Raw genomic sequence first — 56453 nt, forward strand, 5'->3', positions numbered from 1 at the left:
TGTGGTCGTCGACGGCCCGGACGGCCAGGGCCCGCACGAGGCCCACGAACAACCCGGCGTCGTCGACGGTCGCGGGGACGTCGGCCACGCGCACCTCCACGGTGGGGAAGCGCGTCGACAGGCGCACGTCCCAGTAGACGTAGCTGGCGTCGTCGACCACCTCGGTGGCTACCAGCCCGTCGACCGCCTCCTGCCAGCCGCGGGGATCACGCGTGCGCGGGGGTGGGCCGACGACCGGCCAGCGCTGCCAGTGGATCTGCCGGTACGACGCGAACCCGGTGTCGGAGCCCAGCCAGAACGGGGAGTTGGCGGTGACGGCCAGGAGGGCGGGCAGCCAGGGCCGCAGCCCGTCGACCGCAGCCACGCGGCTGGCGTCGTCGGTCTCCGGGCTGCCGGAATCCACCCCGAGGTGCAGGTGCAGGCCGGCGATCAGCTGCTGCGTGATCAGCCCGGCGGCGCGGCTGCGCAGGCTGTCGTAGCGGTCTGCGTCGGCGACCTGCTGCTCGCGGGCATCACCGAGCACCGGCGTGCCGCTCGCCAGCAGCACCAGGCCGTGCCGCTCCGCCGCCGCCGCGGCCCGCGAGCGCAGGGTGAGAGCGCACTGGAGCACGTCGCCCACGCCCGTTGCCACACCCGTGACCGTCTCGACCTGCGAGAGGGTGAGCTCGGAGACCAGCGTGCCCGCCGCTGCCAGATCGGCGTCGGGATGCTCCAGCTCGGCCAGCACGGCAGGCGCCCGGCTCACCAGTCGGCCGCTGGCGGCGTCGGCGACGTGGAGCTCCTCCTCGACCCCGAGGGTTCGCCCGACATCGCCCGCCGTGCGGCTCACGCATCAGCCCTTTCACCCCCGACGGCCCACTGTGCGCCGGACGACACCAGCGTACGGACGGCGACGACGTCCCGCGCGCCGTCGCCACCCCCGGGCTGCCGGCGACGACGCGCGCGGTCGAGCGTCCGGTACGGTGCAGGCGTCCCGGCGCGAGGGCGGGCCGGTAGAGCGAGGAGGATCGATGGCGATCGTCGTGGGTTTCGTGCCGACGAACGAGGGGCGCGCGGCTCTGCGTCGTGCGGCCGAGGAGGCCAAGCTGCGCTCGACGCGGCTCGTGGTGATCAACTCCAACCGCGGAGGCAAGGACCTCGCGTCCGATGACGCCGCGCGGTACGAGGCGGAGCTGGCCACGGTGCAGCGCGAGCTGTCCGACGCGGGAGTCGACCACGAGGTGCGCCAGCTGGTGCGCGGGCTGGAGCCGGCGGAGGATCTCATCGCCGTCGCCGAGGAGATCGGTGCCGACTTCATCGTCATCGGCCTGCGGCGGCGCACGCCGGTCGGCAAGCTGATCCTGGGGTCGAATGCGCAGCGGATCCTGCTCGACGCGCCGTGCCCCGTGCTCGCCGTCAAGGCCGACGCCTGACGCCCGAGGCGGCAACACGCGCGACCACCGCAGTGGCGGTACGCCACCTTCGCGTGGCGTCAGTACAATGGTGTGTCCGGCCGAGTGAGACCACGCGGATCGGGCATGGACAGGCCGGCTCAGACGTTGCACCTGCTGCCGAGCCTGGCCTGCCTCGTCTCGCCGTCCGCTCGCCCGCCTGACCATCCGCGACGAAAGGTTGTCCGTGTCGTCGGTTCCGACCGCCCGGTCCCAGTCCGCTGCAACGCTGCCAGCGGAGTTCTCCCACCCGGCGCTGCAGGATCTGCTGCGCCGAGGCCGTACGAACGGCGTCGTCGACGCCGGATCGGTGCGGCACGCGCTGGAGCAGGCTGACCTGCCTCTGCGGCGGATGAAGGCGGTGCTGCGCGCGCTCGACGAGCACGGCATCAGCGTGCACGTCGAAGAGGCCCCCGCCCGTGCGGTGGCCGCCACCGCGACCAAGCGCGCGACGGCGACGGCCAAGACCGCCAAGACGGCGACCAAGGCCGCCACGAAGAAGACCACCGCCAAGAAGGCGACCCCGCAGACGGCGGACGCCGAGACCGCTTCGGAGGCCTCGGCGGCCAAGCCCGCGGCGAAGAAGTCGACGGCCAAGAAGGCCACGGCGAAGAAGGCCGCAGCCAAGGCGACCACCCAGGGCGCAGCCACCGACGAGCCCGAGGCGCTCGAGGGCGACGAGGCCGTCGAGGCCGTCGACGCGCCCGAGGGTGAGGCGGTCGAGGAGACGGTGGAGGAGACCGGCTTCGTCATCACCGATGACGACGACGACGCGCCGGCCCAGCAGGTCGCCACCGCGGGTGCCACGGCCGACCCGGTCAAGGACTACCTCAAGCAGATCGGCAAGGTCGCCCTGCTCAACGCCGAGCAGGAGGTCGAGCTCGCCAAGCGCATCGAGGCCGGGCTGTTCGCCGAGGAGCGGCTGAACTCCGGCGCCAAGATCGACCCCAAGCTCAAGCGCGAGCTGTGGTGGATCGCCCAGGACGGCAAGAAGGCCAAGAACCACCTGCTCGAGGCCAACCTGCGCCTCGTGGTCTCGCTCGCCAAGCGCTACACCGGCCGCGGCATGCTGTTCCTGGACCTGATCCAGGAGGGCAACCTCGGTCTGATCCGTGCGGTCGAGAAGTTCGACTACACCAAGGGCTACAAGTTCTCGACGTACGCCACGTGGTGGATCCGCCAGGCGATCACCCGTGCCATGGCCGACCAGGCCCGCACCATCCGCATCCCGGTGCACATGGTCGAGGTCATCAACAAGCTCGCCCGCGTGCAGCGCCAGATGCTGCAGGACCTCGGGCGCGAGCCCACGCCCGAAGAGCTCGCCAAGGAGCTCGACATGACCCCCGAGAAGGTCGTCGAGGTCCAGAAGTACGGGCGCGAGCCCATCTCGCTGCACACCCCCCTCGGTGAGGACGGCGACAGCGAGTTCGGCGACCTCATCGAGGACTCCGAGGCCGTCGTCCCGGCCGATGCGGTGAGCTTCACGCTGCTGCAGGAGCAGCTGCACTCGGTGCTCGACACGCTCTCGGAGCGCGAGGCCGGCGTGGTGTCGATGCGCTTCGGGCTCACCGACGGCCAGCCGAAGACGCTCGACGAGATCGGCAAGGTGTACGGCGTCACCCGCGAGCGGATCCGCCAGATCGAGTCCAAGACGATGAGCAAGCTGCGCCACCCCAGCCGCAGCCAGGTCCTGCGCGACTACCTGGACTGAGCTCGGACGTGGGGCCCGCCTCCACGCCCCGAAAGGCCCGACGTCCCGACGTCGGGCCTTTTGCGTCCCTAGGGTGTGCACCGTGATCAGTGACAGCGAGTCCCAGGAGCTGACCCGGCAGAGCAGCAGCTCGTTGCTCGGTGGCGGCCTCGTCGTGCAGGCCCTCGGCGTGGCGCTGGTGCTGCTGTGGGCCCTGACGGCCGGTGGCTCCCCACTCGCGCTCGTGCTCGGGCTCATCGCCGGCGTGGGCGGCGCCGTCATGGTGGCCGCGGCCCTCGTGCGGCTGGCTGAGAAGTTCGAGGACGTCCACCGGATGACGGTCGCCGCCCACCAGTCGCGCGTGCGCGGCGAGATCCGCGAACTGCGCGAACGGTCCTAGCCGCCTGCGCAGGACCTTCGCCTCTCGCGGGGCTGCCGCTGGCCTTCGACCGTGGAGGTTGCGGGAGGTGCGACATGGGCACGTCGCGGTCGGTGGGGCGGTCGGTGGGCGTGGCGATCACGCTGGCTCTGAGCGCGTGCGGCGGGGGATCGCCGGGCAGCTCGGCCTCGACCGCCACGACGTCGTCGCCCACCCCCACCTCAGCGACCAGCACGTCGCGGACCTCGAGCACGACGAGCACAACCAGCCCGACGAGCACAACCAGCACGACGAGCACGTCCAGCACGACGAGCAGCACCTCGCCCACGCCCAGCACGACCACCACGGCCGCCCTCCCGGCGCGCCTGCGCGGCCGGGTGATCACCCGGATCCCGACGACGCGCAAGGTGGTGGCCCTCACCTTCGACGCCGGAGCCAGCGCTGACGGCGTCGCGCCGATCCTGCGCACGCTGAAGCAGCTGGACGTGCCGGCGAGCTTCTTCCTCACCGGTGACTTCGCCCAGGAGCACCCGGACGGCGCGAGCCACCTCGCCGCCTACGGTCGCGTCGGCAACCACACGAGCGACCACCCGCACCTCACCACCCTGACGACGGCTCAGGTGCGCGGTCAGGTCACGAGGGCGCGCACGACCATCCGGGGCGCGACGGGCGAGGACCCGAAGCCGTTCTTCCGGTTCCCGTTCGGCGAGCACGACGCGCGCACGCTGGGCGTCGTGAACGACCTCGGCTACGCGGCGATCGGCTGGACCGTCGACTCGCTGGGCTGGAAGGGCACGTCAGGGGGTCAAAGCGCCGACTCCGTGGTCGCGCGGGTCCTGCGCGCCGCCGTCCCCGGCGAGATCGTGCTGATGCACGTCGGGGCGAATCCCGACGACGGGACGACGCTCGACGCGGACGCGCTCCCTGACGTCATCGCGGGGCTGCGGGGTCAGGGCTACGGCTTCGTGACCCTCGACGCCCTGCTCGGGTGAGCGGTGAGCACCTAGCCGACCACAACGCCCACAGCCCACGTGCCGGCCATGATCAGACCTGAGGCGAGCTCGATGAGGATGCTCCATCCGGCGGCTCGCAGCGCGTGCAGCGTGGACGGCCAGGCCGCTGCGTGGGTTCGCAGCCGCGCGCGCTCGGCCAGGTAGATGCCCAGCACGAACCCGACAGGCAGGCCGACGACGGGGATGACGAAGAAGCCCACGACGCCGAGCGCGACGCCGGCCCAGGTCGCGCGAGCCGGCACGCCCGCCAGCTTCAGCCGGCGACCTGGCAGCAGGTACTTGGCGACCTGGCCCACCGCGAACACCACGACGGCGACAGCCAGGACGGCCCAGCCGACGCCGTCCTGCCGCTCGAGCACCCACGCGACGATCGCGCCGAGGACGAGCAGCACGCCGGGCAAGACCGGGACGACGACCCCGACCAGCCCGACCAGGATCACCAGGCCGACGACGACATCGGTCGGTGTCATGACGGATCCGTGCGGTCACTGAATGGGTGCAGACGGCCACGGCCCCGGCAAGCGCCGGGGCCGTGGCCGTCTGCACCAGGTCTGGTGGTCAGCGTTCCTCGTGAGGAGCCGTGGTGGGGGTCGTCGAGACGAGGCGGTCGGTCTCGTCCTGGATGGACGCGGCTGCGGCCGTCAGGGCGTCAGCGTGCTCTCGGCCGTGGTGAGCGCAGAAGAGCAGCTCACCTCCGCTGGTGAGCACGACCCGGACATAGGCCTGAGCACCGCACCGGTCGCAGCGGTCTGCTGCTGACAGGTGGGTGGCGGCGAGGGTTGCGGTCACGTCACCTTCCTTCTCCTCGTCGGTGGCACCGAAAACGCCGGGGGACCCGGCGCCTTCACCGTGCACAACAGTCAAGCACCCCCGAACGTTCCCGCTCGCCAGCGGCGCGCTAATTCGCTGACCGCTGAACCTGTGGACGCCTCACGGCCCGGCCTGCACGGACCTGTCGGCGTCGCTCGGTAGCCTGCTGGAGAGCCCGTCGTCCGCCCCTCAGGAGCACACCACCCGTGAGCGCCCAGCCCGCCGTCCGTCGCCGCACCTCGTCCGAGGGCGACTACACCGCTCGTCACCTGTCGGTGCTCGAGGGGCTCGAGGCCGTGCGCAAGCGCCCGGGCATGTACATCGGGTCGACGGACGGCCGCGGCCTCATGCACTGCCTCTGGGAGATCATCGACAACGCCGTCGACGAGGCGCTGGCCGGAGTCTGCCACCGCATCGAGGTGACGCTGCACGGTGACGGGTCGGTCGAGGTGCACGACGACGGCCGCGGGATCCCGGTCGACGTCGAGCCCAAGACCGGCCTGTCCGGCGTCGAGGTCGTCTTCACCAAGCTGCACGCCGGCGGCAAGTTCGGAGGGGGCTCCTACACCGCGTCCGGTGGCCTGCACGGCGTCGGGGCCAGCGTGGTCAACGCGCTGTCGTCCCGCCTCGACGTGCACGTCGAGCGCGGAGGCAAGGTGCACTCGATGAGCTTCCGTCGCGGGGAGCCGGGGGTCTTCGCCGACGCCGGTGACCCGTCGCCCGATGCGCTCTTCACGCCGTTCGTCGACGGGTCCGAGCTGCGCGTCACCGGCAAGGCCAAGCGCGGCGTCACCGGTACGCGCATCCGCTACTGGGCCGACAGCCAGGTGTTCCTGCGCGAGGCGGCCTTCAGCTACGACGAGCTGGTCACCCGCGCCCGGCAGACGTCGTACCTCGTGCCGGGTCTGGCGCTGGTGATCCGCGACGAGCGGCGGGTGCCCGGCACGCCGGGGGAGGCGGGCCCGCACGAGGAGGTCTTCCTCCACGAGGGTGGCATCACCGAGTACGTCGAGTACCTCTCGGACGACGCTCCCGTCACCGACGTCTGGCGGCTGCAGGGCACCGGCCACTTCCGCGAGACCGTGCCCGTGCTCGACGACCGCGGCCACATGACCGCCACCGAGGTCGAGCGCGAGTGCGAGGTCGACGTCGCGCTGCGCTGGGGGGTCGGCTACGACACCAACGTGCGTTCGTTCGTCAACATCATCGCCACCCCCAAGGGCGGCACGCACCTGGCCGGTTTCGAGGCGGCCCTGGTCAAGACCTTCCGCAAGCAGGTCGAGGCGAACGCCCGGCGGCTCAAGGCGGGCAACGACAAGCTGGAGAAGGACGACATCACCGCCGGGCTGACCGCGGTGGTCACGGTGCGGCTGGCGGAGCCGCAGTTCGAGGGGCAGACCAAGGAGATCCTCGGCACCAACGCGGTGCGCGCCGTGGTGAACCGGGTGGTCGAGAAGGAGCTCACGGCGCTGCTGACGTCGTCCAAGCGCGGGCCCAAGCAGCAGTCGGCTCAGCTGCTCGAGAAGGTCGTCGCCGAGATGAAGACGCGCATCAGCGCGCGCCTGCACAAGGAGACCCAGCGCCGCAAGAACGCGCTCGAGACGTCGTCCCTACCGGCCAAGCTGGCTGACTGCCGCACCGCCGACGTCGAGCGCAGCGAGCTGTTCATCGTCGAGGGCGACAGCGCCCTCGGGACGGCGAAGCTGGCCCGTTCGTCGGACTACCAGGCGCTGCTGCCGATCCGCGGCAAGATCCTCAACGTCCAGAAGGCGTCGATCGCCGACATGCTGAAGAACGCCGAGTGCGCGGCGATCATCCAGGTGGTCGGCGCGGGGTCAGGGCGCACGTTCGACCTCGACGCCGCGCGCTACGGGCGGATCGTGCTGATGACCGACGCCGACGTCGACGGCGCACACATCCGCACCCTGCTGCTGACCCTGTTCTTCCGCTACATGCGCCCGCTCGTGGACGCCGGACGGGTCTTCGCCGCCGTCCCGCCGTTGCACCGGGTCGAGATCGTCAACCCGGGCAGCAAGAAGAACGAGGTCGTCTACACCTACTCCGAAGGCGAGCTGCGCACGCTGCTCAAGCAGCTGGAGAAGAAGGGCAAGCGCTACAAGGAGCCCATCCAGCGCTACAAGGGTCTCGGCGAGATGGACGCCGACCAGCTGGCCGAGACGACGATGGACCCACGCCACCGCACGCTGCGCCGGGTGACCGTGCCGGACGCGGCGAACGCCGAGCGCGTCTTCGAGCTGCTCATGGGCTCAGAGGTGGCGCCCCGCAAGGACTTCATCGTCGAGGGGGCCGCCGCGCTCGACCGCGAGCGCATCGACGCCTGAGCGCGGCCCGTTCGCGTTCTGGTCCGGGCCGGGTCGGTGGCTCAGCGCAGCCGCACGGTCCAGCCGACCTGCGGCACCGCGGGCTTCACGCAGGACTCCGGGCGGTCCGGGCCGAGCACCGTGCGGGCCGCCTCCACCTCCCACGTCCGGCCGTCGGCGTGCAGCACGCTCACCAGCCACGCCTCGTCGCCCTTTTGCTCCGCGGTGCCAGTGAGCGCCGCCAGGGCCGGCTCGCCGACAGCAGCACGGACGGCGCTGACGGCGGCCCGTACCGGCGCGTCCAAGGCGGACAGGCCACGGTCGTGGTCGGGTCCGTGCAGCTGAGCGGCCAGCTCGCCGCTGTGGGCCGCGTCCAGGGCGCTGACGGCCAGGGCGGTGTCGAACCGGCCGAGGGTCTGGCCAGTCGGTAGCAGGACGCCGGTAGGGGAGTAGCGGTGACCGCCGGTGTGCGTGGTCTCCCAGACTGCTCCCGGACGTCGGGCGGCGGCCTCGATCGCTACGGGTCGTCCCCGCACGGCGCAGCACAGGTCGCGGCGGCCGTTGGTGCACACCAGCAGGGCGGGGTCGTCGTCGACCTCGAGCGCGACGTCGGGCAGCGACGCCCGCACCGCCGCCTGGTCACCGCGGACGAGTGCCGCGACGTCCAGCGACGCGAGCTGCTGCGGCTGTGACAGCTCACCGCGCAGCAGCCACGGGTGGGCGACGTCCGAGCAGGCGAGGAGCACCGTGTGGCGCTCGTGCCGGCCGTCGTGGTCGTCGGCGTGCCGGCCGGGCGTGCGCACGAGGACGAACCGCGCCCCCACAGCGCTCGCCGCGGCATCGAGCTGCCGGCCGAGCTCGGTGTCGAGGTGGCTCTCCACCGCAGCCACGCGTCCCCACGGCCCGCTCTGCTCGAGGCACACCCAGGCCGCTGCCGTGGCCGCCGAGCCGAAAGCGCTCTCGCGCAACGACTCCGACGTCGCCGAGCACAGCGGCCGACGCGGGGCGGTCCCCGCGGTCACGCGGTGACCGCGGTGGTGCCTGCCGGAGCCGCGACCGCAGCGATCGGTGCGGCAGCGGGCGTGCCCGAGCCGTCCCTCTTGCCGGTGGCCTCCGGCAGGTCGAGCGCGCTGCCGTTGGCGGCACTCGCCCGAGCCGGGGAGGCGCCGGCCCACCCGAGGATGAGCGTGTCCTCCCCGCGCAGGAAGCGGTGGCAGCGCACGCCCCCGGTGCCTCGACCCTTGCCGGGGTACTCCGACCACGGCGTGACCTTCACCGAACCGGGCTCGGTGCCGGGAAGGGCACCAGTAGAGCCGGAAACGGTGACGACCACCGCCTCGCGGGCCGGGTCGACCGCTCCGAACCACACGACGGCCGCCTTGGCCGCGAGCTTGATACCCGCCATGCCACCCGCCGGCCGGCCCTGTGGGCGCACCACCGACGCCGGGAAGTGCAGCAGCTGGGCATCGGAGGTGATGAAGCACAGCTCCTCGTCGCCCGTGCGCAGCTCGGTGGCGCCCACCACCTCGTCGCCGTCCTTGAGCCCGATGACCTCCCAGTCCGCGCGCCCTCCGGGGTGGTCGGGCACCACGCGCTTGACGACGCCCTGCGCCGTCCCGAGCGCCAGACCCTTCGACGCGGGGTCGAGGGAGGTGATGGTGAGCACCCGCTCGGCAGCCGGCAGGTCGACGAAGGCGCCGAGCGGGGCGCCGCCCGCGAGGCTGGGTGCACCGTTGGTCGGCGGCAGGGCCGGCAGCTCGAGCACGGGCAGCCGGAGGGCTCGCCCGCGCGAGGTCACCAGCGCCACCTCGCCGCGGGCCGTCGTCCGGACGGCAGCGACGACCGCGTCGTGCGCGTGCCGGTCGGGCGAGCCCGACAGCGGCTCGGCGTCCGCCGTGCGTGCCAGCAGACCGGTGGACGACAGCAGCACCCAGCAGGGGTCGTCGGCGACCTCGAGTGGCGTGGTCGTCGCCGCCGGGGCGCCGGCCGAGGCCAGCAGCACGGTCCGGCGGGGGGTCCCGTGCTGCTTGGCCACCTCGGCCAGCTCGTCGCTGACCACGCGGCGCAGCAGTGCCTCGTCGCCCAGGATCGCGCGCAGGTCCTCGATCTGACGGCGCAGGTCCTCGGCCTCCTGCTCGAGCTCGATCCGGCTGAACTTGGTGAGGCGGCGCAGGCGCAGCTCGAGGATGTACTCGGCCTGCGGCTGCGACAGGTCGAAGACCTGGGTCAGGCGCGTGCGAGCGATCTCGGCGTCGTCGCTGGAGCGGATGATCGCGATGACCTCGTCGATGTCGAGGATCGCGACGAGCAGACCCTCGACGAGGTGCAAGCGCTCCTCGCGTCGGCCGAGCCGGTACTCGCTGCGCCGCCGGACCACGTCGAGCCGGAAGTCGACGTAGACCCTCAGCAGCTCGCGCAGCCCCAGCGTGCGGGGCTGGCCGTCGACGAGTGCGACGTTGTTGATGCCGAAGGAGTCCTCCATCGGCGTCAGCTTGTAGAGCTGCTCGAGCACCGCGTCGGGGTTGAAGCCGTTCTTGATCTCGATCACCAGACGCAGCCCGTGCGAGCGGTCGGTGAGGTCGACGACGTCGGAGATGCCCTGGATCTTCTTGGCCCGGGCGAGCTCGACGATCTTCTCGCGCACCTTCTCCGGCCCCACCGTGTAGGGGAGCTCGGTGACGACGATGCCCTTGCGGCGCGGCGTGATCGACTCGATCCGTGCGGTGGCGCGGGTGCGGAAGCTGCCGCGGCCGGTCTCGTAGGCCTCGCGGATGCCGTCGAGCCCGATGATCCGGCCGCCGGTGGGCAGGTCGGGGCCAGGCACGAACCGCATGAGGTCGTCGAGCGAGGCGTCGGGGTGCTTGATGAGGTGGCGAGCCGCGCTGATCACCTCGACCAGGTTGTGCGGCGCCATGTTGGTGGCCATGCCGACGGCGATCCCGCTCGCGCCGTTGACCAGCAGGTTGGGGTACGCCGCGGGCAGCACGTCGGGTTGCTGCAGCTGGTCGTCGTAGTTGGGGACGAAGTCGACCGTCGCCTCGTCGAGCGAGGTGGTCATGAGCAGCGCGGCCGGCGCCAGGCGCGCCTCGGTGTACCGCATGGCGGCTGGGCCGTCGTCCGGCGAGCCGAAGTTGCCGTGTCCGTCGACGAGCGGCAGGCGCATCGAGAACGGCTGGGCCATGCGCACCAGCGCGTCGTAGATCGCCGCGTCACCGTGCGGGTGGTACTTACCCATCACCTCGCCGACGACGCGCGAGCTCTTCACGTGGCCCCGCTCGGGCCGAAGGCCCATCTCGGCCATCGAGAACAGGATCCGCCGTTGCACCGGCTTCAGGCCGTCGCGGGCGTCGGGCAGGGCGCGCGAGTAGATGACCGAGTAGGCGTACTCCAGGAACGAGCCCTGCATCTCCGACTGCACGTCGATGTCGACGATCCGCTCGGTGTACTCCTCGGGCGGCGGGGTGGACGACGAGCGGCGGGCCATGCGCGGACGAGCTCCTCAGCGTGGGGGTGGGGGTGCGCCGCCATCATCTCCCACGGCGTCGGCGCGGCTGCGGTACGGCTCGCCGAAGCGTCCCTCGTGAGCCACCTCGCGCACCGGCCGGCGTCCGCGGCGCAGGCTGGGGGAGCGCAGGTCGGACGCCGGGTAACCCACGCTGACCACCCCCACGATCCGCCGGTCGGCCGGCACCTCGAAGGCCTGCTTCACGGCGGCGTGGCGCTCGGCCGGGACGCCGAAGAAGCACGCCCCCAGCCCGTCGTCCACGGCGGTCAGCAGCATCAGCAGCGCGGCCATGCCGGTGTCGACGTCCCAGTAGGGCACCGGCCAGCGGGCGGCGTCGCGGTCGGTCCAGCCCTTGTCGGGCTCGGCGTAGCGGTCGAGGTAGGCGCTCTGGTGGCTCAGGCACAGCACGAGCAGGGGAGCGGCGCGCATCCGGCTGAGCCACGCGTCCGGTGCACCACCGTCGGTGGTGGCGTCCCAGAAGCGGTCGCGGTCGGCGCGCTGGCGCAGCACGACGAAGTCCCAGCCCTGGCTGAACCCGGCGCTGGGGGCGCGGACCGCGTGGTCGAGCAGCCGGTCGACCACGGCGGGCGGCACCGCGCGGTCGGGGTCGTAGGACCGCACCATGCGACGACGGCGGATCGCCTCGGAGAGCTCCATGTGAGGATCCTGGCAGTCGAAGCGTTCACCTACTCGAGGAGCGTCGATGCCCAAGCCGCCCATGCCACCCGCCACCGACGAGCTGTTCCGCCGCCCCAACCCGGCGGTCATCGCGGTGCTGATGCCCGATGGCCAGCCCATGTCAGTGGCCACCTGGTACCTCGTCGAGGACGACGGCCGCGTGCTGGTCAACATGGACGCCGAGCGGGCCCGCGTGGCCTGGATGCGCCAGGACCCACGTGTCGCCCTCACCGCGGTCAAGGACGGCGAGTGGTACACCCACGTCAGCGTGCGCGGGCGCATCACGCAGTGGGCGGACGACCCGGACCTCGCCGACATCGACCGGCTCTCGACGCACTACACCGGCAAGCCGTACGCCAACCGCGAGCGCGCTCGGGTGAGCGCGTGGTTCGAGATCGAGCACTGGCACGGCTGGGGCGCTGCCAAGTCCGCCGACTAACCCGCCGACTAACCCCGCCGACGACCCCATCCGGGGTGAGTGCGCTGGCGTGCATGATCACGGCGGGGTGGGTGCGCTGGCGTGCATGATCACGGGCGAGGTGGGGGACGCAGGCCGGCGCTGCGCAGCTCCAGGGTCGCGAGGTCGCGGATCACCGTCCGGTCACCGGCGCGCCACGCACCCGCCGGGTCGTCGCTGATCCGGGCGAGGACGTGCAGCGGCTGGTGGGCCATCGCCCGGACGGCGAACAGGTCGAGGTCGGCCTCGCCGTCGACGAACCGCTGCGCCGCAGTGGCACGACGCACGAACCGCACGCGCCTCGGCAGCCACACCGCGATCGCGAGCAGCGCCGGGACGACCGCGATCACGACCGCCAGCACCAGCGCGAGCTGGGCAACGGCCTCCTGCTGGGCCTGGCCCGCACGCACGAGGCTCCCGGTGGCGCCACTGGCATCGCGCAGCGGAGCGCCGAGCTGGTCGCCGACCAGCGGCAGGTCGCTCGCCCGTGCCGCCGCCGTGCCGAGACCGCTGCCCAGGGTGCGCCCGGCCTCCTCGAGGCGGCGGCCGGGCTCGGCGAGCCGCAGCACCGCCTCGTGCACGGCCTGGCCGGCACGCACCGCGAGGTAGATCCAGACGACGAGCAGGACGTCCCCGGCGGCCTGGCCGGCGGCGCGCAGGGGCAGGGCGGAGTACAGCCGCATCGGGGCTCCTTCTCGAGGCAGGCAGGGTGCATCAGCGTGCATCAGGGTGTATCAGGGTGTATGGCGGGACGCCCGATCTGCGACAGTCTGCCCGCCGCACGTGGCCGAGGCCTGTCGTGCTCACCGCTAGACTCCCGCTGCCACCCCAGAGCGGGGTCGACGGGGCGACAACGGCGTCGTCCTGCTGGCGGTGCGTGCAAAGGACGTGTGGGCCGTGAAGGTCGGTATCCCCCGCGAGGTCAAGAACCACGAGTACCGGGTGGCGATCACCCCGTCCGGAGTGCACGAGCTCGTGCGCGCCGGCCACGAGGTGTACGTCGAGACCGAGGCGGGTGTGGGCTCCTCCATCGTCGACGACGACTACGCCGCCGCCGGCGCGACGATCCTGCCCTCGGCCGACGACGTGTGGGGTACCGGTGACCTCATCCTGAAGGTCAAGGAGCCGATCGCCAGCGAGTACCACCGCATGCGCGAGGGCCAGACGCTGTTCACCTACCTGCACCTGGCCGCGGACAGGGCGCTCACCGAGGAGCTGGCCAAGCGCAAGGTCACCGGCATCGCCTACGAGACCGTCGAGCTGGCCGACCGCAGCCTGCCGCTGCTGGCACCCATGAGCGAGGTGGCCGGACGGCTCGCCCCGCAGGTCGGCGCGCACACGCTGATGCGGGCCCAGGGCGGCCGCGGCGTGCTGATGGGCGGCGTCTCCGGCGTCTACGCGGCCAAGGTCGTCGTCATCGGTGCCGGCGTCTCGGGCATGAACGCCGCCGCCATCGCCCTCGGCATGCAGGCCGAGGTGCTCCTGCTCGACAAGAACATCTCCCGCCTGCGTCAGGCCGACGCGATCTACCAGGGTCACTGCCAGACCGTCGCCTCGAACGCCTACGAGGTCGAGCGGGCCATCATGGACGCCGACATGGTCATCGGCGCCGTCCTCGTGCCGGGTGCCAAGGCCCCCACCCTCGTCACCAACGAGCAGGTGTCGCGGATGAAGCCCGGCAGCGTGCTGGTCGACATCTCGATCGACCAGGGCGGCTGCTTCGAGGACTCGCGTCCCACCACGCACGCCGACCCGACCTACCAGGTGCACAACTCGGTGTTCTACTGCGTCGCCAACATGCCGGGCGCGGTGCCGCACACCTCCACCTACGCGCTCACCAACGTGACGCTGCCGTACGCCGTCGAGCTGGCCAACCGCGGGTGGCGCGACGCGCTGAAGGCCGACCCGGCCCTGGCGCTCGGCCTGAACACCCACGACGGTCAGGTCACCTACGAGCCGGTGGCCCAGGCCCACGGCATGCAGTCGGTGGCCCTCGCCGAGGTGCTCGGCTGACCCTCACCCCGGCCGACCAGCCCACCGAGCCCTCGACCGCTGCCCTGACGGCGGCGGTCGAGGGCTGGCTGGAGCACCTGGACGTCGAGCGCGGCGCGGCCGCCAACACCCTGGCGTCGTACCGGCGTGACCTGCGGCGGTACGTGAGGTTCCTCGCCGACCGCGGCGTGCGCGAGCCGGAGTCGGTCGCCGAGGCCGACGTCAGCGCGTTCCTGGCCCAGCTGCGCGAAGGTGACGCTGGCCACCAGCCGCTGACGGCGACGTCCGCGGCCCGCTGCCTGGTGGCGGTACGCGGCCTGCACAAGTTCCTGCTGCTCGAGGACGTCACCACTCACGACCCGGCGGCCCAGGTGCGACCACCGAGCGCACCCAAGCGACTGCCCAAGGCGATCAGCACCCACGACGTCGAGCGGCTGCTCGAGGCCGCCTCAGTGGGCGACACCCCGGCGTCGGTCCGCGACCGCGCGCTGCTCGAGCTGCTCTACGGCTGCGGTGCCCGGATCAGCGAGGCCGTGGGCCTCGACGTCGACGACGTCGACCTGCAGTCGCGGGCCGTGCGGCTGTTCGGCAAGGGGCGCAAGGAGCGCGTCGTGCCGCTGGGCTCCTTCGCCTGCGCCGCGCTGGAGTCCTACCTGGTGCGGGCCCGGCCGGTGTTCGCGACCGCGGGTTCTGCGCGCACCGGGCGCGGCACCGCGGCGCTGTTCCTCAACACCCGCGGGGGCCGGCTGTCTCGGCAGAGCGCCTGGAGCGTGCTGCGTGCCGCGGCCGAGCGGGCCCACCTGGGGGCCCACGTCAGCCCCCACACCCTGCGGCACTCGTTCGCCACCCACCTGCTGGACGGCGGCGCAGACGTCCGCGTCGTCCAGGAGCTGCTCGGGCACGCCTCGGTGACGACGACGCAGATCTACACGCTGGTCACGGCCGATCGCCTCCGCGAGGTGTACGCCGCCGCCCACCCTCGGGCCCGGTAGCGGCGGGGCGCCTTGAAGCGCCTGACACGCCGCGGCTAGGGTCGCGGCACCTGCAGTCCCGTCCGTGACCGTCCTTGGAGCCGACCGCCCGTGAGCGCCCAGCCGCCGACCGCCGCATCCTCGCCCGCGGCCGCGGACCAGCCGTGGGGGCAGAGCAGCGCCGAGGTCGCGCCCGCGACCGAGCGGACGGGCCCTACCGGACGCCCGCTGCCCGAGTTCGCGACTCCCGCACCGCTCAGCGCCCACGGGCCAGCGCGCATCATCGCGATGTGCAACCAGAAGGGCGGGGTCGGTAAGACGACGACCACGATCAACCTCGGCGCCGCGCTCGCCGAGGCGGGCCGTCGGGTCCTGCTCGTCGACTTCGACCCGCAGGGGGCGTTGTCGGTCGGGCTCGGCATCAACCCGCACGAGCTGGACGTCACCGTCTACAACGTGCTCATGGAGCGCAGCACCGACGTCCGGTCGGTCATCCGCCACACCGCGATCGCGGACCTCGACGTGCTGCCCGCGAACATCGACCTGTCGGCCGCCGAGGTGCAGCTCGTCGGCGAGGTGGCTCGCGAGATGGTGCTCGGTCGGGCGCTGCGCGCGGTCACCGACGACTACGACGTGGTGCTCATCGACTGCCAGCCCTCGCTCGGCCTGCTCACGGTGAACGCGCTCACCGCCGCCCACGGTGTGATCATCCCGCTGGAGTGCGAGTTCTTCGCCCTGCGCGGTGTCGCCCTGCTCGTCGAGACCATCGAGAAGGTGCAGGACCGCCTCAACCCGCGCCTGGAGATCGACGGCATCCTGGCCACGATGTACGACAGCCGCACGCTGCACAGCCGCGAGGTGGTGGCCCGCGTGGTCGAGGCCTTCGGCGACCGCGTGTTCCACACCGTCATCGGCCGCACCGTCAAGTTCCCGGACGCCTCGGTCGCCGCCGAGCCGATCACCACGTACGCCTCCGGGCACGCGGGCGCCGAGGCCTACCGGCAGCTGGCCCGCGAGCTCATCGCCCGCGGCGACGCCGCCTGAGACCCGGGGTCGTCGTGGACGACGCCGCACCGCTCACGGGGCGAGGCCGGTCGGCGCCCTTCCAGGTGCACCTCGACGTCTTCGAGGGGCCGTTCGACCTGCTGCTCGGCCTGATCTCCAAGCACCAGCTCGACATCACCGAGGTCGCGCTCGCCAAGGTCACCGACGAGTTCATCGCCCACATCCGCGGGGGCGGCCCGGACGGCGACTGGGACCTCGGGCAGGCCAGCGAGTTCCTCGTCGTGGCCGCCACGCTGCTCGACCTCAAGGCCGCGCGGCTGCTGCCCTCTGCCCAGGTGGAGGACGAGGACGACCTGGCCATGCTGGAGGCGCGGGACCTGCTGTTCGCGCGTCTGCTGCAGTACCGCGCGTTCAAGCAGGTGGCCGCGGTGTTCGAGTCCCGCATGGCTGAGGCGGGCCGGCGGCACGCGCGCCAGGTGCCGCTCGAGCCGCAGTTCACCAGCCTGCTGCCAGAGCTCGTCATGAGCATCACGCCCGAGCAGCTGGCGCAGATCGCTGCTCGCGCGCTCGCGCCCAAGGTCGCCCCCACCGTCGGCCTCGCGCACCTGCACGCCCCGCCGGTGAGCGTTCGCGAGCAGGCGGCGATCATCGTGGACGCGCTGCGCCGTCAGCGCTCGGCGACGTTCCGCTCGCTCACCGCGGACGCCGACGGCACGCTCGTGGTGGTCGCGCGCTTTCTCGCCCTGCTCGAGCTGTTTCGGGACGGCTCGGTGGGCTTCGACCAGGTCACGCCCCTGGGCGAGCTGACGATCCGCTGGACCGGCTCCGATGAGGGCGACGTCGACGTGAGCGACGAGTTCGATGAGGGCGACGAGCTCGATGAGGGCGACAAGGGCGACGAGCTCGACGAGCGCCACCAGGCGGGCTCGGACACCGAAACCGTTGGCGCACAAGGTATCAAGATCAACAACGACGACGACTGACGCACCGCCGGCGCTCAAGCGCCGGCCTGTTCGGGTCGATACCTGCTGCATGCCACGTTCGTCGTCCTCACCCCGCCGTGCCCGCAACCGCCTCGCCGCTGGTCTCACCCTCCTGGCGGCGGTGGCCACGACGCTCGCGGGCGGAGGGACCGCGGCCGCGGCCAGCGGCTCCGAGCGCCCGCTGGGCCTCGACGTGTCGCGGTGGCAGAGCGCCGGCCCGGACGGAGCCTGCGCCACCGACGGCATCGACTGGTCGAAGGTGCGCACCACCAGCCGCGGCTTCGTCCTCATCCGCGCGACCCGCACGACCGCCGGCCGGACCGAGGCCGACACCTGCTACGCGCGGAACTACGCCGGGGCAGCCGGCCGCGGCATCTACCGCGGCGCCTACCACTACGCGATCCCCAGCACCGTAGCCGGCTCGGCCGCCCGCGACGCCCGGACGTTCGTGTCGGTGACCGGCCGGATGCAGAACGCCGGCGACCTGCCTCCCGTGCTCGACCTGGAGACCTCCGGCGGACTGAACCCCACCCAGCTCGCGAGCTGGACCCGCACGTGGCTGACCACGGTCCGGGCTCTCACGGGCCGCCAGCCCATGATCTACACCTACCCCTCGTTCTGGCGCTCGGCCATGGCCGACAGCCAGGCGTTCCACGCGTACCCGCTGTGGATCGCCAACTGGACGCCCACGCCGTCGGTGCCGGGTGGCTGGCCGACGTGGACCATCCACCAGTACTCGGCCACCGGACGCGTGGCTGGCATCAGCGGCGACGTCGACCTCGACGTCTTCAACGGCACCGCGGCCCAGCTGCACGCGTTCGCGCACCCGGGGACGCATCCCACCGCCGGGACCAGCGGCCGGACCGCCTTCCGTGGATCCCCCTGGCGGATCTCCGGCCACCTGGTCACCGACCGCGGCGCAGCGATCCCGCGCGCGACCGTGCGGCTCTACCGCAGCGTCGCGGGGGGTCCCTGGAGGCTGATCGCCACGACGAAGACGTCCGGCACGACGGCGTACTACCGGTTCGTGCTCCGCCCGAGGGCGGCCGCGAGCTACAAGGTCCGCTACTCCGGAGGCACCACCTTCGCCCCGTCGTGGTCGGACGTGCGCAGCCACGCGATCCGTCAGCGCTCGACCACCACGCTGACCGCTGCGACGAGCGCCACCAGGGTGCGGCGCGGTGCCTCCGTGCGCGTCCGTGGCACGCTCCTGCGCACGGTGAGTCACGCTCGCCTGCCCGGCAAGACCGTCACCCTCGACCAGCGCGTGGGCAGGGGACGGTGGACCGCCGTCCGCAGCGTGCGCACCTCGGCGACCGGCCGGTACGCGTTCGGTGTGCGGCCGACGCGGGGTACGGCGTACCGCGTGCGCTTCGCGGGCTCGCTCGCCAACCTGCCCAGCGTGTCCGCCCAGCGGACGGTGCGCCTGCGGTGACCGGGCGGCCCCGCGGCCGCCACTAGACTCGACCGCATGAGCGAGCAGCCGCAGGCGGACGCCCCCCAACCCCCCGGGGACGCGTCGAGCGACGACGTCGCCGCCGATCTGACGGCGGTGGACGCCGACGCGCTGGACGCCGACGCGGTGGACGCCGACGCGGTGGACGCCGACGCGCTGGACCTCGACGCGCTGCCCTCGGGAGCCAAGGGCGCCGTCGAGGCCGTGCTGATGGTCGTCGAGGAGCCGGTGACCGAGCTGGCCCTCGCCGAGGCGTTGGCGCTGCCGCCGCAGCAGGTCGCCGACCTGCTGCGCGAGCTCGCGGCCGAGTACGACCAGGGCGGCCGAGGCTTCGAGCTGCGCGAGGTCGCCGGTGGGTGGCGGGTGTTCAGCCGCGCCGACTACGCGCCGGTGGTCGAGCGGTTCGTCGTGGGCGGCCAGCAGGCCCGCCTCACCCAGGCCGCACTCGAGACCCTCGCCGTCGTGGCCTACCGCCAGCCGGTGAGCCGCGCGCGGGTCAGCGCCGTGCGCGGCGTCAACGTCGACGGCGTCATGCGCACCCTGGTGGCGCGCGGCCTCGTGCAGGAGCAGGGCACCGACCACGAGTCAGGCGCGATCCTGTACTCCACCACCGGCTACTTCCTGGAGCGCCTGGGCCTGACCAGCGTCGACGAGCTGCCGGCCCTCGCGCCGTACCTGCCCGAGATCGATGTGCTCGACGAGCTGAGCGAGGGAGCGTCGCTGTGAGCGGCACGCCGCGCCGGGGCGCTCGCCGTCCGGCCCAGACCCGTGGCCCGGCCCGTCGGCCGGCCCGCCGTCAGGCCCCCGTGCCGGAGGTGCCGGTCGACGTCCACGACGCCGACGGCGTGCGGCTGCAGAAGGTGCTCGCCCAGGCGGGCGTGGGCAGCCGCCGCGCGTGCGAGGCCCTCATCGCCGCAGGGCGCGTGCAGGTCGACGGGCACGTCGTGGTCGAGCAAGGTGTGCGCATCGACCCGAGCCGGCAGGTGGTGCACGTCGACGGCGTGCGCGTGCAGCTCGACGAGGAGAAGACCTACCTGGCGTTCAACAAGCCGGCCGGCGTGGTGTCCACCATGAGCGACGAGCAGGGCCGCGTGTCGCTCGGGGACTTCATGTCCGAACGCCAGGAGCGGCTGTTCCACGTGGGCCGGCTGGACTCCGAGACCGAGGGACTGATCCTGCTGACGAACGACGGCGAGCTGGCGCACCGCCTGCAGCACCCGTCGTACGGCGTGGCCAAGACCTACCTGGCCGAGGTGCCCGGCCCGGTGGCGCGCGACGTCGGCAAGAGCCTACGCGCCGGCATCGAGCTCGACGACGGCCCGGCCCGGGTCGACAGCTTCCGGCTGATCGACAGCCAGCCCGGCAAGGCGCTGGTCGAGGTGATCCTGCACGAGGGACGCAAGCACATCGTGCGTCGCCTGCTCGAGGCCGTGGGTCACCCGGTGGAGCGGCTCGTGCGCGTGCAGGTCGGCCCGATCCACCTGGGCGACCTGCGTCCCGGTCGATGGCGCGTGCTCACCCGCACGGAGGTCGGCCAGCTCTTCACGGCGGCTGGGCTGTAGCCGATGGCGGTGCGAGCCATCCGTGGCGCGATCCAGCTCGACGTCGACGAGCGCGAGCACCTGCTCGCCTCGACGCGCGAGCTGGTGGGCGAGGTGATGCGGGCCAACGCGCTGTCGTCCGAGCAGCTGATCTCGATCATCTTCACGGTCACGGCCGACCTGCGTTCGGAGTTTCCCGCCGTCGCCGCTCGCGAGCTCGGCCTGGGCGACGTACCACTGCTGTGCACCGTCGAGATCGATGTCCCCGGGTCGTTGCCGCGGGTGGTGCGGCTCATGGCGCACGCCGAGCTCGACGTCCCGCGGGCGCAGGTGCAGCACGTGTACCTGCGCGGCGCCACCGCGCTGCGCCTGGACATCGCGCAGTGAGCGGCGCGCTGGGCACGGTCCGCGTCGTCGGCACCGGGCTGGTCGGCACCAGCCTGGCCCTGGCCCTGCGCGCCAAGGGAGTCGACACGGTGCTGTGGGATCCCTCACCCAGCGCGGTGGCCCTGTCGCGTGACCTCGGGGCCGGCCGCTTCGCCGCAGCGGACGACGAGGTGGCGCTGGTGGTGGTGGCTGCACCGCCGGACGTCGTCGCGGACGTCGTGGCGAGCGAGCTGGCCACTCACCCGCAGGCGGTGGTCACCGACGTCGCGAGCGTCAAGGCTCAGCCGCTGCGACAGCTCACCGCGCGCGGCGTCGACGTCTCCCGCTACGTCGGCGGCCACCCCCTGGCCGGTCGAGAGCGGTCCGGCGCCGTCGCGGCCCGGGCCGACCTGTTCACCGGCCGCCCGTGGGTGCTCACGCCCGCTGCGTCGACCGACCCTGAGGCGGTCGAGCTCGTGCGGCGCGTCGTCGAGCTCACCGGCGCGGTGGTCACCCAGATGCCAGCGGACGAGCACGACGAGGCGGTAGCGGTGGTCTCGCACGTGCCGCAGGTGGCGGCGAGCCTGGTGGCGGCCCGACTGCGTGAGGTCCCCGAACCGTCGGTCGCGCTGGCCGGTCAGGGTCTGCGCGACGTCACGCGCATCGCGGCGAGCGACCCGCAGCTGTGGACCCAGATCCTCGCGGGCAACGCGGCGGCCGTGGCGCGAGCGCTGCACGCCCTGCGCGACGACCTCGACGTGGTGATCGCCGCGGTCGACGCCCTCGGCGCCGACTCCGGCGCCGAGGCCCCCGGAGCGCGCGCAGCCGTCGCCCGGGTCGTCGCGGCGGGCAACGAGGGGCACGCTCGTATTCCGGGCAAGCACGGCAGCGCGCCGACGGCGTACACGCCGGTCGTCGTGCTGGTGCCCGACCGTCCTGGCGAGCTGGCTCGGCTGCTGCAGGCCGTCGGTGACGCAGGGGTCAACCTCGAGGACCTGCGCCTGGAGCACAGCGAGGGGCGGCCGATGGCGCTGGCCGAGATCGACGTGCTGCCCGCGGCCGCGGCGGGCCTCGCGGGGTCCCTGCGAGCAGGCGGCTGGACCGTCCACCTGTGATCCTCGACTACTCTGGGTCGTTCTGTCGTTCTGCAAGGAGTCCTGCGTGCCCCCCTCAGCGTCACTGGTCGTCGCCGTCGACGGGCCGAGCGGCTCCGGCAAGTCCAGCGTCTCGCGCCGGGTCGCCCAGCGCTTCGGGTTGGCGTACCTCGACACCGGTGCGATGTACCGCGCGCTGACCTGGTGGTGCCTGGAGCGCGGCGTCGACCTGCACGACCAGGCCGCCGTCACGGCCACCCTGGACGCCCTGCCCCTGGCGATGGGTACGGACCCGTCAGCCCCGCACGTCACCGTGGCCGGTCACGACGTCGGCGCCGCGATCCGCGAGACGCGCGTGAGCGAGCAGGTGAGCGCCGTGGCTACCAACCTCGACGTGCGGGCGCGCATGCGCGACCTGCAGCGCGCGCTGATCGCCGCCGACGCGCGCGGCACGGTGGCCGAGGGGCGCGACATCACGACCGTCGTCGCGCCGGACGCCGACGTCCGGGTGCTCCTCACCGCCAGCGAGCAGGCCCGGCTCGAGCGCCGCGCCCGCGAGCTGCACGGGCACGCCGAGGCGCACGCCGTGGAGGCCACCCGCGACCAGGTCGTGCGCCGCGACCGCGACGACTCCACCGTGTCGCAGTTCGTCGAGGCGGCGGACGGCGTCGTCACCATCGACTCCTCGAGCCTGACGCTGGAGCAGGTGGTCGACGCGGTGAGCGCGCTGATCACCGAGCGCACGGGCCGCAGGCCCCAGGCCGTGGCGCCGTGAACCACGGGGTGCACCTGGGCGCCGCGAGCGGCCGGCGCATCGGCAAGCTGCTGTTCAGCTCCGTCTACCGCAGCACGACCCTCGACGCCTGGCGGGTGCCGACGACCGGTCCGGTGCTCCTGGCCTCCAACCACACGAGCTTCCTCGACGGGCCGCTGGTGTTCGGCCTGGCGCCGCGACCCGTGCACTTCCTGGTCAAGACCGAGATGTTCCACGGGCTGACCGGATGGTTCCTCGACCGGTTCGGGCAGATCCCCGTCGACCGCAGCGGCGTCGACCGCAGCGCGCTGCACAGCGCACTCGGTGTGCTGCAGGCGGGGGGAGCGGTCGGGGTCTTTCCCGAGGGCGCGCGCGGCACGGGTGACGTGGCGGCCGTGCACGAGGGCATCACGTGGCTGGCCATGCGCAGCGGCGCCCCGGTGGTGCCGGTGGCCTGCCTCGGCACGCGCGTGGCCGGTGACGAGGTCGGGCGCCCGCCCCGGCCGCTGCACCGTGTGGCGGTGGCGTTCGGTGACCCCGTCAGCCTGCACGCACCGGCCGGCGTCGCCCGCCGGGTCGCGAGCCGGGAGCTGACCGAGCAGCTGCGACTTACCCTGGCCGGGCACGTCCGCGACAGCTCGCGGCGCCTCGGCATCGCCCTGCACTCGACGCTGCCGCAGCATCTCCCGCAGCAGCGTCCCGGCGCGATCCCGCGCCCGGGCGACCACCACCGAGCGGGCCTGGAGGACGCATCATGAGCCACCCGACCGACGACCAGCCCGACGAGCAGCCGGACGAGATGGTCGCCACGGGGCTGCGGGCCGGCCTCGACGACTACGACCTGAGCGACGAGGACCTGAGCCTGCTGCAGCGCGGTGACGGCGACGACCTGGGTCTGGCGCCGCAGGGGCCGCTGCCGGTGCTCGCGGTCGTCGGGCGTCCCAACGTCGGCAAGTCGACCCTGGTCAACCGCATCCTCGGCCGCCGAGAGGCCGTGGTCGAGGACGTGCCGGGCGTCACGCGTGACCGCGTCACCTACGAGGCGGAGTGGTCGGGGCGGCGTTTCCTGCTCGTCGACACCGGCGGGTGGGAGCGTGACGTCACGGGCATCCACCTGCGGGTGGCCGAGCAGGCCGAGATCGCCATCGAGCTCGCGGACGCCGTCCTGTTCGTGGTCGACGCCACGGTGGGCGCCACCGACACCGACGAGGCGGTCGTGCGCGTGCTGCGGCGCTCCGGCAAGCCGGTCGTGCTGGCCGCCAACAAGGTCGACGACGCACGCACCGAGGCCGACGCCGCGATGCTCTGGTCGCTGGGTCTGGGTGAGCCGCAGCCGGTGTCGGCGCTGCACGGGCGGGGGAGCGGCGACATGCTCGACGCCGTGCTCGCGGTGCTGCCCGAGCAGTCGGCCGTGGGCGGCCAGTACGCCGAGGGCGGCCCACGCCGCGTGGCCCTGGTCGGTCGCCCGAACGTCGGCAAGTCCAGCCTGCTCAACAAGGCCGTCGGTAGCGAGCGGGTCGTCGTCGACGACGTCGCCGGCACGACGCGCGACCCCGTCGACGAGCTCGTGGAGCTGGGCGGCCGCATCTGGCGGTTCGTCGACACCGCCGGCATCCGCAGGCGGGTGCACCAGACGCGTGGGGCCGACTTCTACGCGTCCCTGCGCACGCAGACGGCGCTGGAGAAGGCGGAGGTGGCCGTCGTCCTCATCGACGCCGGCACGCCCATCACCGAGCAGGACGTGCGCGTCGTCCAGCAGGTCATCGACGCCGGCCGCGCGCTCGTGATCGCCTACAACAAGTGGGACACCATCGACGAGGAGCGCCGGTACTACCTCGAGCGCGAGATCGAGACCGAGCTGGTGCAGGTGCAGTGGGCGCCGCGGGTCAACATCTCTGCGCTGACCGGACGCCACCTCGACCGGCTGGTGCCCGCGCTCGACCAGGCCCTGGAGTCGTGGGACAGCCGCGTGCCCACCGGCCGGCTGAACACGTTCATGGGTGAGCTGGTCGCTGCCCACCCGCACCCGGTGCGCGGTGGCAAGCAGCCCCGCGTGCTGTTCGCGACGCAGGCCTCCACCCGGCCGCCTCGCTTCGTCGTGTTCGCCAGCGGCTTCCTGGAGGCGGGGTACCGCCGCTTCATCGAGCGTCGGCTGCGCGAGACCTTCGGTTTCGTCGGGACGCCCATCGAGGTGAGCGTGCGGGTGCGCGAGAAGCGTCGCAAGTAGGCCGCCTCACGCGCTCGTGGCCCGGCTCAGGCCAGCTGGCGACGACTGTGCTTGTCGGCGTACATCAGCCGGTCGGCGTCGCTCAGGACGTCGCCCACGGTCTGCTCGTAGGCCGCCTGGACGATGCCCACGCTGAGCCCGACCCGGACCTCGTCATCTGGTGACTCGACGGCGGTGCGCAGCCGGTCGACGACGATCGGCTGCGCGTGCGGCTGGAGGTCCTCGCAGAGCACGACGAACTCGTCGCCGCCCCAGCGGGCGACGGTGTCGCCCTCGCGCACCACCGCGGCGAGGCGCTGGGCGACCGCGACGATCGTCTGGTCGCCGACGTCGTGGCCGTAGCGGTCGTTGACCGACTTGAAGCCGTCGAGGTCGCAGAAGAAGAGGGTCGGCATCACACCCGAGCGGCGTCCTCGACCCAGTGCCAGCTCGAGGTGGTCGAGCAACGTGCGGCGGTTCGCCAACCCCGTGAGCGGGTCGTGACGGGCGTAGTGGTCGACCTCGGCCAGGACGTCGACCAGCTGGGCGTGCTGGCGACGCAGCTCGAACAGCTGCTCGACCTGCGTGGCGAGGTCGCGCAGGGCCGCGAGCTGACCGTCGTCGAGTCGGCGCGCCGACGGGTCGGTGACGCACAGCGTGCCCACGGCGAACCCGGCGTTGTCGTGCACCGGCACCCCGCAGTACAGCCGGACGACGTCGATCACGCCGGTGACGAACGGGTTGGCCGCGAAGCGGGAGTCGACTCGAGCGTCCGGGACGTGCACGAGCTCGTCGACGGACACCGTGACGTCGCACATGGACTGCGCGCGGGGCACCTCGCCGCGCTCGCCTCCGCAGACGGCAGCCTGCCACTGCCGATCGGTGTCGACGAGGTTGATCGCCGCGTACGGCGCCCCGGCGATGTAGGCGGCGAGCCGGGCGATCGCGTCGAGGTCGGGGGCCGGCGGCTGGTCGAGAACGCCCAGTCGGTGGAGCGCCGCCACGCGGGCGGCGTCATCGGACAACACGGGTCCGCGCACGGCAGAGACCTCCGCAGGCTCGAGGGGACCCTTCAAGCCTCGGCGCGGTCAGGGCCGATCTTGACGCTCGGCCGCTCGATGTTTTGTCGCCGTTCGATGATTTGTCGGGATGACAGGATTTGAACCTGCGACCCCCTGACCCCCAGTCAGGTGCGCTACCAAGCTGCGCCACATCCCGAATCCGTTCGCCCGTGGGCGAACGAAGGAAATGCTATCGCACCCCGACACCGGTCCAGGCCGCGGTTCGGCGGGCCGTCGCCCCCACAGGCCCGGCGACCACTTAGGCTCAGTGCGTGACTGACCAGGCCACGACCCCGCCGGAGCGCGAGCACTCCGTGCCGGGTACCAGCGACCGCGTGCTCACGGTGCCCAACGTGCTGTCCGCCCTGCGGCTCGTCGGCGTGCCGGTGTTCGTGTGGCTCATCCTCAGCGAGCGCGACGGGTGGGCGCTGGTCGTCCTGATGCTCTCGGGCGTCACCGACTACCTCGATGGCAAGATCGCGCGCCGCTTCAACCTGGTGTCCAAGGTGGGGGCGCTGCTCGACCCGATCGCCGACCGCCTCTACATCCTCACGACCCTGCTGGGTCTGGCGTGGCGCGACATCATCCCGTGGTGGCTCGTCGCGGTGCTGCTCGGCCGCGAGCTGTTCGGCGCCGCCGTCCTGCTGTGGGTGCGCCGGTACGGTTACGGGTCGCTGCCCGTGCACTTCGTCGGCAAGGCGGGCACGTTCAACCTCCTCTACGCGTTCCCGTTGCTGCTGCTCGCGGACGGCGAGTCGGCGCTCGCGCACGTCGCCCGACCGATCGCCTGGGGCTTCGTGTGGTGGGGTACCGCCCTGTACTGGGTCGCCGGGGTGCTGTACGCGGTGCAGGCCGCCGGGCTGGTGCGTGCGCGTCGCCAGGTGGCCGCGTGAGCGCGCGTCCCGCAGCACCGCGCCGGCAGAGCGAGTCGGCCCGCCGTCCGGACGCCTCCATGACCTTGCTGCTCGAGGTGATGACCCGCCCGCTGGACCCCGGCTACGAAGCCGCCGCCGAACGCCGGCGCGTTCTCGGCACGCAGGACGACGCGGGCGCCCGCGCACGCAGCGCCCTCGCCGTCCTGGCGCTCATCGCCGTGGGGCTGCTCCTGGCGACGGCGTGGTGGCAGACCCGCGGCACCCGTCCTGCCGGCGTCATCGCGCGCGACCAGCTCGCCGCTGAGATCCAGCGCCAGGACGCCGCAGCGGGTCGGCTGCAGCAACAGAACGCCGCGCTCGTGGCCCAGATCGAGGCGGAGCGCTCGCGCCAGCTGCAGCTGTCCGCGCAGAGCGGCCTGGCCGAGCAGGTCACGACCCTCGGCCTGGTGACGGGGGCGACGGCGGCGTCGGGTCCGGGGATCGTCGTCACCGTGAACGACGCGGAGGCCGCCTCAGGGTCCGGCGACGGCAGCAACCCGCGCGCGCAGCAGAACGCCGACGACGGCCGCGTGCTCGACCAGGACCTGCAGCTCGTGGTGAACGGTCTGTGGGACGCGGGGGCCGAGGCGATGGCGATCAACGGCCAGCGGCTCACGGCCCTGTCAGCGATCCGGTCGGCCGGGCAGGCGATCCTGGTGGACTACCGACCGTTGTCACCGCCGTACAAGATCTCGGCCATCGGCGACCCGCAGAAGCTGCAGTCGCGGTTCATGAACGGCGCCGGTGGCCGCGACCTGCAGTACCTCAAGGACAACTTCGGCATCCGCTTCGACCTGACGTCCTCCAGCCGGCTCACCCTGCCGGCCAGCGCGGGCCTCACCACCCGTCGAGCCAAGGCGCTCGAGCGCTCGACCACCAGCAGCTCGACCACCAGCAGCTCGACCACCAGCAGCTCGAGCACCTCGAGCTCCGACTCGTCCGGCACCCGCGCCAGCACCCGTTCGACCCAGGAGACCCCGTGATCCCCGCCCTTGGCCTCGTCGTCGGCGTCGTCCTCGGCTTCGTCCTGCACCCGACCGTGCCCGTGTGGATGCAGCCGTACCTGCCGATCGCGGTGGTCGCGGCGCTCGACGCGGTCTTCGGGGGCCTGCGCGCCCTGCTCGACGGCATCTTCGACGACAAGGTGTTCGTCGTGTCGTTCTTGTCGAACGTCTTCGTCGCGGCGTTCATCGTCTACCTCGGTGACCAGCTGGGTGTCGGCTCCCAGCTGTCGACCGGCGTGGTCGTCGTCCTGGGCATCCGCATCTTCTCCAACGTCGCCGCGATCCGCCGGCACCTGTTTCGCGCATGAGCGGCACCGACGACGAGCTGAGGCCGCACGGTCGGCACGAGGTGGCGTCCGGATCGGTGCCCGGGCGCACCTGGAGCGCGCTGCGCCGAGCCATGCAGCCTCGGGCGAGCCGGGCCCAGCTGCTGGCGACCGCGCTGGTGGCCGCCCTCGGCTTCGCGCTGGTGGCCCAGATCACCCAGCGCGACGAGCAGGCGCTCACCGGCCTGCGGCAGAGCGACCTGGTGCAGATCCTCGACAACATCGCCGACCGCCGCGACCGGTTGGCGGCCGAGCAGTCGGACCTGGAGGCCGAGCGCCGCGACCTCACCTCGGGCTCGGCCGGATCGCAGGCGGCCATCGACGCCGCCCAGGAGCGTCTGGACGCGCTCGGCGTGCTCGCGGGCACCGTGGCAGCGGAGGGCACCGGCGTCCAGGTCTTCATCAGCGACCCGCAGGGGGAGGTGCGCGCGGCGCGGATCCTCGACCTCGTGCAGGAGCTGCGGGACGCCGGCGCCGAAGCCATCCAGGTCGGCACGGCGCGCGTCGTGGCCACCACGGCGTTCACCGACGTCCCCGGGGGAGTGGCCGTCGACGGCGACAAGCAGACGGCGCCGTACACGATCCTCGCCATCGGCGACAGCCAGACCATGGCCACCGCGCTCGAGATTCCCGGCGGGGTCCTGGCCAGCCTCCCGGAGGGTGCGCGAGGTACCGTCGCGGCCAAGGAAGAGGTGCAGATCACTGCCTTGCGACCGGTTCCGACCCCTCGTTACGCTCAGCCGGCCGTGACACCGACCGCGACGCGCTGAGCCGCAGCCGTTCGTCCCTACCCACCGTGCACTCGAGACGCGAGGACCCATGAGCGCGAACGACTTCCCCGACGACCTCAGCTACACCGCCGAGCACGAGTGGGTGCGGCGCGGGGCCGACGGTGCGGTGCGCGTCGGCATCACGGCCTACGCGCAGGACGCGCTCGGCGACGTGGTGTTCGTGACGCTGCCCGAGGTGGGTAGCGACGTCACGCCCGGCTCGGCCTGCGGCGAGGTGGAGTCCACCAAGTCGGTGAGCGACATCTTCGCCCCTGTTGCGGGCACCGTGTCGGCGCGTAACGACGCGCTGGACGCCAACCCCGAGCTCGTCAACAGCGACCCGTACGGGCAGGGCTGGATGTTCGAGGTGCGGCCCAGTGACCCGGCGGCGCTCGACGGCCTGATGGACGCCGCGGCCTACCAGGCCCAGCTCGGCTGACCACCCGCCCGACCTGACGCGGCGCGGATTCCGCGCTGCCACCGGGTGAGCGTCGTCGCTCACCCTGCAGTTCAGGGTTGGGCTGTGGCAGTCTGGACCCGCGCACCCCCGGATGCCTGCCGAGGGGCGACAGATGACTCGAGGGAGTAGCGCCATGCCGGACGAGCAGGACCGCCCCACGGTCCAGCCGCAGCAGCCCGCCGAGCCGCCGGACGCCACCACGATGCACCTGTCCGCGATCGGCTCGGGGCCGGACGAACGAGCCACCGAGGTCGGCGAGCCGGCCGCCGGTGAGCCGGGGGCTCCGGCCGCCGTCGAGCCGGGCACCGTCGCCTCGCTGCGAGCGGGCACCGCCTTGCTGCGGGTCGACCACGGACCCAACGCGGGCTCGCGCTTCCTGCTCGACGGCGACGTCACGACCGTCGGGAGGCACCCGAGCAGCGACATCTTCCTCGACGACGTCACCGTCTCGCGCAAGCACGCGGAGTTCCGCCGGGAGGGCACGGCCTTCAGCGTCCGCGACGTCGGCAGCCTCAACGGCACGTACGTCAACCGGCAGCGGATCGACGCCAGCCCGCTCGCCACGGGCGACGAGGTGCAGATCGGCAAGTTCCGGCTCGTCGTGATGCTGGGCGAGGCCGAATGAGCCCTGCGGTCTCGCGCCGCGACTCGACCATGAGCATCGGGGAGGTCCTGGCGCAGCTGAGCCCGGACTTTCCCGACGTCAGCGTCTCCAAGATCCGGCTGTGGGAGAGCGAGGGCCTCGTCGAGCCCGCACGCACACCGTCGGGATACCGCAAGTTCACGCACGAGGACGTCGAGCGGCTGCGGTACGCCATGACGCTGCAGCGCGACCAGTTCTGGCCGCTGCGCAAGATCCGTGACCACCTCGACGCCGTCTCGCGCGGGGCCGAGGAGCTGCTGGTCGGAGCCACCGGGCCCCGCGCGGCGCGGCCGGCCGACGGCGGCGAGGGTTCGGGGCTGGAGGACCTGCTGCGGCGCGGCGGCCGCGTGCGGCTGTCGGCGGCCGAGCTGTGCACGCGCGCCGGGATCGATGCCGACGAGCTGGAGTCGCTCGTCGGCTTCGGGCTGCTGCAGCCGAGCGTCGCGGGCTGGTACGACGAGACCGCCCTGGTCATCGCCACGGCCGCGGCCGAGCTGGCCGGCTTCGGCATCGAGGCGCGCCACCTGCGCGCGTTCCGCACGGCTGCCGACCGCGAGGTCGGACTGGTCGAGCAGGTCGTCAGCCCCCTGCGCGGCGGGCGGGCGGACTCCGCGCGTGCCCGGGCCGACGACACCGCGCGCGAGATCACGGCGGTGGCCCTGCGGCTGCACGCCGCGCTGGTGCGCGCCGGCCTGGCCCGCGCGGGCCTGGGCTGAGCCGCCACCCGTCGTCGGCGCGTTCGCCGTCGGCGCGGCGGGGTACGGTGAAGACGTGCGAGAGGTCGAGGTCGTCGGAGTCCGGGTCGAGCTGCCCAACAACCAGCCCATCGTGCTGCTGCGTGAGAGCGGTGGTGACCTGTACCTGCCGATCTGGATCGGTGCCGCGGAGGCCACGGCTATCGCGTACGCCCAGCAGGGCGTCGTCCCGCCCCGTCCGCTGACCCACGACCTGTTCAAGGACGTGCTCGAGGCGCTGGGTCGCCAGCTCGAGGAGGTGCGCATCGTCGCGGTCCGCGACGGCGTGTTCTACGCGAGCCTGGTGTTCGACGGGGGAGTCGAGGTCAGCTCGCGCTCGTCAGACGCCATCGCCCTGGCGCTGCGCACGGGCACCCGGATCGTGGCGGCAGACGAGGTGCTCGACGACGAAGGCGTCCCGGTGCCCGACGAGCAGGAGGACGAGGTCGAGAAGTTCCGGGAGTTCCTCGACCAGATCTCGCCCGACGACTTCGAGCAGGGTGGAGGCGCCGAGCCGGGCGCAGCGCCCGGTCCGACCGAACCCTGAACCTGAGACTGAGACTTCGTCGGCGTGCCGTCGCGACACGCCGACGTGCGTGACCCTCGACCTGTGATTGACGGGCGCCTGCGCGAGGCCTACCGTCGAAGACGAACGCCCCCCTTGTAGTTCCACCGATGTCGTCTCGACCCGGCCGGAGCTCTTCCCCCGGTGGGGCGCCGATGACGGAGGTCGACGTGACCAGCTCAGGCGACGCCACGCAGCAGCCCGCCCGACGCGTGCCCGAGCAGGCGCAGGGCCTGCTGTTCACCGACGACCTGCCGGTGCTGCCCGTCGACGCCGGCTACCGAGGGCCCACAGCGTGCGGCGCGGCGGGGATCACCTACCGTCAGCTCGACTACTGGGCGCGCACCGGGCTCGTCGAGCCGTCGGTGCGCGGCGCGAGCGGCTCCGGCAGCCAGCGGCTGTACAGCTTCCGCGACATCCTCGTGCTGAAGATCGTCAAGCGGCTCCTCGACACCGGCGTCTCGCTGCAGCAGATCCGCACCGCCGTCGAGCACCTGCGCGAGCGCGGCGTCGACGACCTGGCGCAGATCACCCTCATGAGCGACGGTGCGAGCGTCTACGAGTGCACCTCGGCCGACGAGGTCATCGACCTGGTGCAGGGTGGCCAGGGCGTGTTCGGCATCGCCGTCGGGCGCGTGTGGCGCGAGGTCGAGGGAGAGCTCGCCCAGCTGCCCAGCGAGCGCCCGGACGACGTCGGCGCCGACCACCCGCACGACGAGCTCTCGGCGCGCCGGCGCAACCGCGCTGCCGGATAGGTCCCGACGGCGTCGCCGCTCGTATATCCTGGCGGGGCCATCGACCCTGCGTGGGAGAGTCCCCGGCGCGCCAGCCGCGCCGGGGCGCCGAAGGGGCAATTCTCCCCGGAACCTCTCAGGCGCCCAGGACCACGCGGAAGAGGCGACTCTGGAGCGCGGCCTGCGCCGGGTGACAGAGGGGGAGGTCCGTGTCACGTCGCCGGCAGCGGTCGGCCCACGTCAGGAGCCTCCAGATGACCCCTTCGTCCCTCGGTGCCGTCCCGTTCGTCGACCGGCACGTCGGTCCGGACGGCGACGCCGTCCAGTCCATGCTGCAGGTGGTGGGCTACGCCTCGCTCGAGGAGCTCGTCACCGCTGCGGTGCCGGAGTCGATCCGGATGGGCGAGCGCCTCGGCCTCCACGACGGCCGCAGCGAGCCGGAGGTGATCGCTGAGCTGCGTGAGCTGGCCGCGCGAAACACCGTCGCGACGTCGATGATCGGGCAGGGCTACTACGGCACCCACGTGCCGGCGGTGGTTCAGCGCAACGTGCTCGAGAACCCCGCCTGGTACACGGCCTACACGCCGTACCAGCCGGAGATCTCGCAGGGGCGGCTGGAGGCGCTGCTGAACTTCCAGACCGTCGTCTGCGACCTGTCCGGCCTGCAGACGGCGAACTCCTCGCTGCTCGACGAGGCCACGGCGGCGGCCGAGGCGATGACGTTGATGCGGCGGGCCGCCAAGGTGGGGCCCGAGGCGGCGCTGGTCGTGGACGAGGACGTCTTCGTGCAGACGCACGCCGTCATCGCCACGCGCGCTGAGCCACTCGGCCTCGACGTCGTGCGGGCCTCGTTGGCGGGCGACGACCCCGCAGCCGCGCTGGACGCCGCGCTCGAGGGGCGTGAGGCCTTCGGGGTGATCGTGCAGTACCCCTCGGCGAGCGGTCGGGTCGCCGACCTCACGCGCCTGATCGAGGTCGTGCACGAGCGGGGTGGGTTGGTGACCGTGGCCGCCGATCTGCTCGCGCTCACCCTGCTGCGCGCGCCGGGGGAGATGGGCGCCGACATCGCGGTGGGTACGAGTCAGCGCTTCGGCGTCCCGATGGGCTTCGGCGGACCGCACGCCGGCTACATGGCGGTGCGCGCGGGCCTCGAGCGCAACCTGCCGGGCCGGCTCGTCGGCGTCTCCGTCGACGCCGCCGGGGACCCGGCGTACCGCCTCGCCCTGCAGACCCGAGAGCAGCACATCCGCCGCGAGAAGGCCACGAGCAACATCTGCACCGCGCAGGTGCTGCTGGCGGTGATGGCCTCGATGTACGCCGTCTACCACGGCCCTGAGGGGCTCGCGGCGATCGCCCGCGGGGTGCACCGTCGGGCCGTCGCCTTGGCCCAGACGCTGGGCGCGATCGAGGGCGTCGAGGTCGTGCACACCGAGGTGTTCGACACGCTCCTGCTGTCGGTGCCGGGCCGTGCCGATCAGGTCGTGGCCGCGGCGGCCGCCCGCGGGGTCAACCTGTGGCGGGTCGACGACGATCACGTGAGCGTCAGCTGCGACGAGACCACGACCGATGAGCAGCTCGGCGCCGTCGTGGCCGCTTTCGGAGGCGGACAGGGGGCGGTGAGCCCGGCGTCCGACGACGCCATCGCCGAGCGCGTCCGGCGCACCACGCCGTTCCTCAGCCACCCGGTGTTCCACCAGCACCGCAGCGAGACGGCCATGCTTCGGTACCTGCGCCGCCTGGCTGACCTCGACTACGCGCTCGACCGGGGCATGATCCCGCTCGGCTCGTGCACGATGAAGCTCAACGCGACCACTGAGATGGCGGCCGTGACCTGGCCGGAGTTCTCCGGGCTGCACCCGTTCGCGCCGCGCGAGCAGGTGCAGGGCATGGTCGAGCTCATCCGCCAGCTCGAGCGCTGGCTGGTCGAGGTCACGGGCTACGACGCGGTGTCGCTGCAGCCCAACGCGGGTTCGCAGGGTGAGCTCGCCGGCCTGCTCGCGATCCGCGCCTACCACCGGGCGCGCGGGGAGGGTGAGCGCCGGGTCGTGCTGATCCCGGCCTCGGCCCACGGCACGAACGCCGCGAGCGCGGTGATGGCGGGACTGAAGGTCGTCGTGGTCAAGACCGCAGCAGGCGGCGACATCGACATGGACGACCTGCGCGCCCAGGTCGAGGCGCACCGCGACGACCTCGCGGGGATCATGGTCACCTACCCCTCGACGCACGGCGTGTTCGAGGACACCATCACCGAGCTGTGCGCCCTGGTGCACGACGCAGGCGGACAGGTCTACGTCGACGGCGCGAACCTCAACGCGCTGGTCGGGCTGGCTCGACCGGGCCGGTTCGGTGCCGACGTCTCGCACCTGAACCTGCACAAGACCTTCTGCATCCCACACGGTGGTGGCGGGCCCGGGGTCGGACCGGTGGCGGTGCGCTCGCACCTGGCGCCGTACCTGCCGAGCCACCCCCTCGTCGACGACGCGTCCCCCGGCTCGAGCGTGGGCCCGGTGTCGGCGGCGCCGTTCGGGTCGGCGTCCATCTTGCCGATCAGCTGGGCGTACGTGCGCCTCATGGGTGGGCCCGGCCTGCGTCGGGCGACCCAGGTCGCCGTGCTGTCGGCGAACTACGTGGCCGCGCGCCTGCGCGAGCACTACCCGGTGCTCTACAGCGGACACGATGGCCTGGTGGCGCACGAGTGCATCCTCGACCTGCGCGAGATCACCAAGCGCACGGGCATCACCGTCGACGACGTCGCCAAGCGGCTGATCGACTACGGCTTCCACGCCCCGACGATGTCGTTCCCCGTGGCAGGCACGCTGATGGTCGAGCCCACGGAGAGCGAGGACCTCGTCGAGCTCGACCGCTTCTGCGAGGCGATGATCGCCATCAAGGGTGAGATCGACGCCGTGGCCTCGGGCACCTGGCCGGCCGATGACAACCCCCTGCGCGGCGCCCCGCACACCGCCCTGTCGGTCGCGGGCAAGTGGGAGCACGCGTACACGCGGGAGGAGGCGGCCTACCCCCGCGGGGTCGAGGCGCGCGGCAAGTACTGGCCGCCCGTGCGGCGCATCGACGGCGCGTACGGCGACCGGCACCTCGTGTGCTCCTGCCCGCCGCCCGAGGCGTTTGAGGACTGAGCGAGAGCGGCGGCGCGCTCACCGGGCCGGTGAGCGCGCCGCCGACCGCCCCCGTCTCGGGCGGGTGCGGCTCAGTGGCTGAGCGCCGGGCTCTTGTCGCTGGAGCGCTGGGTCGGGAAGCGGGCCGCGAACCCGTAGGCCCACAAGGCGTTGACGTTGCGGCGCTCGGTGCTGTTCGGGTACGGGTTGGTGCACGACGGGCCGGGGCCACCGCCGGACATCAGCTCGCTGCAGGGGCCGCTGTAGTGGTCGGGCAGCCCGAGCACGTGACCCGTCTCGTGAGCCACGATGCGCAGTGGGGCGTACCGCTGAGCCTGGCTGTAGTCGATGAGGATGTAGCCGTGGCCGTGGCCGTCGGTGCTCGCGTACGAGCCCCGTGAGTCACTGCCCTCGTAGTAGGTCAGGTCGGCCGGGTAGCCCCGCACCAGGCGCACGTTGCTCACGCTGGAGTTCCAGATCGAGGCGCTCTGCGCGATCTCGTAGGCGAACGACGGCGCGTTCGAGGCGTCGTAGTACACGACGGCGGCCGCCGCGGTCTGCCGCCCGCTGCGCGGCGTCGCGTCCAGCTGGTTCGCCTGGGCCTTGAGGGCCTGAGCGAGCTGCCGGCGCAGCCGCGTGTTCTGCGCGTCGTCCTGGCTTCCCGGGGTGTAGGCGTGGCGGGACGACTGGGCCGCGGACGAGGTCGACGCGGCGGTAGCGGCGGTGGTCGTCGGCGCCCCCGAGGCGACGACGGCGCCGGCCGCGAGTCCGGCGGCGACCGCCAGCAGGCGGGCGCGTACTGACCTGGTGCGTGATGTCATGCGATACCTCCGTAGACGTCGGTGGGATGTCCACCGAGTCCTTCCTACGGTGTATTTCGCCCAGACCGGGTCAAACCGCCGTCAAATGTCCGTCAACTCCTGTCGGGAGCAGGCCGGCTGGCGGCTACGTGCGTCCGAAACGCTCCTGCGCCTGGTGCAGGCTGCGGCGCACGCGCGGGCCGCCGGGCTGCCAGTCGGCCAGCACGACGCGCCCGGTGACGAGGGGTGGGTGCGCCGCCCGGACGACGTCGACCACCCAGGCGTCGTCGTCGACGAACAGCCCGATGTCGTCGCGCCGGGTGAGCCGGCGCAGTCCGGCGAGCTTCAGACGGGCCGCGGGGGAGTAGTCCGCGTCAGGGCGCAGCAGCACGTCGCCGTAAGGCAGTCCGTGGCGACTCAGCCAGCGTTCGGTGTCGCGCCGCAGCCGCTCGGGGCGCCCACTGAGGTAGACGACGTCGTGGCCCGCGCTGTGCGCCCGCAGGGCCAGGGCCACGCCGACACCCAGCGGTGGGTCGTCGCCTGCCGCGGCGAAGAACGCGTCCCAGCTGCGCCGGGCGCCCGTGAGGTGGTGCCTGCGGTGCGCGACGTCGGCCAGCACGCCGTCGACGTCGAACACGGCCAGGGTCATGAAGCCACCTGCGTCGCGCCGTCGCCGCTGCGGTGGCGGACGCTGGAGCCGGTGCGCGTCTTCACGACCTCCAGCTGCTGGTGGATGCGCGAGCGCAGGTCGCTGACGTGACTGACGATGCCGACGGTGCGCCCGCCGCTGCGCAGCCCGTCGAGCACCGTCATGACCTCTTCGAGCGCGTCGTCGTCGAGGGAACCGAAGCCCTCGTCGACGAACAGCGTCTCGATGTCGGTGCCGCCGGCCTCGGCCTGCACGACGTCCGCCAGCCCCAGCGCCAGCGCGAGGGAGGCGATGAACGACTCGCCGCCCGACAGCGTCGACGGCTCACGGGCGACACCGGTCCAGCTGTCGACGACCTCCAGGCCGAGGCCGCTGCGCGCGCCGCCCTTGGCGAGGTCGTCGCTGTGGGCGAGGGTGTAGCGACCGTCGGACATGGCGACCAGCCGCTCGCTGGCCGCCACCGCCACCTCCTCCAGCCGCGCGGCCAGCACGAAGGCCGACAGCCGCATGCGCCGTACGTTGCCGCCCCCGGTGCCGTCGACGCAGCGCGACAGCTCGTCGACGTGCCGGTGTCTGGCCCGCAGCTCGCGGTGGACGTCGTCGTGCTCGCGCAGCGCCTCGGTGAGCTCCAGCAGGGCCTCGTGCGCCTGTTGGGCGATGGTCACGGTGCGCAGCGCCTCGCTCGCGCACCGCTCGGCCTGTTCGACGGCTGACCGCTGCGCGTCCAGGTCAGGCAGCGCCGCGTCGTCGAGGCCGCGCAGCTCGGGCGTGGCCAGCACCGCCTCGGCATCGGCGCGCAGCCGCTCGTGCTCGCGCACCGTCTCCTCCAGGGCCGCGAGGGAGCCGTCGTCAAGCCACGCCTGCTGGGCCGCCGCCAGGTCGGCGAAGCCGAGCTCGGTCGCCGCGACGGTGGCGGCGGCACGCAGGTCGTCCGCTCTGGTGCGGGCGAACGCGAGGTCGCGGACCGCGTCGACCAGGTCGTGGAGCGCATCGCCCTGCGCCGCCACCTGGTCGCGCGCCGCCGCGAGGTCGAGGGCCCCGCCCAGCAGGCGCGCGAGCGAGGCGGCCACCTCGTCTCGGTGAGCAGCCAGCACCTCCAGCCGGGCCCGCAGCTCGTCTCGGCGGCGCTGCGCGCTCTGCCGGGCCTCGATGTCGGTGTCGTGCTCGGCCTGCTGGGTCTGGAGCTCGTGACGGCACCGCTCCAGCGACTGGGCGGCCTGCTCGGCCGCGACGAGCTCGCGCTCGCGTGCGGCCACGGCCGCCCGAGCGGCCTCCACCGACTGACCGGCCGCCGCCGTGCTGAGCGCCGCGTGCCGCTGGGCCACGACGGCGTGCGCCTGCTCGGCGTCCTCGCGCGCAGCGCGGGCAGCATCGACCACCTCCTGCGCGAGGAGCTCCTGATCCTCGTCGACGTGTCCGGGCGCGGTGGGTGCGAGGTGTGGATGGTCGGTGCTGCCGCACACGGGGCACGATGCGCCCGCAGCGAGTCCCGCCGCCAGGGCAGCGGCCATCCCGCGCAGCCTGCGCTCGCGGACGTCGAGCAGCCGGGCCTGAGCCTGCAGCTCGTGGTCGCGGGCCACTCGTCGCCGCTCGTCGTGCTCGGTCAGCTCTCGGGCGCACTCCGCGACCTCGTCGGCGGCGCGTGCCACAGCGCGGGCGGCGTCGACGGCCTGCTGGGCGGCGTCGAGCAGGGACGCCCGAGCGAGCAGGGCGTCCTGCAGGTCGCGGAGCTCGGCCAGCGACGCCTGGCGCACCGGCAGACGTGCGGACAGCTCGCTCTGCGTCCGCTCGACGTCGTCGGCCTGCTGACGCAACGCCGAGCACTCGTCGTCCAGGCGGTGCAGCTCGTCGTCCTGCGCTCGGGCGTCGTCGAGTCGCGTGAGCTCACGCTGACGCTCGTGGAGCAGGGCCTCGAAGTGCTCGAGGTGGGCGCCCGGGTCCGGGGCGCCGACGGCGTCCGCGACGCCGTCGAGGGAGTCCGGCAGGGCCGTCAGTCGCCGGTGGACCAGCGCGGCGGCCTCGGTCTCGGCGCGGGTCGCGTCCGCGAGCCGCGGCAGGATCACGGCCAGTCGCTGCGCTCGCCGCGCCGCGTCGAGGCGCCCGACGGCGGCGCGGTGCCGGTCGTCGTCGGCGTCCAACCGCATCAGCGTCGCCAGCAGCTCGCTGCGCCGCAGAAGCCGACTGCTGAGCTCCTCGCCGGCCCGCCAGGCTGCGCTCGCAGCAGCAGCGTGCTGCCGCGCGGCCGCCGCGTCGGTGCGGGCGCGGGCGAGGGCTGCCGTGACCGCCGAGCTCAACGCCTCGACCAGCCGGGGCCCGGGCGGGTCGGCGAGCGCGACCTCCTCGGCTGAGCCCGCGACGGCCGCGACGGCTCCGACCACGGGCAGCGCCGCCTGCTGCGCGCGCGCCACGAGGGCGTCGCGTTCGGCGTCTGCGGCGGCGACCAGCCGCGTGAGCCGCTGGCGCTCGTCACGCAGCCAGGTCTCGACCCCGGCGTACCGGTCGATGTCGAACAGCCGGCTGAGCAGCTCGGCTCGCTGCTGGGCCCCCGCGCGCAAGAACGCCGCGAACTCGCCCTGGGGCAGCATCACCACCTTGGTGAACTGCTCGAGCCCCATGCCCAGCAGGTCATGCAGCAGCAGGGCCGCTTCGTCGCTGCGGCGAGCCACGAGCACGCGCCACGCGCCGTCGACCAGCTCGCGGATGTCGGTGGAGGCCGGCTCGCGCGTCGTGCCGTGCCCCCGCTTCTTCGGCCGCTGCCACTCCGGGGAGCGCGTGACCTCGAGCCGGCGTCCGCCGATCGTGAGCTCGAGCACGACCCGCGGTGGCGTGGTCGCGTCGGCGTGGTCGCTGCGCAGCCGCGGGCGCCCCTCGCGCCGGGCACCCGGCAGCTGACCGAACAGCGCGAAGCACACGGCATCGAGCACGCTCGTCTTGCCGGCGCCGGTCGGTCCATGGAGCAGGAACACCCCGTCGCCGCTCAGGAGGTCGAAGTCGACGACCTGCCGGGTCGCGAACGGGCCGAAGGCCTCCAGCTGCAGCCGGTGCAGCCTCATGCGGCGCCCATCGCGTCGTCGGCCCGCTCCGCGCCGGGCGCGCCGGTCGCGGGTCGCTCAGCCGCGACGACCCGGGCGCCGTCGAGCGCCTCGGTCAGCAGCGCTCGGTCAGCGGCGGCGTGGGGCTGCTCGCGGACGTGCGCCACGAACGCGCAGCAGACGTCGACCGGCTCACAGCCACGCACACGCCCCGCGTAGGTGCGGTCGTCGGTCACTGCGCCCTGCGGTTCGAAGGCGAGCACCAGCGTGTGCGGGTACCGAGCGCGCAGCTGCTCCATGGCGTGACGGGGACGAGCGGTGTCGGTGAGGGTGACGTGGCACCAGCCGCTCTCGGCCGGTGCGTGCCGGGGGTCGCGCAGCAGGTCGTCGAGCTCGCCGCGCAGCACGTGCAGCCGCCGGGGTACGGGGGCCTCGACCGGCGTCACCGACTCCGCCCCGCGCGGCCCGAGGTCGACCAACCAGCAGCCCTTGCGATGCGACGCCTCGCCGAACGAGTACGCCAGTGGTGAGCCGCTGTAGCGCACCGTGTCGCTGATCTGCTGGCGGCCGTGCAGGTGCCCGAGCGCCGCGTAGTCGACGCCGTCGAAGACGGACGCCGGCACCGACCCCACACCACCGACGCTGATGTCGCGCTCGGACTCGCTCGCCTGGCCGCCCACCACGAAGGCGTGGGCCGCCACGACCGACCGCACGCCGCCCCGCCGCGCCAGATCGGCCCGCACGCGCTCCATCGCGGCGGTGAGCACCGCCTCGTGACCGCGCTGGCAGGCCAGGTGCTCGGCTGCCAACGCGGGCTCGAGGTACGGGAGCGCGTACACGGCCACCGGGCCGTGGGAGTCGGCGAGCAGCACCGGCCGGTCGAGGTCGGCGAGGCGGGTGCGCAGGTGCACCCCGCCGCGCTCGAGGACGGCACCACCGAATCCGAGCCGCTGCGCCGAGTCGTGGTTGCCGCTGCTGACCACCAGACGCGCTCCGGTGGCGGTGAGCCGGGCGAGCGCGTCGTCGAGCACCCCCACGGTGTCGACCGACGGCAGCGCCCGGTCGTAGACGTCACCTGCGACCACCACGACGTCGACCCGCTCGCTGCGCACCACCTCGACCAGGTGGTCGAGAAAGACCGCCTGGTGCTCCAGCATCCCGACGCGGTGAAAGCTGCGCCCGAGGTGCCAGTCGGAGGTGTGGAGGATGCGCACACCGGGACTCTAGGTCGCACGTCCGACAGATCCGTGGCGCCACGACGGCACGCAGGGGACGAGGTCGGAACAGTCCTGCGAACCGGTGGCCGCGGGCGACCCGCCGTGGCAGGGTCTGGGCATGGGCGACGAGGTGGCCGGCGTCAGCTTCACGCGCGAGCAACGGCAGCGGTACCGCGAGAAGGTCAGGCAGTGCCTCGACGTCTTCGAGCGCATGCTGACCGAACGCAGCTTCGAGTTCGAGCGTCCCCTCACCGGCCTCGAGATCGAGCTCAACCTGGTGGACGCGGACTTCTCACCCGCCATGGGCAACGCCGCAGTGCTCAAGAGCATCGCTGACCCGGCCTACCAGACCGAGCTCGGGCAGTTCAACATCGAGCTGAACGTCCCGCCTCGCCCGCTGCCGGGGGACTCCGCCCTCGAGCTCGAGGAGTCGTTGCGCGCCAGCCTCAACGCTGCAGAGGCCAAGGCCAACGACGTGGGTGCGCACATCGTGATGATCGGCATCCTCCCGACGATCATGCCCGAGCACTTCCACACCGAGTGGATGAGCGCGAACCCCCGCTACGCCGCGCTCAACGAGTCGATCTTCGCCGCCCGCGGCGAGGACCTCCTGCTCGACATCGCGTCCCCGACGAGCGCCGAGCGCGTCACCGCGTACGCCGACACCATCGCCCCCGAGGCGGCCTGCACGTCCGTGCAGCTGCACCTGCAGGTCAGCCCGCAGGACTTCGCCGCGAACTGGAACGCCGCCCAGACCCTGCTCGGCCCGCAGGTGGCGTTGGGGGCCAACTCGCCGTTCCTGTTCGGCAAACAGCTGTGGGCCGAGACGCGCACCGAGCTGTTCCTGCAGGCCACCGACACCCGATCGGTGGAGCTGAAGAACCAGGGCGTGCGTCCCCGCGTGTTCTTCGGCGAGCGCTGGATCACCTCGATCTTCGACCTGTTCGAGGAGAACGTGCGGTACTTCCCGGCGCTGCTGCCCGAGGTCTCCGACGAGGACCCCGTCGCCGTGCTGGACGACGGCGGCGCGCCGCGCATGCAGGAGCTTCGCCTGCACAACGGCACGGTCTACCGCTGGAACCGGCCCGTCTACGACATCGTCGAGGGCCGGCCCCACCTGCGGGTCGAGAACCGCGTGCTGCCGGCGGGCCCGACCGTCGTCGACGTGCTGGCGAACTCGGCCTTCTACTACGGGGCCATGCGGGTGCTGTCGGAGGAGGACCGCCCGGTGTGGACCAAGATGAGCTTCGCCACGGCGGAGGCGAACTTCACCGAGTGCGCTCGCCGGGGCCTGCCGGCGTCCGTCTACTGGCCCGGGTTCGGCGAGATCCCGGTCGAGGAGCTGGTGCTGCGCCACCTCCTGCCGATGGCCCACGAGGGCCTGTCCAGGTGGGGCGTCTCGCAGCAGGTCCGAGACCGTTACCTCGGAGTGATCGAGGCGCGGTGCAAGACCGGCCGCAACGGCGCGGAGTGGCAGGTCTCGACGGTGCGCGCCCTGGAGGCGCGCGGCCGCACGCGACTGGACGCGCTGCGCGAGATGCTCGCGCTGTACTCCGAGCGCATGCACGGCAACGAGCCGGTGCACACCTGGGACGTGCCGGGGGAGTAGCTGGCCGGCCGATGTCGGAGGCCGGGTCTACACTCGTTCCTGAGGCCGAGACCTTGACGCCCTTGACGCTCGGGAGGCGCACTGATGGAACGGTTGGGCACCCCACGCACGACCGGCACGCCGGCGGAGCAGTTCCACCACGACCTGCTCGACGCACTCCACGACGCCGTCGAGGCCCGCCTGCGCACCGTCGAGAGGCGCGGGGGCGACATCGCCCAGCTCGGCGACCCGCATGAGCTTGCTGAGCGCATGGCCGCGACGCTGCCCGTAGCGGCGCACCCGTTCGACGTCGAGCTCGGACCCTTCTACGACACCACCGGCCTCAGCCGCTGGTGGGGGGTCAGCCGCCAGGCGCTCGCCGACCGCGTCCGGCGCGGCACGCTGCTGGCGTGCCGCACCTTCGACGGTCACCTGGTCTACCCCGCCTTCCAGTTCGCGCGCGACGGTGCCGTGCGACCCGGCATCGCCGAGGCCGTGGCGGTCTTCAGCCGGGCCGGCGTGGACGGCTGGACGGCGGCGATCTGGCTCACCACCGCGTCCGCCGCCTTCGACGGCGACAGCGCGGTCGACCACCTCGTCGTCCACCGCGCGTCGGCCGCCGCCGTGCGCCGGGTCCTGCGGCAGGCGCAGGCTGACGTCGCCGCGTGGGCGGCGTGAGCGCTCGCGACGTCTCGGCTCAGCTCCCACCGCCCGACGACCTTCGGGGATTTCCCGTGCGACGGCTGGCGCCGGACGCCCCGGTGTTCCGGGCTCACCAGGCCAGGCGATCGCCCTGGTGGTTCTCCAGCAGTGGGGGACGTTTCGACCTGAGCGAGCCGCGCGGCACCTGCTACGTGGCGTCGTCCGCGCTGGTCGCGGTGCGCGAGCGCTTGGGGCCGGTGCTGGCTGCGCGCTCGACCCTGCCTGCCGGCGCGCTCGACGGCGTCGTGGTGTCGCGCCTCACGCTCGCGCGGCCGCCGACCGCGGCCCAGGAGCACCGGGGGGAGCGGGCGCTGCGGTTGGCGAACGTCCGCACCGCCGCGGCGGCGGATTTCGGCGTCACCCGAGAGCTGGAGTCCATGACGCCGTACGACGTGCCGGTGCGTTGGGCTGCGGCGTTCGACGCGGCGGGCTTCGACGGCGTCTGGTACGGCCCCCGGTTCAGCCCCGGTGCAGCCGGCGCGGTGGCGGCGTTCGGGCCGGCGGGCCAGGACGACGCGCGCGCCGTCGATCCCGAGCCGGTGCCGGTGACCCAGGTGGCCGGCGTACCAGCCGTCGTCGAGCCACCGAGGCGGCGCGACCTGTTGGTCATCGAGCCACCCCGCGGCCGGGTCAGTCGCTCTCGATGAGCCGGCGCGCGACCTCGCCGTAGTCCTCGCCCTCGGCGACGTCGACGAGCTTCACCGGCGACAGGCCCGTGCGCGAGATCGCGGCGGCGAGCGCCTCGTGCTCGGCGCGAGTGCTCGCCCCGTGCAGGATCACCGGGTGCCCGGTGGCCGCGTAACCCTGCACTACCGACAGGGCGATTCGCTGGCGCAGGGCCGGGTCGGGGCGGCCGGCGGTGCCGCGCACCGCGCGGTCGAACAAGTCGGTGCGCACCACGGCCGCGCGAGTCAGCCGGGCGGCGAGCCGCTGAGCCACGATGCCGGTGCTCGGACCGTTGAGCACCAAGATGCCCGGCCACGGCACGGTCGGGCGTGGGTTCTCCGCGATGGCGGCGGGGGACTGGGCGCCCACGAGCGGGTCCGCCGGGTCGTCGTCGGGCTCTGGCTGCTCGGGTGCGTCCTGGTCGGGTGCGTTCTCGTCGGGTTCGTCGTGGTCGGGTTCGTCCTGGTCGGGTTCGTCCTGGTCGGGCGCCGCCGCGGGCTCGTCGAGACTCTCGAGCGTTCGCGCCTCGGCCTGCTGCTCCGTGGACGCGGCGGCGCCCTCGGGCTCTGGGGTCTCATCGGTCAGCGACCGCGCCTCGTCGGCGGACCGCTCGACGGTGTCGTCGGGCGCCTCGGGCGCCTCGGGCGCCTCGGGCGCGTCGTCCGGGGCGTCGTCCTCGGCGTCGGTCGTCGGGATCGTGGGTGCAGGCACGACCTGGCGCATCGGGGCCAGGGTGGCGCGGGACTGCTCGCGCAGCACGCCGTCGCGCCCCGTCCACCACCACGAGAAGGTGAGCTCCTGCTCGCTGGCGCCGATCACCAGCCCCACCCGCTGCGGGCCGAGGCTGCCGAAGACACCCGGGTCGCCCTCGCGGAACAGCATGGTGTCGTCGCCGCCGTTGGACGTCGCGGCGAGCACGACGGTGGGGCCCGAACGCGCCATCCGCGCCGACTCCGCGTGGTGCAGACCGCCCTCAGCCGACCACGCTTCGTAGTCGAACGTGAGGTTGTGCTCGTTCTCGACCACCAGCGCGACCCGGGCCACGAACTGCCCCCCGCCAGGGCCATGACCCTCGCCCCAGTAGACGCCGGGAGCGGCGATGAGGTGGTCGAGGACGCTCACAGGTCGGCTCCACGTCACGGGGGGCGGCTGGCAACTCGAGAGCCCACCATAGGCGCTCCGGCTGGGCCGGTGCACAGGGGGCTCGGCCGCCGCCGCGACGTCGCAGGTCAGTCCTGCGCGGCCACGTTCCACCCCACGATCGCCGGCACGTCGTGCTGCTCGCCGAGCACGCTCAGGCTGGCGGGGGACAGCAGCAGGCGCGCGCCGAACGCGGGCGGCGCCTCAAGCCAGCAGCTGGCGAGGATCCGCAGCTGGTGCCCGTGTCCCACGAGCACCACGTCACTGTCTGTCATCAGCGGTCGCACGCGCCCCAGCACCGCTCGAGCCCGCCTCGCGACGTCCTCGAGGCTCTCGCCGGGGGAGTCGCCGGGCACGACGCCGTCGGCGAAGACGGTCCAGCTCGGGCCGGCCAGCTCGCGGATCTCGGGCGTCGTCAGGCCCTCGTAGGCGCCGTAGTCCCACTCGACCAATTCGGGCTCGACGACGGCGTCGCCCAGGCCGGCCAGCTCGGCGGTGCGGCTGGCGCGCTGAAGCGGGCTGACCAGCACCGGACAGCCGCGGTACGGCTCGAGCAGGGGAGCGAGGTCGCGTGCCTGCTGCTCGCCGGTGGGCGTCAGCGGGACGTCAGTGCGGCCGGTGTGGCGACCGTCGCGCGCCCACTCGGTCTGGCCGTGCCGGATCAGGACGAGCTGGTGGGTCATGGCGCGACTGTGCCGCAGGCCGGGCGCGAGGGCATCTCGGTCACGCCAGGTGCTTCAGCGCCTCCCGCCGAGACAGCGGGCTGAGGGCGTCGTGGCGCGCAGTGACGAACGCGCGGACCCAGCGGGGATCGGTGTGGCCGTAGTCGCGCAGCGCCCAGCCGATCGCCTTGCGGACGAAGAACTCGTGGTCGCCCAGGTTCGCGTCGACGACGTCGGTGAGCAGCGCCACGTCGGTGCGCTCGCGCAGCCCGAGCTGGCCGATGATCGCGCACCGGCGCAGCCACCGGTCGCGGTCGCGTGCCCAGGCGCGCAACAGGGGAGCCACCTGCTCAGGATGCGCCTGCAGGGTGCGGCCGACGCGATGGGCCACCTCGTCGCAGTGATCCCACCAGGCCCCCGTGACGATCATCTCCTCGTGCAGGGGGAGCAGCTCCAGCCGGCCGAGCGCGAGCGGAAGGCCAGTGAGCGCGGTCGCCGCGTACCGCTCCTCGCGCACCGCCGCCTCGCGCCACAGCACGGTGGCCGCGGCCACGAGCTCGTCGAAGTCAGCCGGCGGGTGCTCGCGCGCGACCGCGTGCACGGCGGACCGCACGACCGGCACCCGCACGCCCAGGAACGGCATCGCTGACTTCATGTAGGCCTGCATCGCCGGTGCCCGCGAGGGCTCGGCGAGGTCGCGCAACTGCTCGCGGATCGCCTGCACCAGCTCGAGCTCGTCGTCGCCCACCGCTAGCCCACCGACGCAGTGAGCCAACGGTCGTCGAACACGGCCCGATCGAGGAGGGGGTCGGACTCGCCCACGACGCAGAGCTGGTGGGTGGGGAAGTCCACGTGGCGACTCACGGGGGCAGTGTGGCAGCCGCCGGGCCGGCACGAGAGGATCGCGCAGGTGAAGAAGTACGTCCTGTTCGACCATGACGGGGTGCTGGTCGACACGGAGACCTGGTACTTCCGCGCCGGGCAGCGAGCCCTCGCCGAGGTCGGCGTCACGCTGGACCAGGGCCAGTACCTGCTCGACATGACGCAGGGGCTCGGCACCTGGGCCCGCGCCCGAACGGCGGGCGTCGACGAGCCGACGATCGACCGGCTGCGCGTGGCGCGTGACCGGTACTACCAGGAGTACCTGCGCACCGAGGACATCGAGATCGACGGCGTCGCCGACGCCCTCGCCGAGCTGTCGCGGCATGTCCGCTTGGCCGTCGTCACGACGGCCAAGCGTGCGGACGTCGAGCTGATCCACGAGCACCGGCACCTGCTGGAGGTCATGGAGTTCGTCCTGGTGCGCGAGGACTACGAGCGAGCCAAGCCGTACCCCGAGCCGTACCTGGCTGGTCTGAGGCGCTTCGGGGCGACGGCCGAGCAGACGCTGGTGGTCGAGGACTCGGCCCGTGGGCTGCAGTCGGCCGTGGCCGCGGGTATCGACTGCGCCGTCGTCCACCATCCCTTCACGGCGGGGCAGGACCTCTCGCAGGCGACGTACCGCATCGGCGGCCTGGCCGAGCTGAAGGACGTCGTCCTCGGCTGCTGAGGGGACTGCTGCTTCCTCGCCGTAATGACATAATGTGCATTATCGGCGTTTCAGTGTGAGGGGCACCGCTGAGGAGGCGTCGTGTCGCACGTGATGGAGCGTCTTCCAGCGCCGGTGTGGGTTGTGGGCGCTGGGCTCGTCTACGTTTTCGCTCCCGTGATCGGCGTACCCCTCACCGTGGTGGGCGCGGTGGCGGCTCACCGGCGCGGCGATCGTTCGTTGGCCATGTGGCTGACGGTGATCGCTGTCGTCACGCTGTTGATGATCGCGTCCGTGCTGATCCCCTGGAGTCCACAGGGGTGGGTCTCGCCTGAGGTGACCTTCTAGCTGAGCTGGTGGCGATGCGGTCGTAGGACACGCGCACCGCGTCGAGTTCTGCGGGCTGGTCGACGGCGGGTGACGTCGCCGCGGCACGCTAGGGCACTCGAGCCGCGCGGTAATGGTTCGACGCGCGAAGCCCGGCGGTCTACGGTCCGACGCATGGCGATCGAGTTCTCCGCGCTGCGCATCGACGCGCTGGACCCGTTGCGGCTGGCCGACTTCTGGGCGCGAGTCCTGCGGTGGGACGTGCACGACTCCCCTGTCGGCGACGTCCTGGTGGCGCCCGGAGACGCCACCAGCTACCCCCTGCGGTTCGGCCGAACCGACAGGCGCAAGACGATTCAGAACCGCATCCACCTGGACCTCACCAGCGACTCCCCTGGCCACCAGCGCGAGCTGGTCGACCGCGTGCTCGCCCTCGGCGGCCGCCACGTCGACGTGGGTCAGCGCGGCGACGAGGGGCACGTCGTGCTGGCCGACCCAGAGGGCAACGAGCTGTGCGTCGTCGAGGCCGGCAACGGCTTCCTCGCCGGATGTGGCCGCATCGGTGCGATCAACTGCGACGGCACCCAGGCGCTCGGCTACTTCTGGAGCGAGGCGCTCGGGTGGCCGCTGGTCTGGGACCAGGACGAGGAGACGGCGATCCAGTCGCCGCGGGGTGGCTCGAAGATCACCTGGAGCGGTCCCCCGCTCATGGCGCGCAACGGCAAGGACCGCGTGCAGCTCGACGTCGCCGTGCCAGCCGATGACGACGTCGAAGCCGAGCTGCAGCGGCTCGTCGCTCTGGGAGCGACCCCGGCTGACGGGCTCGATACCGACGACGAGGTGACGATGCTCGACCCAGACGGCAACCAGTTCGCCGTCCTCACCGCCGCCGTCACACCCAGGAGTTCGTGACCGCGGACAGCAGCCGCACGTCGTCGATCCCCCGGCGACGCAGCTCCTCGCAGCGGTCGAGGGCCGTGGCCCCGTCGAGGTACACGTCGTGCACCTGCACGTCGTCATCCGGTCCGGACAGCACCACGTGCACCCTGACGTGCTCTGCGGGGCCGATCCCGCCGGGCGACCCGTGCAGGGTGTGGTCGTCGACGAGGTTCGACCGCCCCTGGTCTTCGGCGAGCGCGGCGTCGAGCCACGCGGACGCCTGCGCCTCGCTGCCCGTGACAACGGCGACGCGCAGCGCGCCGCCACCGCCGACGGGCCCGAGGTGGTCGAGCCAGCACGACGCCTCAGACCCGTTGCGTCGGCGTCCGCTCACGTCACCCGCCGCAGGCCAGCGAGACGCGCGCGGGGTGGACCCGGCTGGTGGGGCGCACACGCTATCGCGCACGCGCTGTCTTCAGTGCCCCGCCGCCGACGTACTGGGCGAGGTGCTCCCCGGTGAGTGTCGACCGCGTGGCCACGAGATCGGCGGGCGTGCCCTCGAACACCACGCGGCCGCCGTCGTGACCGGCGCCGGGGCCCAGGTCGATGATCCAGTCGGCGTGGGCCATCACCGCCTGGTGGTGCTCGATGACGACGACCGATCGCCCGGAGTCGACCAGCCGGTCGAGCAGCGCGAGCAGGTTCTCGACGTCGGCCAGGTGGAGCCCGGTCGTGGGCTCGTCCAGCACGTACACGGTGCCTTTGTCGGCCATCTGCGTCGCGAGCTTCAGCCGTTGGCGCTCCCCGCCGGAGAGCGTCGTGAGCGGCTGGCCCAGCGTGAGGTAGCCCAGCCCGACGTCGGCCAGTCGGGTCAGGATCTTGTGCGCCGCAGGGGCGAGGGCGTCGTCGCTGCTGAAGAACAGCTCGGCCTCGTCCACCGGCATGGCCAGGACCTCGCTGATGTCCTTGCCGCCCAGGCGGTACTCGAGCACGGCCGGCTGGAACCGCTTGCCGCCGCAGTCCTCGCACGTCGCCGAGACGCCGGCCATCATCGCCAGGTCGGTGTAGATGACGCCCGCGCCGTTGCACGTGGGGCACGCGCCCTCGGAGTTGGCGCTGAACAGCGCCGGCTTCACGCCGTTGGCCTTCGCGAACGCCTTGCGCACCGGCTCCAGCAGGCCCGTGTAGGTCGCGGGGTTGCTGCGCCGCGATCCCCGGATCGCGCTCTGGTCGACGGTGACCACACCGTCGCGGCCGGACACCGACTCGGCGATGAGCGAGCTCTTGCCCGAGCCGGCCACCCCGGTGAGGACGACCAGGACGCCGAGCGGGATGTCGACGTCCATGTCCTTGAGGTTGTGGCTGTGGGCTCCGCGGACCTGCAGGACGCCGGACGCCGCCCGGACGCCGTCCTTCAGGCGCGCGCGGTCGTCCAGATGGCGTCCGGTGACGGTGTCGGTGCCCCGCAAGCCCTCGATGGTGCCCTCGTAGACCACCTCACCCCCGGCCGTACCGGCGCCGGGCCCGAGGTCGACGACGTGGTCGGCGATAGCGATCGCCTCCGGCTTGTGCTCGACGACGAGCACCGTGTTTCCCTTGTCCCGCAACCGAAGCAGCAGCTGGTTCATCCGCTGGATGTCGTGCGGGTGCAGACCGATCGTCGGCTCGTCGAAGACGTACGTGACGTCAGTGAGCGACGACCCGAGGTGCCGGATCATCTTGGTGCGCTGGGCCTCTCCCCCGGACAACGTGCCAGACGGCCGGTCGAGCGACAGGTAGCCCAGACCCATCGTGGTGAAGGCCTCGACGAGATGGCGCAGCTCGGCCACCAGCGGCTCCACGCCGGGGTCGCGCACCTGGGCCAGCCACTCCCCCACGTCACTGATCTGCAGGGCGCAGACGTCAGCGATGCTCTTGCCGTTGATCTTCGACGCGCGCGCGGCGGCCGTGAGGCGCGTGCCCTCGCAGTCGGGGCAGACGGAGAACGTCACGGCGCGCTCCACGAAGGCCCGGATGTGCGGCTGCAGGGAGTCGACGTCCTTGGACAGCATGGACTTCTGGATCTTCGGGATGAGCCCCTCGTAGGTGAGGTTGATACCGTCGACCTTGATCTTGCTGGGCTCCTGGTAGAGCAGCGCGTAGCGCTCCTTCTTCGTGAACCTCGCGATCGGCTTGTCCGGGGGGAAGAAGCCGCAGCCGCGGAAGATGCGTCCGTACCAGCCGTCCATGCTGTAGCCGGGCACCTTCAGGGCGCCCTCATCGAGCGAGAGGCTGTCGTCGAACAGCGCGGTGAGGTCGAAGTCGCTGACCGACCCCATGCCCTCGCAGCGCGGGCACATGCCGCCCAGCCGCTCGAAGGTCACCTTCTCGGTGCGGGTGCGTCCCTCGCCGCGCTCGACCTTCATGCCACCGCTCGCGGTCACCGACGGCATGTTGAACGAGTAGGCGCTCGGGGGGCCGACGTGCGGCTCCCCCAGCCGGCTGAACAGGATGCGCAGCAACGCGTTCGCGTCCGTGACCGTGCCCACGGTCGAGCGCACGTTGGCGCCCATGCGCTCCTGGTCGACGATGATCGCCGTCGTGAGCCCGTCGAGGACGTCGACGTCGGGGCGCGCCAGCGTGGGCATGAACCCTTGGACGAACGCGCTGTACGTCTCGTTGATGAGCCGCTGCGACTCCGCCGCGATGGTGTCGAACACCAGCGAGCTCTTGCCCGACCCAGACACGCCGGTGAAGACGGTCAGGCGTCGCTTCGGGATCTCGACGCTGACGTCCTTGAGGTTGTTCTCCCGCGCGCCCACGACGCGGATCACGTCATGGCTGTCCGCGGCGGCGACGTCACTCACCGGCAGGCCCCCCTCGTCGTCATCTCAGCGCAGCTCCTGGATCCGCAGGAGGTTGCCCGCGGGGTCGCGCACCGCGCAGTCGCGGATGCCGTAGGGCTGCTCGGTCGGTTCCTGGACGACGTCGGCGTCGCCGGCCTGCAGCCGCTCGAACGTCGCGTCGAGGTCGTGCGTCGCGAGCAGCAGCCGGGCGAACGTGCCCTTGGCCATCATCTCGGCGATCGTCGCGCGCTCGGCGTCGGTGATGCCGGGGTCGGCGAAGGGCGGCTGCAGCACGACGTTGGTGTCAGGCTGGCCCACCGGCCCCACGGTGAGCCAGCGCATGGTGCCCTGGCCGACGTCCAGCCGGACCTCGAAGCCGAGCAGGTCGCGATAGAAGGCCAGTGACGCCTCGGGGTCCTCGTGCGGGAGGAAGCTGGAGTAGATCGTGATGTCCATGGCGCTCACGCTAGGCGTGGCTCTCGGGTGCGCGCTTCTCGATTCCTGACCGGTCTGGTGACCTGCTTCTCCACGCACGGGGGCAGGCCCGTCTCGGCACGGCTCGTCTGCTGCCGGTAGACGCTGGGCGGCACGCCGACGAGCTCGGTGAAGCGGGTGCTGAACGTGCCCAGGGACGAGCAGCCGACCGCGAAGCACACGTCCGTGACGCTGAGGTCGCCGCGGCGCAGCAGGGCCATGGCGCGCTCGATGCGTCGCGTCATGAGGTAGCTGTAGGGAGACTCGCCGAAGGCCAGCTTGAACTCCCGGCTCAGGTGGCCGGCCGACATGTGAGCGTCGCGGGCCAGCGCCTCGACGTCGAGGGGCTGGGCGTAGTCGCGGTCGATCCGGTCGCGCACGCCGCGCAGCCGCCTCAGGTGTCGCAGTCGCTCCTGCGTCGCCGCGCTGGTCACCCGCCCGATCGTGCCACACGCCGGCGCCCCGCAGGCGGCACGCGAGGAGGCCCACCGGGTGCCCGGTGGGCCTCCTGCGTCGGTGTTGCCGTCAGGCCGTGGCCAGCGCTCCCGCGGCGCGGCGCGTCCGGTGCCGACGACGCGTCGTGATCGCGAACGTGACCGCGACGAGCGCCGCGATGGCGACGGCCAGGGCGATCCACAGCAGCGGGCTGGCTCCGGTGTCGACGGGCACGGTCGAGGGGGCCACTGCGTGGCCCGACGAAGGGTCGTCCGGCGGTGGCACGAGCGCTGCGGCGCGGGTCGATGCGAGCACCAGCACGGCGAAGGCCGCGACTGCAGCGGTGAGCAGACGGCGGACGACGGCCGCGCTGCGGGACAGGATGCTGGGCGTGCGGTTCATGGCGATCTCCTTGGGGTTCCGGTGGCCGACGGCGATGCTCTCGGCTCTGTCACCACAGTGGGCGCAGGGCGCGGCTGAGGGAATGCGACGTTGGGCGTGCGCCGCGCGGCGTACGCGCAAGAGCGCATGGTGCTGGGGCCGGCAGGCCTCTAGCGTGGTCAGCGCTGAACGGAGGTGACGGCGATGACCATCACGTCGACCACGACGGACGCCGACCTGGCCGAGGTCCTGCGCGTCGTCGAGCGGGCCGAGGCTGCCGACGGCCAGGAGGAGTTCTACTCGGCGGTGCTCGTCGCGCTCCGCGAGCTGGTGCCGTGCGACGACATCACCTTCCAGGTGGCGGACGTCCGCCGGCGCGTGGCCACCGGGGTGTGCGTCACCGATGACGGCGTGGAGACCTCCGTCCTCGATCCCGATGCGGCCACCGCCGCCGAGTTCTGGGAGGCGTACTGGGCCGAAGGCGGATGCAGCTACCCGCAGGACCGCGGCGACTTCGTCACCATCCTGCGGCGGTCGGACCAGTACGGCGACCAGGAGTACGCCCGCACCCGCATGGGCTCGCTCATGGCTCAGTGGGGTGTGCGCCACGAGGTGCTGGTGCCGCTGCCGCCGCTAGGGGTCCTGGACCGCCGCCTCCTGCTGTTCCGCTGCGACGGCACCGACTTCACCGACCACGAGCTGCTGATCCTGCGCCTGCTGCGACCGCACCTGTCCGAGCTGCACCTGCGGCGGCAGCGCGAGCTGAGCGGCCAGCCCGAGCTCACCCCGCGCCAGTGGGAGATCCTGCGCCGGGTGTCGTCCGGGGCCAGCAACGCCCAGATCGCCCGCGTGCTCGGCCTGTCGGAGGCGACGGTGCGCAAGCACCTCGAGAACGTGTTCGTCCGGCTCCACGTCATGAGCCGTACCGAGGCCGTGGAACGCGTGCGGCCCTTCCTGCACGTCGCCTGACCAGCCGCTGCGCCACAATGGCGCGATGGACCCGCTGGAGGCACTGCGCCGCATCGCGTTCCTGCTCGAGCGCGCTCTGGAGTCGTCGTACCGCGTCAAGGCGTTCCGGACGGCGGCAGCGACCGTCGCGGTGACCGACCCCGTCGAGCTGCGCCGCCTGCGCGACAAGGGTTCGCTCACTGACCTGCCTGGCGTCGGTGACCGCACGGCCGCGGTGATCCGCGAGGCGCTCGACGGTGAGGTCCCCTCGTACCTGCGCAAGCTCGAGGAGTCCTCGCCCGAGCTCGTCACCGACCTGGACGACGCCGGGCGGGCGCTGCTGACCCAGCTCAAGGGCGACCTGCACAGCCACTCGGACTGGAGTGACGGCGGCAGTCCGATCGACGAGATGGCCCGCACCGCAGCCGCCATGGGGCACGAGTACCTCGCGCTCACCGACCACTCGCCCCGGCTCACCGTCGCCAACGGGCTGTCGCCCGAGCGGCTGCGTCGCGAGATGGCCATCGTCGCCGAGCTCAACGAGGAGCTCGCGCCGTTCCGGTTCCTCACCGGTATCGAGGTCGACATCCTCGACGACGGGTCGCTCGACCAGGAGCCGGAGCTGCTCGGCCGGCTCGACGTCGTCGTCGCGTCCGTGCACTCCAAGCTCCGGATGGACCGCAAGGACATGACCCGACGCATGGTGGCGGCGATCGCCAACCCCTACACCGACGTCCTGGGCCACTGCACCGGCCGCTACGTCACCACCAACACCCGCACGGGCAAGCCTCGGCCGCCGTCGGACTTCGACGCCGACCTGGTCTTCGAGGCGTGCCGGCACTTCGGTGTCGCCGTCGAGATCAACGCTCGCCCCGAGCGGCTCGACCCCCCACGCGAGCTGCTCCGTCAGGCGGTCGAGGCCGGCTGCCTGTTCAGCATCGACACCGACGCCCACGCGCCCGGGCAGCTCGACTGGCGCCCGTACGGCGTCGCGCGCGCCGTCGAGTGCGGCGTACCCGCCGACCGCATCATCACCACGTGGGACGTCGACCGGCTCCTCGAGTGGGCCGGCCGGGAGCGGTGAGCACCTGCGACGTCCCGCGGTCACCCGCACGGGCTCCGCTCCGCGTGCGATCACCGTCGAACCGTGGCACGGTAACCGCCGCCGGGGGCGGCAAACCAAGGTAAGGGGCTGGGCATCATGGGGCGGGACGAGCACGCGGCAGGCCTCAGTGACGAGGAGCTGCAGGCGCAGGGGATCACGGCACTTCCGGACAAGGAGGTCGTGTCGATCCTCGACCTCAACGCTGACCTGGATCTGGCGATCGACGCCGCCGCGCCGATCGACCTGGCGGTGGCGGCCAACGCCAACGTCGCGGCGCCCATCGAGGCGTCCGTCGGCGGCAACATCCTCTCCACCGGTTCGACGGCGCAGTCGATGACCGACCAGGGGGCGCTCATCGACCAGAGCATCGCCGCCGACGCCACGGCACACTCCACGCAGGACAGCGGCATCGACCAGACCGCGACGACCGACCCGGGGTCGGCCACGGACACGACGGGGACGACCGACCCCGCGACCACGGGCGGCACCGCGACCACGGACGGCACCACGACCGCGACCTCCGACCCGGCCGCTGCACTGTCGGACGGCAACCTGCTCAACGTCAACGTCAACCTGGACGCCGACGCGAACATCGCCGCGCCCATCGACGGGGCGGTAGCCGCCAACGCCAACGTGGCGGCGCCCATCGCCGGGTCGGTGGCGGCCAACGTCGGGTCGGTCGACTCCGACGCCGTCTCGATCGCTCAGCAGGACGCGATCATCAACCAGGACATCACCGGATCGGCCGAGGCCACGACGGACCAGACGTCCGACATCTCGCAGTAGCGTCGGATGACTCTCACCTCCGGGCACCCCGGGGGGCGCGACGGCCTGCCGTCGCCCCACCCGGGGACGGTCACCGACGACCGCCCCGCGCACGCCGACGGCGTCGAGCTGATCGGCCAGATGGCGGGGTCGGGTTACCGCGAGCCACCTGCGCTGGTGCGTCGGGCGGACGGCCAGACGCTTCAGCTGACGCCGTTGCTGTACCTGGTGCTGGAAGCCGTGGACGGCAGCCGCTCGTACGACGAGGTGGCGGCAGCGGTCTCGACGGCCTACGGCCGGACGGTGTCCGCCGACAACGTGCGCCGGCTCGTCGACGACCAGCTGCGGCCGCTCGGTCTCGTCGCGCGAGCGGACGGCTCCCAGCCGGAGCTCAAGCGCTCCAACCCCCTGCTGGCGCTGCGCCTGAAGTACGCCGTCACCGACCCGGAGCGCACCCGCCGCATCACCGACCCCTTCGGGCGGCTGTTCCACCCCGTCGTGGTCACGGTCGCGCTCGCAGCCTTTGCGGCGGTCTGTTGGTGGGTGCTGTTCCGCAAGGGCCTCGCCTCGGCGACGTACGAGGCGTTCGACAAGCCGGCGCTGCTGCTGCTCGTCTTCGCCGTGACGGTGCTGTCGGCCGGGTTCCACGAGTTCGGTCACGCCGCAGCCGCTCGGTACGGCGGGGCGACGCCCGGCGTCATGGGAGCCGGCGTCTACCTCGTGTGGCCGGCGTTCTACACCGACGTCACCGACTCCTACCGACTCGGTCGGGTCGGTCGGGTACGCACCGACCTGGGCGGCCTGTACTTCAACGCCATCGTGGCGGTGGCGGTCGCCGCGATCTGGTGGGCCACGCGGTACGACGCCCTGCTGCTCGTCGTCGCGACGCAGGTGCTGCAGATGGTGCGCCAGCTGACCCCGCTGGTGCGCTTCGACGGCTACCACGTGCTCGCGGACGTCACGGGCGTCCCCGACCTGTTCCACCGCATCAAGCCCACGCTGCTCTCGGCCGTGCCGGGACGCCGTACCGATCCCGAGGCTCAGGCGCTCAAGCCCTGGGCCCGCGCGGTCGTGACGCTGTGGGTGCTGGTGGTCGTGCCGCTGCTGCTCTTCTCCTTCGTCACCCTGGTCGTGGCCCTCCCCCGCGTGCTGGCCACCGCCTGGGTGAAGGTTGGCGAGCAGGCCCACGCCCTGTCAGTGGCGGTCGGCGCGGGCGAGCTCACCGAGGCGGCCGCGAGAGTGCTCGCCCTCGTCGCGATCGCCTTCCCGATCCTGGCGACCGCCGTGATCATCGCCCGGCTGCTGCGTCAGGCGGGCACGAGCGTCTGGCGCCGGACCGAAGGGTCGCCGGG

At 72.7% G+C, this 56453-nt stretch carries 58 protein-coding genes, 1 tRNA gene, 1 pseudogene and 1 riboswitch (1 of these 61 running past the window's edge); of the genes and pseudogenes, 39 read left to right on the forward strand and 21 right to left on the reverse strand.

The window, feature by feature from the left end:
- A pseudogene (locus ASD06_RS19920) lies at positions 1-829 on the reverse strand (YbdK family carboxylate-amine ligase); the annotation flags it as partial.
- A gap of 181 nt (positions 830-1010) precedes the next feature.
- Here ASD06_RS19920 and ASD06_RS05240 point away from each other — a divergent pair.
- From ASD06_RS05240 to ASD06_RS19270, 5 genes are all read left to right on the forward strand, one after another.
- Positions 1011-1412: a universal stress protein gene (locus tag ASD06_RS05240; RefSeq protein ID WP_056674241.1), complete on the forward strand. Its 402-nt coding sequence runs from the start codon at positions 1011-1013 to the stop codon at positions 1410-1412.
- Between the two features lie 205 nt (positions 1413-1617).
- Entirely contained in the window at positions 1618-3141 is a 1524-nt protein-coding gene (locus ASD06_RS05245; RefSeq protein ID WP_056674244.1) for an RNA polymerase sigma factor, read from the forward strand.
- Positions 3142-3223: 82 nt separating this feature from the next.
- On the forward strand, positions 3224-3520 hold the full coding sequence (locus tag ASD06_RS05250; protein WP_157371540.1) for a hypothetical protein: 297 nt from the start codon (positions 3224-3226) through the stop codon (positions 3518-3520).
- 136 nt (positions 3521-3656) lie between these two features.
- Positions 3657-3944 carry a hypothetical protein gene (locus ASD06_RS19265; protein ID WP_200941898.1) on the forward strand — a complete coding sequence of 96 codons (288 nt, stop codon included), beginning with the start codon at positions 3657-3659 and terminating at the stop codon, positions 3942-3944.
- Positions 3910-4491 (forward strand): polysaccharide deacetylase family protein, encoded by a 582-nt coding sequence (locus ASD06_RS19270; RefSeq protein ID WP_200941899.1) that lies wholly within the window; start codon positions 3910-3912, stop codon positions 4489-4491. Before ASD06_RS19265 ends, ASD06_RS19270 begins: the two co-directional genes overlap by 35 nt.
- 11 nt (positions 4492-4502) lie before the next feature.
- On the opposite strand, the gene ASD06_RS05260 is transcribed toward ASD06_RS19270, so the two are convergent.
- Positions 4503-4982 (reverse strand): DUF456 domain-containing protein, encoded by a 480-nt coding sequence (locus ASD06_RS05260; RefSeq protein ID WP_056674250.1) that lies wholly within the window; start codon positions 4980-4982, stop codon positions 4503-4505.
- Positions 4983-5070: 88 nt separating this feature from the next.
- On the reverse strand, positions 5071-5301 hold the full coding sequence (locus ASD06_RS05265) for a hypothetical protein (RefSeq protein WP_056675012.1): 231 nt from the start codon (positions 5299-5301) through the stop codon (positions 5071-5073).
- A gap of 227 nt (positions 5302-5528) precedes the next feature.
- Between ASD06_RS05265 and ASD06_RS05270 the strand changes: the two genes are divergently transcribed.
- Complete coding sequence (locus ASD06_RS05270) at positions 5529-7664, forward strand: type IIA DNA topoisomerase subunit B (RefSeq protein ID WP_056674254.1); 2136 nt, start codon at positions 5529-5531, stop codon at positions 7662-7664.
- Between the two features lie 41 nt (positions 7665-7705).
- Here the strand turns inward: ASD06_RS05270 and ASD06_RS05275 are convergent, their stop codons facing one another.
- Genes ASD06_RS05275 through ASD06_RS05285 form a run of 3 tightly spaced genes read right to left on the reverse strand, consistent with a single transcriptional unit; the run spans position 7706 to position 11805 of the window.
- On the reverse strand, positions 7706-8665 hold the full coding sequence (locus ASD06_RS05275; protein WP_056674257.1) for a sucrase ferredoxin: 960 nt from the start codon (positions 8663-8665) through the stop codon (positions 7706-7708).
- On the reverse strand, positions 8662-11127 hold the full coding sequence (locus ASD06_RS05280; RefSeq protein ID WP_056674260.1) for a DNA topoisomerase (ATP-hydrolyzing) subunit A: 2466 nt from the start codon (positions 11125-11127) through the stop codon (positions 8662-8664). Before ASD06_RS05280 ends, ASD06_RS05275 begins: the two co-directional genes overlap by 4 nt.
- A gap of 15 nt (positions 11128-11142) precedes the next feature.
- Entirely contained in the window at positions 11143-11805 is a 663-nt protein-coding gene (locus tag ASD06_RS05285) for a nitroreductase family protein (protein ID WP_056674263.1), read from the reverse strand.
- Between the two features lie 46 nt (positions 11806-11851).
- Here ASD06_RS05285 and ASD06_RS05290 point away from each other — a divergent pair, with 46 nt between their 5' ends.
- Positions 11852-12265 carry a TIGR03618 family F420-dependent PPOX class oxidoreductase gene (locus ASD06_RS05290; protein ID WP_056674266.1) on the forward strand — a complete coding sequence of 138 codons (414 nt, stop codon included), beginning with the start codon at positions 11852-11854 and terminating at the stop codon, positions 12263-12265.
- Between the two features lie 89 nt (positions 12266-12354).
- On the opposite strand, the gene ASD06_RS05295 is transcribed toward ASD06_RS05290, so the two are convergent.
- Entirely contained in the window at positions 12355-12966 is a 612-nt protein-coding gene (locus tag ASD06_RS05295; protein WP_056674269.1) for a hypothetical protein, read from the reverse strand.
- 214 nt (positions 12967-13180) lie between these two features.
- On the opposite strand from ASD06_RS05295, the gene ald reads away from it, so the two are divergent.
- The 12 genes from ald to der all read left to right on the forward strand — a co-directional run bounded on the left by ald (position 13181) and on the right by der (position 24672).
- Positions 13181-14296, forward strand: a complete 1116-nt coding sequence (gene ald / locus ASD06_RS05300) for an alanine dehydrogenase (RefSeq protein ID WP_056674272.1) — start codon at positions 13181-13183, stop codon at positions 14294-14296.
- Positions 14293-15267, forward strand: coding sequence for a site-specific tyrosine recombinase XerD (xerD, locus tag ASD06_RS05305; RefSeq protein ID WP_200941939.1), 975 nt, complete (start codon positions 14293-14295; stop codon positions 15265-15267). The genes ald and xerD overlap by 4 nt, the downstream gene beginning before the upstream one ends.
- Positions 15268-15474: 207 nt before the next feature.
- The gene (locus ASD06_RS05310; protein ID WP_056675016.1) at positions 15475-16290 is read left to right on the forward strand and encodes a ParA family protein; all 816 of its coding nucleotides are present in this window, start codon (positions 15475-15477) and stop codon (positions 16288-16290) included.
- A 14-nt stretch (positions 16291-16304) separates the two neighbouring features.
- Entirely contained in the window at positions 16305-17234 is a 930-nt protein-coding gene (locus tag ASD06_RS05315; protein ID WP_235502227.1) for a ScpA family protein, read from the forward strand.
- 49 nt (positions 17235-17283) lie between these two features.
- On the forward strand, positions 17284-18669 hold the full coding sequence (locus ASD06_RS05320; protein WP_056674275.1) for a glycoside hydrolase family 25 protein: 1386 nt from the start codon (positions 17284-17286) through the stop codon (positions 18667-18669).
- A 36-nt stretch (positions 18670-18705) separates the two neighbouring features.
- Positions 18706-19416, forward strand: coding sequence for an SMC-Scp complex subunit ScpB (scpB, locus tag ASD06_RS19275; RefSeq protein ID WP_056674278.1), 711 nt, complete (start codon positions 18706-18708; stop codon positions 19414-19416).
- Positions 19413-20252, forward strand: a complete 840-nt coding sequence (locus ASD06_RS19280; RefSeq protein ID WP_056674279.1) for a pseudouridine synthase — start codon at positions 19413-19415, stop codon at positions 20250-20252. Before scpB ends, ASD06_RS19280 begins: the two co-directional genes overlap by 4 nt.
- A gap of 3 nt (positions 20253-20255) precedes the next feature.
- Complete coding sequence (aroH, locus tag ASD06_RS05335) at positions 20256-20618, forward strand: chorismate mutase (protein ID WP_056674282.1); 363 nt, start codon at positions 20256-20258, stop codon at positions 20616-20618.
- On the forward strand, positions 20615-21712 hold the full coding sequence (locus ASD06_RS05340) for a prephenate dehydrogenase (RefSeq protein ID WP_056674285.1): 1098 nt from the start codon (positions 20615-20617) through the stop codon (positions 21710-21712). Before aroH ends, ASD06_RS05340 begins: the two co-directional genes overlap by 4 nt.
- A gap of 46 nt (positions 21713-21758) precedes the next feature.
- Positions 21759-22466 (forward strand): (d)CMP kinase, encoded by a 708-nt coding sequence (gene cmk, locus ASD06_RS05345; RefSeq protein WP_056674287.1) that lies wholly within the window; start codon positions 21759-21761, stop codon positions 22464-22466.
- Positions 22463-23203, forward strand: a complete 741-nt coding sequence (locus ASD06_RS05350) for a 1-acyl-sn-glycerol-3-phosphate acyltransferase (protein WP_082537739.1) — start codon at positions 22463-22465, stop codon at positions 23201-23203. The genes cmk and ASD06_RS05350 overlap by 4 nt, the downstream gene beginning before the upstream one ends.
- Positions 23200-24672: a ribosome biogenesis GTPase Der gene (gene der / locus ASD06_RS05355; protein ID WP_056674290.1), complete on the forward strand. Its 1473-nt coding sequence runs from the start codon at positions 23200-23202 to the stop codon at positions 24670-24672. Before ASD06_RS05350 ends, der begins: the two co-directional genes overlap by 4 nt.
- Positions 24673-24698: 26 nt before the next feature.
- On the opposite strand, the gene ASD06_RS05360 is transcribed toward der, so the two are convergent.
- Positions 24699-25691, reverse strand: a complete 993-nt coding sequence (locus tag ASD06_RS05360; protein ID WP_056674294.1) for a diguanylate cyclase — start codon at positions 25689-25691, stop codon at positions 24699-24701.
- Between the two features lie 104 nt (positions 25692-25795).
- Positions 25796-25869: transfer RNA gene (locus ASD06_RS05365), tRNA-Pro, on the reverse strand.
- A 115-nt stretch (positions 25870-25984) separates the two neighbouring features.
- Here ASD06_RS05365 and ASD06_RS05370 point away from each other — a divergent pair.
- From ASD06_RS05370 to gcvP, 10 genes are all read left to right on the forward strand, one after another.
- A complete protein-coding gene (locus ASD06_RS05370; RefSeq protein WP_235502228.1) occupies positions 25985-26605 on the forward strand; it encodes a CDP-alcohol phosphatidyltransferase family protein in 621 nt (206 codons plus the stop codon).
- Positions 26602-27609 carry a DUF881 domain-containing protein gene (locus ASD06_RS05375; RefSeq protein WP_056674295.1) on the forward strand — a complete coding sequence of 336 codons (1008 nt, stop codon included), beginning with the start codon at positions 26602-26604 and terminating at the stop codon, positions 27607-27609. Before ASD06_RS05370 ends, ASD06_RS05375 begins: the two co-directional genes overlap by 4 nt.
- On the forward strand, positions 27606-27938 hold the full coding sequence (locus tag ASD06_RS05380) for a small basic family protein (RefSeq protein WP_056674298.1): 333 nt from the start codon (positions 27606-27608) through the stop codon (positions 27936-27938). The genes ASD06_RS05375 and ASD06_RS05380 overlap by 4 nt, the downstream gene beginning before the upstream one ends.
- Entirely contained in the window at positions 27935-28726 is a 792-nt protein-coding gene (locus tag ASD06_RS05385) for a DUF881 domain-containing protein (protein ID WP_056674301.1), read from the forward strand. The genes ASD06_RS05380 and ASD06_RS05385 overlap by 4 nt, the downstream gene beginning before the upstream one ends.
- A gap of 49 nt (positions 28727-28775) precedes the next feature.
- Positions 28776-29165, forward strand: a complete 390-nt coding sequence (gene gcvH / locus ASD06_RS05390; protein ID WP_056674302.1) for a glycine cleavage system protein GcvH — start codon at positions 28776-28778, stop codon at positions 29163-29165.
- Between the two features lie 154 nt (positions 29166-29319).
- Positions 29320-29811 carry an FHA domain-containing protein gene (locus ASD06_RS19825; protein WP_304438670.1) on the forward strand — a complete coding sequence of 164 codons (492 nt, stop codon included), beginning with the start codon at positions 29320-29322 and terminating at the stop codon, positions 29809-29811.
- The gene (locus tag ASD06_RS05400; protein WP_056674307.1) at positions 29808-30545 is read left to right on the forward strand and encodes a MerR family transcriptional regulator; all 738 of its coding nucleotides are present in this window, start codon (positions 29808-29810) and stop codon (positions 30543-30545) included. Before ASD06_RS19825 ends, ASD06_RS05400 begins: the two co-directional genes overlap by 4 nt.
- Positions 30546-30600: 55 nt before the next feature.
- The gene (locus tag ASD06_RS05405) at positions 30601-31110 is read left to right on the forward strand and encodes a bifunctional nuclease family protein (protein WP_056674310.1); all 510 of its coding nucleotides are present in this window, start codon (positions 30601-30603) and stop codon (positions 31108-31110) included.
- Between the two features lie 173 nt (positions 31111-31283).
- Positions 31284-31883, forward strand: a complete 600-nt coding sequence (locus ASD06_RS05410) for a MerR family transcriptional regulator (RefSeq protein ID WP_056674313.1) — start codon at positions 31284-31286, stop codon at positions 31881-31883.
- 41 nt (positions 31884-31924) lie between these two features.
- Positions 31925-32025, forward strand: a riboswitch (glycine riboswitch).
- 91 nt (positions 32026-32116) lie between these two features.
- Complete coding sequence (gcvP, locus tag ASD06_RS05415; protein ID WP_056674316.1) at positions 32117-34999, forward strand: aminomethyl-transferring glycine dehydrogenase; 2883 nt, start codon at positions 32117-32119, stop codon at positions 34997-34999.
- A gap of 71 nt (positions 35000-35070) precedes the next feature.
- Here gcvP and ASD06_RS05420 read toward each other — a convergent pair whose 3' ends face one another.
- The 4 genes from ASD06_RS05420 to ASD06_RS05435 all read right to left on the reverse strand — a co-directional run bounded on the left by ASD06_RS05420 (position 35071) and on the right by ASD06_RS05435 (position 40673).
- Positions 35071-35799 (reverse strand): snapalysin family zinc-dependent metalloprotease, encoded by a 729-nt coding sequence (locus ASD06_RS05420; RefSeq protein ID WP_056674319.1) that lies wholly within the window; start codon positions 35797-35799, stop codon positions 35071-35073.
- 124 nt (positions 35800-35923) lie between these two features.
- A complete protein-coding gene (locus ASD06_RS05425) occupies positions 35924-36427 on the reverse strand; it encodes a hypothetical protein (RefSeq protein WP_056674329.1) in 504 nt (167 codons plus the stop codon).
- Entirely contained in the window at positions 36424-39480 is a 3057-nt protein-coding gene (locus ASD06_RS05430; protein WP_056674333.1) for an AAA family ATPase, read from the reverse strand. Before ASD06_RS05430 ends, ASD06_RS05425 begins: the two co-directional genes overlap by 4 nt.
- Complete coding sequence (locus ASD06_RS05435) at positions 39477-40673, reverse strand: exonuclease SbcCD subunit D (protein WP_056674336.1); 1197 nt, start codon at positions 40671-40673, stop codon at positions 39477-39479. Before ASD06_RS05435 ends, ASD06_RS05430 begins: the two co-directional genes overlap by 4 nt.
- Before the next feature lie 121 nt (positions 40674-40794).
- Here ASD06_RS05435 and ASD06_RS05440 point away from each other — a divergent pair, with 121 nt between their 5' ends.
- From ASD06_RS05440 to ASD06_RS05450, 3 genes are all read left to right on the forward strand, one after another.
- Positions 40795-42285 (forward strand): glutamate-cysteine ligase family protein, encoded by a 1491-nt coding sequence (locus tag ASD06_RS05440; RefSeq protein WP_056675019.1) that lies wholly within the window; start codon positions 40795-40797, stop codon positions 42283-42285.
- An 84-nt stretch (positions 42286-42369) separates the two neighbouring features.
- Positions 42370-42942, forward strand: a complete 573-nt coding sequence (locus tag ASD06_RS05445; protein ID WP_056674339.1) for a hypothetical protein — start codon at positions 42370-42372, stop codon at positions 42940-42942.
- Positions 42939-43613 carry an RES domain-containing protein gene (locus tag ASD06_RS05450; RefSeq protein ID WP_162248044.1) on the forward strand — a complete coding sequence of 225 codons (675 nt, stop codon included), beginning with the start codon at positions 42939-42941 and terminating at the stop codon, positions 43611-43613. The genes ASD06_RS05445 and ASD06_RS05450 overlap by 4 nt, the downstream gene beginning before the upstream one ends.
- On the opposite strand, the gene ASD06_RS05455 is transcribed toward ASD06_RS05450, so the two are convergent.
- The 3 genes from ASD06_RS05455 to ASD06_RS05465 form a co-directional block, all read right to left on the reverse strand.
- The gene (locus tag ASD06_RS05455) at positions 43597-44754 is read right to left on the reverse strand and encodes a hypothetical protein (protein WP_056674344.1); all 1158 of its coding nucleotides are present in this window, start codon (positions 44752-44754) and stop codon (positions 43597-43599) included. The genes ASD06_RS05450 and ASD06_RS05455 overlap by 17 nt on opposite strands.
- Positions 44755-44861: 107 nt before the next feature.
- On the reverse strand, positions 44862-45455 hold the full coding sequence (locus ASD06_RS05460; RefSeq protein WP_056674347.1) for a histidine phosphatase family protein: 594 nt from the start codon (positions 45453-45455) through the stop codon (positions 44862-44864).
- Between the two features lie 40 nt (positions 45456-45495).
- Entirely contained in the window at positions 45496-46182 is a 687-nt protein-coding gene (locus ASD06_RS05465; protein WP_056674349.1) for a DNA alkylation repair protein, read from the reverse strand.
- A 162-nt stretch (positions 46183-46344) separates the two neighbouring features.
- On the opposite strand from ASD06_RS05465, the gene ASD06_RS05470 reads away from it, so the two are divergent.
- From ASD06_RS05470 to ASD06_RS05480, 3 genes are all read left to right on the forward strand, one after another.
- On the forward strand, positions 46345-46983 hold the full coding sequence (locus tag ASD06_RS05470; RefSeq protein WP_056675021.1) for an HAD family phosphatase: 639 nt from the start codon (positions 46345-46347) through the stop codon (positions 46981-46983).
- An 81-nt stretch (positions 46984-47064) separates the two neighbouring features.
- Positions 47065-47310, forward strand: a complete 246-nt coding sequence (locus ASD06_RS05475) for a hypothetical protein (protein WP_056674352.1) — start codon at positions 47065-47067, stop codon at positions 47308-47310.
- A 153-nt stretch (positions 47311-47463) separates the two neighbouring features.
- Complete coding sequence (locus ASD06_RS05480) at positions 47464-48201, forward strand: VOC family protein (RefSeq protein ID WP_056674356.1); 738 nt, start codon at positions 47464-47466, stop codon at positions 48199-48201.
- On the opposite strand, the gene ASD06_RS05485 is transcribed toward ASD06_RS05480, so the two are convergent.
- From ASD06_RS05485 to ASD06_RS05505, 5 genes are all read right to left on the reverse strand, one after another.
- Positions 48182-48562: a hypothetical protein gene (locus tag ASD06_RS05485; RefSeq protein WP_056674360.1), complete on the reverse strand. Its 381-nt coding sequence runs from the start codon at positions 48560-48562 to the stop codon at positions 48182-48184. The genes ASD06_RS05480 and ASD06_RS05485 overlap by 20 nt on opposite strands.
- A gap of 61 nt (positions 48563-48623) precedes the next feature.
- Entirely contained in the window at positions 48624-51014 is a 2391-nt protein-coding gene (locus tag ASD06_RS05490; RefSeq protein ID WP_235502229.1) for an excinuclease ABC subunit UvrA, read from the reverse strand.
- Between the two features lie 24 nt (positions 51015-51038).
- Positions 51039-51449 carry a VOC family protein gene (locus tag ASD06_RS05495; protein ID WP_056675023.1) on the reverse strand — a complete coding sequence of 137 codons (411 nt, stop codon included), beginning with the start codon at positions 51447-51449 and terminating at the stop codon, positions 51039-51041.
- 5 nt (positions 51450-51454) lie between these two features.
- On the reverse strand, positions 51455-51901 hold the full coding sequence (locus ASD06_RS05500) for a helix-turn-helix transcriptional regulator (RefSeq protein WP_200941900.1): 447 nt from the start codon (positions 51899-51901) through the stop codon (positions 51455-51457).
- Positions 51902-51992: 91 nt separating this feature from the next.
- Positions 51993-52304: a hypothetical protein gene (locus ASD06_RS05505; protein ID WP_056674370.1), complete on the reverse strand. Its 312-nt coding sequence runs from the start codon at positions 52302-52304 to the stop codon at positions 51993-51995.
- A 183-nt stretch (positions 52305-52487) separates the two neighbouring features.
- Here ASD06_RS05505 and ASD06_RS19575 point away from each other — a divergent pair, with 183 nt between their 5' ends.
- From ASD06_RS19575 to ASD06_RS05525, 4 genes are all read left to right on the forward strand, one after another.
- Positions 52488-53252: a helix-turn-helix transcriptional regulator gene (locus ASD06_RS19575; RefSeq protein ID WP_056674373.1), complete on the forward strand. Its 765-nt coding sequence runs from the start codon at positions 52488-52490 to the stop codon at positions 53250-53252.
- Between the two features lie 25 nt (positions 53253-53277).
- Positions 53278-54315 carry a PHP domain-containing protein gene (locus ASD06_RS05515; RefSeq protein ID WP_056674377.1) on the forward strand — a complete coding sequence of 346 codons (1038 nt, stop codon included), beginning with the start codon at positions 53278-53280 and terminating at the stop codon, positions 54313-54315.
- A 117-nt stretch (positions 54316-54432) separates the two neighbouring features.
- Entirely contained in the window at positions 54433-55122 is a 690-nt protein-coding gene (locus ASD06_RS05520) for a hypothetical protein (RefSeq protein WP_056674380.1), read from the forward strand.
- Between the two features lie 6 nt (positions 55123-55128).
- On the forward strand, positions 55129-56453 hold the 5' portion of the coding sequence (locus tag ASD06_RS05525; RefSeq protein ID WP_200941901.1) for a hypothetical protein. 1087 nt of this gene lie beyond the right edge of the window; the window shows 1325 of its 2412 coding nt (coding positions 1-1325); its start codon is at positions 55129-55131; the stop codon falls past the right edge of the window.

The organism is Angustibacter sp. Root456, assembly GCF_001426435.1.
Classification (GTDB): Bacteria; Actinomycetota; Actinomycetes; order Actinomycetales; family Angustibacteraceae; genus Angustibacter.

Excerpts from the sequence above, each read along its gene's own strand:
- ASD06_RS05285 (WP_056674263.1), bottom strand. The coding sequence starts at position 11,805 with ATGGAGCTCTCCGAGGCGATCCGCCGTCGTCGCATGGTGCGGTCCTAC.
- ASD06_RS05440 (WP_056675019.1), top strand. The coding sequence starts at position 40,795 with ATGGGCGACGAGGTGGCCGGCGTCAGCTTCACGCGCGAGCAACGGCAG.
- ASD06_RS05240 (WP_056674241.1), top strand. The coding sequence starts at position 1,011 with ATGGCGATCGTCGTGGGTTTCGTGCCGACGAACGAGGGGCGCGCGGCT.
- ASD06_RS05400 (WP_056674307.1), top strand. The coding sequence starts at position 29,808 with ATGAGCCCTGCGGTCTCGCGCCGCGACTCGACCATGAGCATCGGGGAG.
- ASD06_RS05425 (WP_056674329.1), bottom strand. The coding sequence starts at position 36,427 with ATGACCCTGGCCGTGTTCGACGTCGACGGCGTGCTGGCCGACGTCGCG.
- der (WP_056674290.1), top strand. The coding sequence starts at position 23,200 with ATGAGCCACCCGACCGACGACCAGCCCGACGAGCAGCCGGACGAGATG.
- ASD06_RS05460 (WP_056674347.1), bottom strand. The coding sequence starts at position 45,455 with ATGACCCACCAGCTCGTCCTGATCCGGCACGGCCAGACCGAGTGGGCG.
- ASD06_RS19825 (WP_304438670.1), top strand. The coding sequence starts at position 29,320 with ATGCCGGACGAGCAGGACCGCCCCACGGTCCAGCCGCAGCAGCCCGCC.
- scpB (WP_056674278.1), top strand. The coding sequence starts at position 18,706 with ATGAGCGAGCAGCCGCAGGCGGACGCCCCCCAACCCCCCGGGGACGCG.
- ASD06_RS05290 (WP_056674266.1), top strand. The coding sequence starts at position 11,852 with ATGCCCAAGCCGCCCATGCCACCCGCCACCGACGAGCTGTTCCGCCGC.
- ASD06_RS05385 (WP_056674301.1), top strand. The coding sequence starts at position 27,935 with ATGAGCGGCACCGACGACGAGCTGAGGCCGCACGGTCGGCACGAGGTG.
- ASD06_RS05430 (WP_056674333.1), bottom strand. The coding sequence starts at position 39,480 with ATGAGGCTGCACCGGCTGCAGCTGGAGGCCTTCGGCCCGTTCGCGACC.
- aroH (WP_056674282.1), top strand. The coding sequence starts at position 20,256 with ATGGCGGTGCGAGCCATCCGTGGCGCGATCCAGCTCGACGTCGACGAG.
- ASD06_RS05280 (WP_056674260.1), bottom strand. The coding sequence starts at position 11,127 with ATGGCCCGCCGCTCGTCGTCCACCCCGCCGCCCGAGGAGTACACCGAG.
- ASD06_RS05520 (WP_056674380.1), top strand. The coding sequence starts at position 54,433 with ATGGGGCGGGACGAGCACGCGGCAGGCCTCAGTGACGAGGAGCTGCAG.
- ASD06_RS05515 (WP_056674377.1), top strand. The coding sequence starts at position 53,278 with ATGGACCCGCTGGAGGCACTGCGCCGCATCGCGTTCCTGCTCGAGCGC.
- ASD06_RS05295 (WP_056674269.1), bottom strand. The coding sequence starts at position 12,966 with ATGCGGCTGTACTCCGCCCTGCCCCTGCGCGCCGCCGGCCAGGCCGCC.
- gcvP (WP_056674316.1), top strand. The coding sequence starts at position 32,117 with ATGACCCCTTCGTCCCTCGGTGCCGTCCCGTTCGTCGACCGGCACGTC.
- ASD06_RS05505 (WP_056674370.1), bottom strand. The coding sequence starts at position 52,304 with ATGAACCGCACGCCCAGCATCCTGTCCCGCAGCGCGGCCGTCGTCCGC.
- ASD06_RS19575 (WP_056674373.1), top strand. The coding sequence starts at position 52,488 with ATGACCATCACGTCGACCACGACGGACGCCGACCTGGCCGAGGTCCTG.
- ASD06_RS05420 (WP_056674319.1), bottom strand. The coding sequence starts at position 35,799 with ATGACATCACGCACCAGGTCAGTACGCGCCCGCCTGCTGGCGGTCGCC.
- ASD06_RS05260 (WP_056674250.1), bottom strand. The coding sequence starts at position 4,982 with ATGACACCGACCGATGTCGTCGTCGGCCTGGTGATCCTGGTCGGGCTG.
- ASD06_RS05410 (WP_056674313.1), top strand. The coding sequence starts at position 31,284 with ATGACGGAGGTCGACGTGACCAGCTCAGGCGACGCCACGCAGCAGCCC.
- ASD06_RS05480 (WP_056674356.1), top strand. The coding sequence starts at position 47,464 with ATGGCGATCGAGTTCTCCGCGCTGCGCATCGACGCGCTGGACCCGTTG.
- gcvH (WP_056674302.1), top strand. The coding sequence starts at position 28,776 with ATGAGCGCGAACGACTTCCCCGACGACCTCAGCTACACCGCCGAGCAC.
- ASD06_RS05495 (WP_056675023.1), bottom strand. The coding sequence starts at position 51,449 with ATGGACATCACGATCTACTCCAGCTTCCTCCCGCACGAGGACCCCGAG.
- ASD06_RS05445 (WP_056674339.1), top strand. The coding sequence starts at position 42,370 with ATGGAACGGTTGGGCACCCCACGCACGACCGGCACGCCGGCGGAGCAG.
- ASD06_RS05320 (WP_056674275.1), top strand. The coding sequence starts at position 17,284 with ATGCCACGTTCGTCGTCCTCACCCCGCCGTGCCCGCAACCGCCTCGCC.